The sequence below is a fragment of the Burkholderia sp. Ac-20353 genome, from assembly GCF_017104785.1.
GTDB lineage: Bacteria > Pseudomonadota > Gammaproteobacteria > Burkholderiales > Burkholderiaceae > Burkholderia.
Map to the genome: position 1 here is coordinate 1 of NZ_JAAGPL010000020.1, position 56765 is coordinate 56765.

The following is a 56765-nucleotide window of genomic DNA, read 5'->3' on the forward strand; positions in this document are numbered from 1 at the left end:
TCGCAGCGCCGCTGCCGCGTTCGAGCGCGCGGCGGCCAGCCACGGGCCGGGCGCCAGCGGCGTGGTACGCATTTCGGCGAGTGACGTGATCGGCGTCGAGGTATTGCCGCCCGTGCTGACGCAACTGCGGCGCGACCATCCCGGGCTGGTCGTCGAACTGGTGACGACCGATCGCATCCAGGACGTGCTGAAGCGCGAAGCCGACATCGCGGTCCGCATGGCGCCGCCGGCACAGGATGCGCTCGTCGCGCGGCGCATCGGGAACATCGAAGCGGGGCTATTTGCGCGGGATGACTATCTGGCCGCATACGGCACGCCGGCCACGCTGGCGGAACTCGCGCGGCACGCGCTGATCGGCTTCGACGACGTGACGCCGTTCCTGCGCGCGGCGGGTCGAGCGCTGCCGGCGTGGAACCGGGATGCGTTCGCGCTGCGTTCCGACAGCAACCTCGCGCAGCTCGCGATGATCCGCGCCGGCTACGGGATCGGCTTCTGCCAGTGCGGGCTCGCGGCACGCGATGCGCGGCTCGTGCGCGTGCTGCCGGAACAGGTCGCGATGCCGCTCGAGACGTGGGTCGTGATGCACGAAGACCTGCGCACGAGCCCGCGCTGCCGCGCGACGTTCGATGCGCTGGTGCGCGGGTTGCTCGCGTATGTCGGCGGGGCGCCGGAGTGACGGCGGGGTTCGTGGCGCCCCGCGTCACACCGGCAATTGCGTCGCCGGCACTTCGCGCGGTTAGTCCCGGTTCGCCTGCAACACCGTCAACGCGGCCATGTTCACGATCCGTCGCACCGTCGAGCTCGACGTCAGGACGTTGACCGGCGCATTCACGCCCAGCAGGAACGGCCCGACCGCGACATTGCTGCCCGCGCCCGTCTTCAGCAGGTTGTACGCGATATTCCCCGCGTCGACGTTCGGACACACAAGCAGGTTCGCCGCGCCCTTCAGCCGCGACGTCGGCAGGATGCGCAGCCGCAGCGCTTCATCCAGCGCGCAATCTCCGTGCATTTCGCCGTCGATCTCGAGATCCGGCGCCTGCTCGCTGACGCGCGCGAGCACTTCGCGCATCTTCGCGCCCGACGCCGAACTGCCCGAGCCGAAATTCGAGCGCGACAGCAGCGCGACTTTCGGCGTCAGGTTCAGCCACGCCATCTGCTCGGCCGCCGCGACCGTGAACTCGGCGATCTGGTCGGCGCTCGGGTTGTCATTGACGTGCGTATCGACGAGCGCGAGCGTGCGCTGGTCGAGCAGCAGGATGTTCATCGCCGCGTACACATGCGCGCCGCGCCGCTTGCCGATCGCCTCGTCGACGAAGCGCAGGTGGTCGTGGAACGCACCGACGGTGCCGCACACCATGCCGTCCGCATCGCCGAGCCGCACCATCATCGCGCCGATCAGCGTCAGCCGGCGTCGCATCTCGACGCGCGCCATCTCCTTCGTGATGCCGTCGCGGCAACGCAGTTCCCAGTAGGTCGTCCAGTACTGGTGAAAGCGCTCGTCGTATTCCGGATTGGTGACTTCGACGTCTTCGCCGAGCCGCAGCCGCAGCCCGAACTTCTCGATGCGGGCGAGCAGCACTTCCGGGCGGCCGACCAGGATCGGACGCGCGAGCTTCTCGTCGACGATCACCTGCACCGCGCGCAGCACCCGCTCCTCCTCGCCTTCGGCGAACACGATGCGCGTCTTGCCGCCGTCGCGCACGAACTGCTTCGCTGCCGCGAACAGCGGCTTCATGAACGCGCCCGAGTGGTAGACGAACTGCTGAAGCTGGTCCGCATATGCGGCGAAATCGTCGATCGGGCGCGTGGCGACACCGTCCTCCATCGCCGCCTTCGCGACGGCCGGCGCGATCCGCACGATCAGGCGGGAATCGAACGGCTTCGGAATCAGGTATTTCGGGCCGAACGCCAGGTCGTACGCGCCATAGGCGGCAGCGACCGAGTCGTTCGGCTCCTCCTTTGCGAGCCCCGCGATCGCATGGACGGCCGCGATCTCCATCCGGCGCGTGATCGACGTCGCGCCCACGTCGAGTGCACCGCGAAAGATGTACGGGAAGCACAGCACGTTGTTGACCTGATTCGGATAGTCAGAGCGGCCCGTCGCGATCACCGCGTCGTCGCGCACCGCACTGGCTTCTTCCGGAAAGATCTCGGGCGTCGGGTTGGCCAGTGCGAGAATCAGCGGACGCGGCCCCATCTTCGCGAGCAGCGGCGCGCTCAGCACGCCGCCGGCGGACAGCCCGAGGAACACGTCGGCGCCCTCGATCACGTCGGACAGCGTGCGCGCAGACGTATCCTGCGCAAAGCGGGCCTTGTCCGGGTCCATTGCGACCGTGCGCCCGGTATAGACGACGCCCTCGATGTCGGTCGCCCAGACGTTCTCCGGCGGCAGCCCGAGATCGACCATCAGGTCCAGGCACGCGAGCGCCGCGGCGCCGGCGCCGGACGTCACGACCTTCACCTGCGTGATGTCCTTGCCCACCACGGCCAGCCCGTTGATGAACGCCGCGCACACCGTGATCGCGGTGCCGTGCTGGTCGTCGTGGAACACCGGGATCTTCATCCGGTCGCGCAGCTTGCGTTCGACCGTGAAGCACTCGGGCGCCTTGATGTCCTCGAGGTTGATGCCGCCGAAGGTCATCTCGAGGCTCGCGATGATGTCGACCAGCTTGTCGGGATCGGTCTCCGTGATCTCGATGTCGAACACGTCGATGCCCGCGAACTTCTTGAACAGCACGGCCTTGCCTTCCATCACCGGCTTCGACGCGAGCGGCCCGATGTTGCCGAGGCCCAGCACCGCGGTGCCGTTCGTGATTACGCCGACCAGGTTGCCGCGGCTCGTGTAGCGGAACGCCTGCGCCGGATCGGCGGCGATTTCCTCGCAGGTCGCCGCCACACCCGGTGTATAGGCGAGCGCGAGGTCGCGCTGCGTCACGAGCGGCTTGCTCGCCGTGACGGAGATTTTGCCCGGGGTCGGAAATTCGTGATATTCCAGGGCGGCCTGGCGTTCGGTCTTGTTCATGAGTCGTCTCGTCTCGCATCCACGCGCCGGGCCCGTCCCGGCGACCATCGAAGCAGGCCATTCTAGGCAGACGTCTCGGGCGCGCCATTTTGAATTAGTATGCGTCCATCATGTTTTCGTGATGATTAGGGTCTGTTTACATATGGAACGTGCATGCGTTGCCACGAGAACGGCCGCTCGCGAGGCGCGCGACGCCGCGAATACTGGTCGTATTCGCAAGGAGCGCAACGCGGCGAGCGGCCGTTCTCGTGGCAACCCCAAATTGAAAACTCATTCCAGGGGAATGCCCGAAATCGCCCGTATGGCGGCGTCGCTCGTCGCTTGTTTGGCGCGGCCAAACGGCGCTCCTCACTTCTTGCCATACGAGCGATTTCGGGCATTCGCATGCACGTTCCATATGTAAACAGACCCTAGGATGCGCGAGTCGTGCGATTCGATATTGAAGAAGTGACCCGGCGCCTGAGTGCCCGTTTGAAAATGCGACACCTCGTGCTGCTGCTGCAGATCCGGCAGCACGGCTCGCTGACGCGCGCGGCCGAGCATCTCGCGAGCAGCCAGCCGGCGGTCACCAATGCGCTGGCCGAGCTGGAAAGCATGTTCGGCGGGCCGCTGTTCGACCGTTCGCCGCGCGGCATGGTGCCGACCGCGCTCGGCAACGTCGTGCTCGAACGCGCGCAGGCGATGCTGCACGACCTCGACCATCTCACCCGTGACATCGAAGCGGTTGTCGCCGGCCATGCGACGCGGCTGCATATCGGCGTCATTCCGTTCATTTCGGGCCGCACGCTGGCGGCGGCGATCCGGCGCACGCAATCGCAAGTGCCGCAGCGGCTCACGATGACGATTCACGAAGGCACCAGCGATACGCTGATCGCGCAGTTGAGCGACCACACCCTCGACATCGTGATCGGTCGCGCGTCGTCAACCGTCGATCTCGAGCGGCTGCGCTTCGAAGTGCTGCATCGGCAAACGCCACGCCTGATCGCGAGCCGGCGGCTCGCCGCGCGGCTTGCGCGCAGCCGGCTCAACTGGCAGAAGCTCGCGGAGCTCGACTGGATTCTCGGCCCGCCGCACACCCCGATCCGCGAGCAGATCGCGGATCTGTTCCTGCACGCCGGCGTCGCGCCGCCCGTGCCGATCGTCGAAAGCTACTCGTCGCGCCTGATCGGCGAAATGATCGTCGCCAACGATCAAGCAGTGTCGATCGTCCCCGCCGACATTGCGGAGGAACTCGTTCACATCGCGGGCGTCGCGATCGTGCCGTACACGCTCGACTGGACGCTGCCGCCGATCGCGGCATTCACGCGCGCGGGCGGCGCGCGCGAAATCGATACGGTCTTCGCGCAGATCCTGCGCACGCTGTATCAGGAAGCGGGCGACGGCCGGCCCGGCTGACGTCGGGCAACGCATAGTGGTAGCAGCCTTCGCGAACCACCGCGTTACACCACCAACTGCCTCGCCAGCACCTCGCGCGCCTGAGTAACCGCCTCGCGCTCGCCGGGCAGCGGCGGTGTCAGCGAGAACACCGCATCCGGCAATGCCGGCAGCCGATACTTCGGGCCGAGCCGCATCAGCCCTTCGCCGATCGCCGACGCGCACAGACAGCCGACGCCGAGCCCCGCCGCGAGCATCGACTGCAGGCCCGCGACGCCCGACGCGCTGTGCACGAGCACGTAATGCATGTGCTGCTCGTCGAGCGAGCGGATCGCGATCTGATGCATCATGCAGTCGTCCGGCAGCAGCACGAGCGGCAGCGGAACGGGCAACTGCTCGGCCAGCGCCGGCGCCGTGACCCACGACAGCGGCTCGCGCCGCAACACCCAGCGCGTATCTGCAGACGCCGGCCTGAACGGCCCGCTCGACAGGTTCATCACCACACCGATATCGATCTGGCCTTTCGCATGCGCCTGCTCGATGTCCGCGCTCTTCATCGTGCTGACATGCAGGCTCAGCTGCGGATAGCACTCGCGCAGCCGCGCCAGCATGCCCGCGACTTCATGCGTGCGGTAATAGTCGGTGATCGCGACCCGCAATTCGCCCTTGAGCGCCTGCCCGCGCACTTCGTCGAACGCGGCCTCGTTCAGCGCCACGATCCGCCGCGCATGGTGCAGCAGCCGCGTGCCTGCCGGCGTCGGCTCGACGCCGCGCTTGCTGCGCACGAACAGCGGCACGCCCGCGCGCGCCTCGAGCTTGCGCACCTGCTCGCTGACCGTCGACTGCGACAGATGCAGAAGCGGCGCCGCCGCCGTCAGGCTGCCCGCGTCCGCCACCGCCGCGAAGGTCCGCAACTGATCCAGATCGAAACCGCGCATGCCGCCACCTATCCATCGAATAATCCGATGGATGCTACCACCATTTCCCGCTTTTCCGAACCATAGCCCGCGCGCCAGAATGGCTGCTCGATACGCCGGCGACGGGTGACCTTGCCGGGCGGCCTTGCCGTCCGGCCGGTCGCCATTGCAATCCGGCCCCATTCCGAAGGCATGCACCATGACGGACCACACGCTCGCGCCCCGCGCCCCGATCACCCAGACACCCGCGTCCGCCGCGCGCAGCCATCACGGCTGGGCGCTCGCGGTGCTGCTGGTCGGCGCGATCCTGCCCCCGCTCGACTACTTCATCGTGAATCTCGCGCTGCCCGCGATCCGCGACGGCCTCGGTGCGCACGCCACCCAGCTGCAACTCGTGGTATCGGCCTACGCCTGTGCGAACGCGGTCGCCCAGATCACCGGCGGCCGCCTCGGCGACCTGTACGGGCGCAAGCGGCTCTTCATGATCGGCATGGCCGGCTTCGTGCTGGCCTCGGTGCTGTGCGGCCTCGCCGGCAGCGGCACGGTGCTCGTCGCCGGACGTGTGCTGCAGGGCCTGTTCGCCGCGATCCTCGCGCCGCAGGTGCTCGCGACGATCCGCAGCGTGTTCACCCCGCATGAACAGGTGCGGGTGATGGGGTTCTACGGTTTCGTGTTCGGTCTCGCGGCCGTGATCGGCCAGCTTGGCGGCGGTGCGCTGATCAGCCTGCACCCGTTCGGGCTCGGCTGGCGCGCGATCTTTCTCGTCAATCTGCCGATCGGCGTGCTTGCGTTGCTCGGCAGCTGGCGCTTCATCCCGGAGAGCCGGCCGCCGCGCGGCCAGCGCATCGACGTGCCCGGCACGATCCTGCTGTCGCTGTTCCTGCTGATGCTCGTCTATCCGCTCACGCGCGGACGCGAGGAAGGCTGGCCGCTGTGGATGGTGGCCTGCCTCGCCGGCGCGCTGCCGATGCTCGGCCTGCTGCTGAAAGTGGAGGCGCGCCGGCTCGCCGATGGAAACGATCCGCTGCTGGACGTGCGGCTGTTCCGCAATCCGGTCGTCGCACTCGGGCTCGCGCTCGCGTTCCTGTTCTACACGATGAGCGCTTTCTTCCTGACTTACGGGATCTACCTGCAGGGTTGCCTGCACTGGTCGCCGCTCGTGTCGGGAGTCGCGATCCTGCCGTTCGGGCTCGGCTTCCTGTCGAGCCCGCTGCTGATGCCGCGCCTTGTCAGCCGCTACGGCAGCTTCCGCGTGCTCACGCTCGGCTTCACGATGCTGGCGATCGGTCTCGCCGCGGCAGCCGCGCTCGCCGGCGCAAACGCACCCGGGCCCGGCTTCTATCTGGGGCTCGCGGCGATGGGCATCGGCCAGGGGCTCGTGCTGCCGTCCGTCGTGCGGATCGTGCTCGCCGAAGTGGCGCCCGAGCGCGCGGGTGTCGCGTCGGGGATGGTGACGGCGACGCTGCAGATCGGCGCAGCGGTCGGCGCAGCCACGCTGGGCGGCGTGTTCTTCTCGCGGCTCGGCGCGCATCCCGCCGCACCCGATTACGTGCACGCGTTCCGCACGTCGATGTTCGTGCTGGTGGCGGTACTGGTGGCCGGCGTGCTGCTGTCGGCGATGCTCGGGCCGCTGCATCGGCGGCTGCATGCGGGTGCATGACGTTCGCGAACGTGCACCGTGCACCGTGCACTGTGCGCTGCGCATGCGCGGGCTGCGGCTCGCTGCGGTCGCGGCAACCTGCATGCACTGCGACGCGCGCTACGCCACGCGCGCGCCGTTCACCGGTGCGGCTTGCGCTTCGCTTGACGCGCTTCCCACGCGGCAAGCTCGGCCCGGTAGCGATCCAACGCGTCGTCGTACAGGTCGAACACGCACGGCGAGCAGCCGCTGTTGCAGCAGTCTTCCAGTTCGGGTTGCTGAGGCGGTATCGGGCGGGGATCGTCGGCGGGCGAATCGTCGGAAGATCTGTTCGGCACGGGGTGGTCCGTTGACTTGGAGCGAACAGTATAGGTCGATTCGGGTGAGCGGTTCGGGTGAGCGGTCCGGCCGCCTCTGCCCGGTAACGGTGCGGCGGTCGTCCGCTCGGAGTTTCTATCATTAGCCCCCCGAGCGAGACGCTGACCGCCATACTTATCGTCAGGATATCAAACCAGCAATGGCTCACGAAGCAGGCCGGAAAGCCGCTGTGCAATCAACGAATGAGCGTCATCCATGATCCGGGTGACGAGTTCGTCGACGCTCGGAATATCCCGGATCAAGCCAGCTACCATCCCACAACTCCATGCACCGGCATCCATCTGCCCGTCCAACATGACTTTGGGGTAAACGCCGGCTACCTGATCCAGAATGTCGGAGATCTGGAGATCGGATCCTCGCTTCTTCTCGATTTCAAGAAGCTTGTCGACCCCTTGATTCCGCAGCACTCGCTCCGTATTGCGCAAAGGCCGCATCACGAGGCGGGTATCCAGTTCGGTGGCTTCGACAATGGCCCGCTTCACGTTCTCGTGCACCGGGGCCTCCTTGGTAGCGACAAAGCGCGTTCCCATGTTGATGCCGTCCGCACCCAACGCAAGCGCGGCGACCAAACCCCGACCATCGGCCACACCGCCCGAGGCCACGAAGGGGATCCGAAGTTCTTCGGCCGCACGCGGAAGCAAAATCATGTTCGGAACGTCATCCTCGCCGGGATGGCCACCGCACTCGAAACCGTCCACGCTCACCGCATCGCAGCCGATCTTCTCGGCCTTCAACGCATGGCGCACCGACGTGCACTTGTGGATGACCTTGATGCCGGCTGCCTTGAGTGCTGGAATGTGCTCCTCAGGGCTACGGCCGGCAGTCTCAACGATCTTCACGCCACCGTCGGCGATCGCTGCGATGTATTCGGGGTACGGTGGTTCGGAAAACGTGGGAAGGAACGTCAGATTCACGCCAAAGGGCTGATCCGTCATGTCGCGACAGCGCGCAATTTCCTTGGCCAGCAGTTCGGGAGTTTTCTGCGTCAACGCCGTGATGATGCCAAGGCCGCCGGCATTGGAGACGGCCGATGCCAATTCGGCGAGCCCGACAAAGTGCATGCCACCCTGGATGATCGGATGGCGGATGCCAAAAAGTTGAGTAATTCGTGTTTCCATGGAAATGGTTCTCAGATGAAAGGAATGTGAGGGCGGAGGTTGCGTTACCAGCGTTCCATGTAGGGCCTCAGATCCAGCTCGAACGTCCAGGCGTCGCGCGGCTGCTGGTGCAAGTGCCAATAGTTGTCGGCGATGTGCTCGGGATCGAGAATGCCGCCTTCTTCCTTGAGCGCATAGCGTTCCGGAAAATTCGTGCGTATGAATTCCGTATCAATGGCGCCATCGACGACAACGTGCGCGACGTGGATGTTTCGGGGGCCGAGTTCACGTGCCATGCTTTGGGCCAGCGCACGCAAGGCATGCTTGGCGCCCGCAAAGGCAGCGAAGTTCGCCGATCCACGAAGACCGGCGGTCGCACCGGTGAAAAGGATGGTGCCCCGGCCACGTTCCACCATGCGCCTGGCCACCTCGCGAGCGTTGAGAAAACCAGCGAAACAGGCCATCTCCCAGATCTTGAAGTACTTGCGCGCCGTCTCCTCCAGGATGCTGCAAGGCACATTCGCCCCGATGTTGAACACGAGCACCTCGATGGGGCCATGCTCTTTCTCGACGCGGTCAATCAACGCAACAACGTCCTCTTCCTTGCGCGCATCGCTGCCGAAACCATGGGCTTGGCCACCCGCTGCACGGATGGCTTCCACGACAGGCTCCAGTTTGTCGGCCGAGCGACGCGTCAGGCAGGCGATGTACCCTTCTTTGGCGAAACGAGCAGCAATGGCGCCGCCGGTGGAGTCTCCCGCCCCGACGACGAGCGCCACGCGTGGATGGGTTTCAGAAGATGACATCACGTTCTCCTTTGATAAATATGGATTTTGAATTTTCGGAATCCGATTGACAGATCAAGGGTTAAAGCAAATCGGGATTCACTGCGCAAACCGCCTCAGGGTCGGTTGCAAGCACTGCCGCCAAACCCCGAATTTCGGGAAGAAGTCTTTCGAAATAGAACCTTGCCGTGACGATCTTGGCTGTATAGATCGATTCGTTCGAAGCGATTTTCCGTTCGGCCGCAACGCTTGCGCTACGCGCCCACATCCACGCAATGCAAACATGGCCCATCAGCCTCAGGAACGCCGATGCGCCGGCACCTGCCGCGTCCAGATCGGTTGCCGATCGAGCGATGAGGTGCTTCGCTGAAGTCCGGACTACTGATACCGCGTCTTCCAGTGCAGCGAGCAATGCATCGATTTCCGCTCGGCCGCACCGGAATTGAGCGAATGCGTCGATCTCTTTCAGAAACACGTCCAAACGTCGGCCACCGTCTGCGATCAACTTGCGGCCGAGAAGATCCATGGCCTGGACACCGTTGGATCCTTCGTACAACGGGATGATTCTTGCGTCGCGCAGGTGTTGCTCCACACCATTGTCCTGGATGTACCCATGGCCACCGAAGACCTGCATCGCCATGCTGCAGCTTTCCACCGCGAGCTCGCTCGAGAATGCCTTGACAACAGGCGTTACGAGGGCCAGCAGTTCCCCGGCCTGCGCGCGGGCCTCAGTATCGGGATGCGCCTTCAGGACATCAGATAGATGAGTAGCCCACAGCGCGAAAGCCCGAGTACCCTCCACATACGCTTTCTGTGTGAGTAGCATGCGCTTCACATCAGCATGGGCGACGATGGGGTCGGCAGACCCGGTGCGCAATCCCGCGCCGGCTGCCCGACCCTGCAAACGATCACGCGCGTAGGAGCGCGCCTTCTGGTACGCGGCTTCCATCAGGCCAATCGCATTGATGCCGACGAACAACCGTGCATGGTTCATCATCACGAACATACCTGCCAGGCCTTTGTTCGCTTCACCCAGCAGCCAGCCGGTCGCACCATCGAAATTCATCGTGCACGTCGAATTGCCATGAATGCCCATCTTGCTCTCGATGGAGCCGCAACTGACGGAGTTACGCTCGCCCAATCCGCCATCACCCGTCGGCAAAAACTTGGGTACGATGAACAGTGAAATGCCTTTCACGCCGGACGGCGCATCCGGTAACCGGGCCAGTACCAGATGAACGATGTTGCTGGTCAGGTCGTGCTCGCCGCCTGAAATGAGGATCTTCGTTCCGGTCACCGCATAGGATCCATCCGCCTGCGGCACCGCCCGCGTGCGCAGCAATCCCAGATCCGTGCCAGCGTGCGGCTCGGTCAAGCACATCGTGCCCGCCCACTCTCCCGAAGCGAGGCGCGGCATGTACAGCGCCCTCTGCTGGTCATCGGCATTGGCAGCCAGGCACGTGTATGCGCCCTGCGACATTCCGGAATAGGCGGCCCACGCCATGTTCGCACCGCAGAAAATCTCGAACAGCGCTCCGCCGAGTACGCCGGGCATGCCTTGCCCGCCGTCCGCAGGATTGCAGGCCAGTCCCGTCCACCCGCCATCGACAAATTGCCGATACGCTTCCTTGAATCCGTCAGGGGTTCGCACAACGCCGGGTTCCACCATCGTGCAACCCTGGCGATCACCCGTCCCGTTCAGCGGGGCAATGACTTCGGTCGCGAATTCTCCTGCAGCCGCCAGTATCTGGTCGGTCGTGTCGCGCTCGAATCCTTCGATGTGTGGGAGCAGCGTGTGAACATCGAGCAGTTCATGAAGCACGAACTGGATATCCCTCAGGGGAGCAGAGTATGTAGTCATTCTGGAAATGGGGTATGTAGAGGTTCCGAGATGCACATCCATAAAATCAGGCGGGGAGCCTGACGGCTCTGTACGCCTGCACCAGTCACTTCACTTCGACGCACGCAGTTCTCGTCGTAGAATCTTCCCGACGGTCGATTTCGGCAGCGCATCGACGAACGTGACGTACTTCGGCACTTTGTACGCCGCAAGATTCGCGCGGCAGTGCTGCTCGATGTCCTGTGGGCTCAGATCCGGCTGCTTGGGTACCAGGTAGAGGTGCGGCACTTCACCTGATTTTTCGTCGGGCTCGCCGACGCATGCGCATTCGAGTACACCTTCGTGCAACGCAACCACGGCCTCGATCTCATTTGGATAGACGTTGAAGCCTGATACCAGGATCATGTCTTTCTTACGGTCAACGATTCTCATGTTGCCCGTGGCATCCGCAACCACAATGTCACCCGTGCGGAAGAAGCCGTCGTCCGTCATGACCTTGCGGGTTTCGTCCTCGCGCTTCCAGTAGCCAGAGAACAACTGCGGCCCCTTGATCAGCAATTCACCGGGCGTTCCATGGGGCACCACATGGCCTTCATCGTTGACCACTCGCACATCGGTGGAAGGCACGGGGATGCCGATGTCGCCGCTGTGCCCGACCGGATTGAACGTCGCCGCAGGCGAAGTCTCGGTCAGACCATAAGCTTCAGTAATGGGGGGCGCGCCCGCAACGCTCCAGCGCTGTGATACCGCTTGCTGCACGGAGGCGCCGGCGCCAATGACCAGCCTTGTTCCGTCGAATTCGACCGATTGCAACTCGGAATCCTGGACCAGTGAATTGAACAGCGTATTGACGCCGATGAATACACCGAATGGCGCACGCTTCATCTCTGCTATCACTGTGCTGGTGTCGCGCGGGTTAGCCACGAGGCGCATGACACCACCCAGGCGCAATGTGAGCAGCAGCATCTGGAGCGGGTAGATATGGTAGAGCGGCAGCGGTGCAACCACCGAGAGTTCGGCTGTATCTACCGCCAGCGTGAACCAACTCATCGACTGCAATATTCCGGCACTCATTGCACGATGCGTCAGAATGGCTCCCTTGGACAGGCCGGTGGTTCCTCCGGTGTACTGCAACAACGCCGGATCTTCCGGATGAACCGAAACGGCATCAGCTCCCTCAGGCGCTTTTTGCGCAAGCACCTCGGCCAAGGGCAGTGTTGGCTGGATAGCATCATGACCGATGACCGGTGCAGTCTCTATGGCGCGCAGCAGACCGGATGCCGGCACCGTCAAAGACTGCGCAACGCCAGCCGCCTCTATCAAGGGCCCGTGCTTGATGTACGAACTGTCGACCAGCACGATCGCTCGGACGCAGGCATCTCGTAGTTGATGATCGAGTTCGCGGGCCGTGTACAGAGGATTGACAGGGACGGCAATCAGACCACTGCGCAGCGCCGCCGCCAACACGATCGGAAACGCCATGCAGTTGCCCAGCAACAACGCGACGCGATCCCCTTTGCACAGGCCAGCACGCTGGAAGTGCGCAGCAAGCGACCGAGAGTATTCGTCCAACTGCGCATAGCTCAGCCGCTCGTCGCCGATAATCACTGCAGGCCTCTCCCGAAACTCCGGGAAAGATCGCTCCAACAGCCGCGCGAGCGTCTCGTCTGCCGCGAGATCGATCGTCGCGCGCATGCCCGGAGGATATTTGGCATGCCAATGGCGAGTTTCCATGCTTGTCTCCAAAGTTCTGTAGCTCTGTTCGAATGCGCTTCTGGAGTGCCCCTCTCTGCCACACGGACTGAAGGGCCGGGATCGAAGGCTAGCGAGCCAACTCTTCCCGAATCATGTCCAGGCGGTCTTGTCCAAAGAACATCTCTTCACCAACGAAGGTCGTCGGTGCGCCGAAGACACCCTGCCCGACAGCCTCATCGGTCACCGCCTTCAGGGCAGCCTTGACCTCCTGGTTCGCAGCCAATGCCTGCATATCCTGCGGATCGAAGCCGGCCTCGGCCAAGGTCCTGGCGGTGAGTTCCGGTTCGTTGAGGTTTAGCGAGTCGACCCACATGGCCTTGAATACGGCCCTGAGCAGTTCCTGCAGTCGCTCTGGCTCGCGCAACTGCACGCCCGTCACAACCCGCATGAGAAACAGCGTGATGATCGGGAAGTGAGGATTACTCGCGAATGGCACGCCGTATTTGCGCGCGTAGCGCTGATAGTCATGATTCGTATAGCGCCCTTTCGCAGGGATGACTGCAGGAGACGCATTGCCTGTCGCCTGGAACACTCCCCCCAGAAGCATCGGCTTGTAAATCAAACGGGCATCCGCCTTCGCGCAGATCTCCGGCAATTGCGTCCAGGCCAGATACGAGGCCGGACTACCAACATCGAAGAAGAAGCGCACATCTTTGGTCATAAACACTCCTTTGGTAAACTTCCGTTTGGTGAACGATCGTTTGGTTAACGGAGGGTATGCTAACCTAGAGAATCGTTGCCATCCGGGTTAACCCAAATCTTCGTATGCGCTACTCCCCCACACACAAGCAAGAGACGCGAGCCAAACTGCTCGCAAGCAGCAAGGCGATTGCCAAGCAAGGAGGATTCGATGCGACCGGCGTCGACGCCCTGATGTCCTCCATTGGGCTCACCGGCGGAGCGTTCTACACGCACTTTCCCTCCAAGCAGGCGCTGTTTGAGGAACTGGTCCGGGAAGAGCTGGAGAGCAGTTCTCAAATGCTTGCTGGCGATGAGCAGTCTGACCCGGACTATGTAGCCAGGCGCTTACGGAGCTACCTCAGCAGCGCCCACGCAGCCAATCCGGAAAGCGGATGCGCGCTGCCCACACTCGGCCCGGAAATCGCACGTTCTTCAGCGACAGTTCGCAAAGCGGCGGAAAAAAGCCTCAAACATACGCACCAAAGCTGGAGCGACAGAATCAATGATCCTGATGGCGCTTGGGCCTTGATCGCACAGTGCGTGGGCGCGCTCGTTCTGGCACGTTCAGTGGAAAGCGAAAAGACCCGCAAAGAAATCCTTGCGGCATGTCGCAGACATATCGGACGAATCCACTCTCTCGATCTGGACTAGCCGGTGGCCTTACCTTGAAAGCCGATTCCTCAGCGCATGCTGATGCGGACCGTGCGCGATTGGCCTGCCGACACGCGCGCCGGCAGCTGTCGGATGACCAACATTCGCCGTCGATGTGTACCGCCTCATGGAATAACCCGGTGCGCTACGTCGTTTACTCCGCAGGCGGCGACGTACAAAGCAGCAGACTGCTACTACCACGTCAGGAATCTGTGCCGGCAAACCAGACGCCGGGCGCCGCCAGTGACGCTCCGTGCGTCAAGTGCACGAGATCAATGCAGGAGCCGATCATGCGCAACTTGCTTCGTTTCGGGACAGGTCTCGTCTGCCTCGGCCTTTCCGTGCCTGCCTTTGCGCAGGGGTATGACGATTCGGCGGACTACAGCGCCAACTGCCGCGCGGTCGTCGGGCAGGCGGAAATCGACGGCATGGTGCAGCAGGTCGTGGGGCGCGCATGCCTGCAAAGCGACGGAACATGGCAGATCGTACAGAGTCCTGACGGTAGCGTCGTGTGGTATCCACCCGCAGCCTACCCGTACCCCGACTCCTGGTATTGGGGGCCGCCGCTGTTCGTCGGCGCAGGCGTGAGCTTCATCTTTGTCGACCGATTCCATCGCTTCCACCATTTCCATCGCGTCGATCACTTCCACCCAATGGATCACCACCGCTTCGGCATGCCAATGGGAGCAGGCTTTCACCGCGGTCCGTTCCCCGTCGGCGGGTTCCACGGGTTCGGCGGAATGCATCGGTTCGGTGGAATGACTGGGGCCGGCGGAATGCGACGGCACTGAACCGTCGTTTCCGGTTTGCCCCCGTCACGTCACGCCAGTCCGTGATCCGACACGTACAGGTAAAGCTCGGCGTCACTGCGTATCCCGAGCTTCTTCATCGCGTTGTGCTTCTGCGTGCTGATCGTCTTGATGCTGCGGCCGTAATGATGCGCGATGTCGGTCATCGACATGCCGTTCGTGCACATCCGCACCACTTCGATTTCGCGCGCGCTGAGCGCGTACAGGTCGTCGCTCTCCGGCACGCCGATCGGCTCGCGCGGCTTCGTCGATACAAACGACCGCCCGGAATGCGCAGCCATCACCGCGCGCGGCAGATCGGTCGGCACGCCGCGCTTGTTGAGCACCGTCAGCACGCCGGTGTTGCAGATGTTCTGCATCAGCGCCGGATTGTCGAGCATCGTCAGCACGACGATGCGTACGCTCGGAAAGGCCTCGCGGATCGCTTCCAGCATCAGCAACCCGTCCGCATGCGCGCGGCCCGGCATCGCGAAATCGGTCACGACGATGTCGCACCGCGTGCGTGCGATGCAGCTCAGCAGCGCACCGGGCTCGAGCGCCTCGCCCACCACGGTTATGTTCGGCTCGGATGCCAGCGCATGACGAATGCCCACCAACATCAGCGGATGGTCATCCGCTATCACGACCCTAATGCTCACTTTCGCCCTCCTTCGTCTGTGGCCATTCATTCAGTTCCGCGGTCGCCGGCCGCGCGCATCCGCGCGTCGACGCAAGCCAGCAGATGATCCGTCATCTTCAGCACGTGTGCGCCCACGTCGCCTTGCGCGTCGGCGTCCCCGGACGACACGGCCGCATGAAAGCGGTCCAGCAAGCGGTCGATGTGCGCCTGCCCGAACAGGCTGTAGGTGCCGCGCGCCGCGTGGGACCACGCGTGCAGCGCCGGTCGGTCGGCGTCGCGCAACGCGCGCGCGAGTGCCGCACGATCCGCGTCGAGCGACGTACGGCATGTGGCCAGTATCTGCAACTGGTGCGCACCGATCTCGTCGAACACGCCGAGCGCATTGAAGAGCGTCCGGCTGTCGATGGCGGCCGGATCGAATCCGTCATCGGCGACCGCGTGCCCAAGCGTCGCGATCACATCGCGCAACACGTCGAGCGACACAGGCTTGCGCATGCAGGCGTTCATGCCGATTTCGGCCCAGCCGGCCGGGTCATCAGCTTCCCCGAGCGCAGTCATCCCGACGATCGGGATCCGCCGGAGCCACGGGTCGCGATGCTCGCGCAGCGCCGTCGCCAGCGCGATGCCATCCATCACCGGCATACGGTAGTCGGTCAGCACGACGTCGATCTGCGGCGTGCGCGCTTCGAGCACGTCGAGTGCATCGCGGCCGTTGTCGCAAAGTATCGCGCGATGCCCGAGCAATGCGAGCTGGTGGCGCAATGCGATCCGGTTGATCTCGCGATCGTCGACGACCAGCACGCACAACGGGTCCGCCGGCGGCTCAACCGGCTTCACGCGATCGAACGCGACGGCATCACGCTCGAATACCGCGCGATCGCCATGCTCGGCGACAGCCCGGCAACGCAGCGTGAATGTCGCGACGGTGCCCGCGCCCGCCGCGCTCGCCAGCTTCAGGTCGCCGCCGAGCGCGCGCGCGAGCTGCCGCGAGATCGCAAGACCGAGCCCGCTGCCGGCCTGTCCCGCTCCGACCACGTTCGATTGCGCGGCAAACGGCGTGAACACGTGCGGCAACAGCGCTTCGGGAATCCCGGGGCCCGTATCTTCGACGACGAGCGTCAGCCCGACGCGCTCGTGCTCATCGGGCGCGGCCGACACACGCAGCGTTACGGTGCCGTGGGCAGTGAACTTGATCGCATTGCCGAGCAGGTTCGCGAGGATCTGCTGCACGCGATCGCCGTCGGTCACCACGACGGACGGCACCGAGTCGTCCACTTGCCGCCGAAGCTGGAGGCCTTTCGCATGCGCCTGCGGCGCCATCAGCGCCAGCGTCGCGGCGAGCAGCACGCGCAGATCGACGCGCTTCGGGACGATCGGCAGCCCGCCCGCGTCCGCGCGCGCATGCGTGAGGATATCGTCGAGCAATCGCGTCAGCCGCTGCCCCGACTCGTGCACGAGCGTCAGCAGGCGCTGGTGCGACGGCGCGGGCGTGTCGCGCCGCACGACGTCGACGAGCGCGAGCATCGCATGCATCGGCGTCCGCAGTTCATGCGCAGCCGTCGCGAGCGTGTCCCCGGCGACGCGCAGCGCGGCCTCGAGACGTTGCCGCTCGCGCCGCATCGCGACCCAGACCAGCGTCGCCGCCAGTGTGCTGCTGACGCATGCGGCGAGCGCCGACCATAGCACCACCGGTCATCTCCCGACCGGAAAACCGGCACGGCCCGTCCGTGTCGCCTCATGCGTCCCCGCACGCGCACGGCCCGGCTCGTCGTCGCGCTGGCTGCCGCGACGCTCCCGCTTCCGCCGCGGCGCATCACTCGTGGTCATGTGCATCCCTGTTCTGTTGTCAGGCATCTGTCGCGGCATTCCGCCACCGGCGATTCGGGGCCGGCACGTCCCCGAATCCACGACGACACGCTCGCTAGTAGCGAACGTCGATGATCACGCTGTCGGTGTATGTGCCGACAGGTGGCGTCGCCTGATCGTTGTAGATTTTAGCGACGTACGGAAATTGGTTCACGGAGATTCCGTCCGCCGGCCCGCTGCTCGCGACACGATTGCTCGCCTGGCCCCAGACCGTCGCGCCGCCGTTGCCGAACAGGTCGTACTGCAGTCGATTCGCACCGCTCGCCATCTGCCGGCGGCCGTTCGCCGCCGCATTGCTGCCGGGGCTCAGCCCGACCGTATAGCTCATCCCCTTCGTACAGGTGAGCGCGATGTTGCCCGATACCGGCTGGAAGCCCGACACCGTCGGCGCGCTGCCGAAGCTCACGTTCGGCGCGGTGATCGTGCAGTCGTTCGTCACGACCGCCGTGATCTGGAACGTCGACACGCCGCTGCCCTGGTCGCGGCCCAGGCAGATCCCCAGGACGCCGATGCCCGCGCAGTAGTTCCAGTCCCAGTTGACCGTCAGCGTATCGGTATAGACGCCCGCCGCGACGTTGCTGCCGGTCGACGTGCGGAAATACAGCGGCAGCGACGCCGCGGGACCGCCGAAGATCCCGAGCAGGTTCAGCAGTTGCGAGCTGAACCAGTTATACGTTTGCCCCGTGTTCAGCACGATCGAATAATTCGAATCCGCAAAGATCGTGTACGGAATCGTGTCGCCGGTCGCGCTGCCGAGGCGTCCGCCATTGGCCGACGTGATCGTCGCGTCGATCTGGTCGCCGAACTGCAGCAGCGACAGCAGCGAGCCCGAGCAGGTCAGCCCGCTGTTGCTGGTCGACGTGCTCTGCGACTGGTTCGCCACCACGAACGACGTGACCGTGCCGAACGACGCGGGCCGGGCCGCCGACACCGAACATCCCGCCCGCGCGCTCGCTGACATCAGCAGTCCGGCCAGCCCGATCGCGAGCGCCCATCCAAAAGTCTTGCCGAATATCTTCATCTGGTCTGTGAGCCTTCGATTCAAATGCCGCAGCCGACCGGGCCGACGCGCTGCATCTCGTTCGCGCCGATATCGACGGAGAATTTCGCGGTGCAGCGCTGGCCGCCGGGCAGCGTCACGTCCACGTGGTTGACGCGCGACAGCCCCTCGAAATACGTTTCGCCGTTCCACCCGACGAGCGCCGTCTGCCCGGACTCGCGATGGGTCACGCGAGTGCCGACCTTCAACCGCTTGCCGTGCGGATCGACGAGCACGATGCCGGCCGACACGACGCGCTCGACCGGGAATTTCACGATCGCGCCCGCGCGCTGACGCACCGCGACGCGCTGCTCGACCGTCGGCACGCGCATGTTGCTCGGCAGCCCGAGCGGGTCGATCTCGTACTTCGCCGCGTAATACGACGGCGCCCACGGCACGAGCAGATGGCCGCCGCTGTCGGTCGTGCCGACGACCTGGTTCTCGTAGCGCACGGGCACGCCCTTCTGCCCGTGCGTGTCGATCAGCACGAACGCATCGTCGACACGGTTGGCCGCGCGCGCCGTGCCGCCCATCACGACGAACGAACCCTGCACGTCGCCCCAGCGCGTATAGCCCTGCTGCGCGCCCTCGCCGTAAGCGCCGCCCTGGACCTGCAGGTACCGGTTGCGCCACGTCAGGTCCGCCTGCTGGTAGTGCGAGCCGCCGCCCGCATACGCGAGGTTCACGCCGAGCCCGCCGTCGCTCGGCACCGCGCGGCTGAACTGCACGCGCTCGGTCCAGTTGTTGCGCTCGTCGCGCGACGCGCCCGTCATCACCGTGCCCTTGCCGCCGAACGGGATGATCAGTTGCAACTGCGCGGCGAAGCCGTGGTTGCCGATCGTCTTGTTCAGCGCCGCGTACAGCGTCGCGCGGCCGAACAGCGGCCGCGTGTACGACACGTTCGCGATCCGCGTATGCGCGCCGTCGCCGCCGTGCACGTCGAAATAGCCAGCGCCGAGCGTGCCGCCGATCGCACCGAGATTGAGCGCGCCGGTCGCTTGCGTGCTGCTGCGCACGAGGCGATAGGTGACGTTGGACGGCAGGTCGTACACGGACAGGTCGCGGAACCCGCCCGTGCGCTGGATCCGCTGCAGCGACACGCTGAAGCGCCGCGACGTATAGCCATAGCCGAACGCGTACTGCTGCCCCGACTCGCCGCCGAGGCGGCTGTGCGTCGCCGCGACGTTGAACACGCCGAACATCCCGGCGCCGACGTCGACGCCGAGCCCGCCGAGCGCGAGCCGTTCGCCGGCTTCCGCATGCCCTTCGACCGTCAGGCCGTTCGTCAACCCGTAGCGCGCGGTGCCCGATGCCGCGAACTTGCCGTACGAGAACGAGCGGATCCCGTAGTCGCGGCGCACCGCGCCGACCGACAGCGAGTAGTCGGACAGCCCCTTCTGCAGCAGCGAATTGGCGACGTAGAACGGCACCGTGGTCGCGACCTGGCGGCCGAGCGCGTCGGTCGTCACGACGGTCGCCTCGCCGGCCCCGTTGATGAACGGCACGTTGTTCAGCGTGAACGGCCCGGGGTTGACCTGGCCCGACGTCGTCTTGCTGCCGTTGATGAACAGGTCGACCGCGGTCGGCACCGCCGCCTGCCCCGAGAACTGCGGCAGCGGATAGGTGACGATGTCCGGGCGCGCGTTGAAGTCCCGTGCGACCGACACGCCGCCGACGCGCACGGCGCTCGTCCACGACAGCCCGCCCGTGACCTGGTCGCCCGCCGTGTAGGTGAGCATCCGGTCCTGGTCGGTGTAGCTCCACGTCGTGTCGTAGCGCAGGTAGCGGTTGTCGCCAGGCCCGCTGCCCGCGCCGCCGTACGACTTCCCGCCGTACGACTTCCGATAGACGCCCGTATTCGCAAGCGTGCCCCACTTGTCGAACAGGCGCTGCTCGGTCCACGCGGACGTGTAGCTCGTGCCGCGCGTCGGCGAGCTCGTATACACGTCGTAGTTGAACAGCAGCCCGAGGCTCACCGCGGCAGGCGTGCGGTCGTACAGGCGCCCCATTCCGACCGTCTGCTGCGGCAGCCAGTCGGCCGGCACGGTCAGCCTGAGCTGCTGCGACGTGCTTTCGTATTCGACCTCGACCTGGTCCAGCTTCGCGAGATTGACCATCTGGTCGGGGTCGGCGTCCGTGCGCACGGACGCCTTCGCCAGATCGCCGGCGCGCACGTAGTACGTGCCGTCCTGATAGCGCACGGGCACGATCTGGCCGGTCGGCAGCGCATTGACGACGAGCTCGAGGTACAGCGTTCCGCTGCGTGCCGCCGGGCCCGGCGGCGGCGGCGTGCGGCCGAAGTTGTCGGCGAGCTGCAGCGTATCGTCCGCGTGCGCGGTGCCCGCTACCGAGAACATCACCCCGACCGCCCATGCCGCGCCGTGCACACGCGGCCGCCGCCCGCCTCCCTGTCGATTGAACTGCTTCAAGACTGCTCCCGTATCACCGTGTGATGATCTGCCGTGTGATGATCTGTCGTGTGCCGTGCGGATCCCGCGCCGCGTCAGCGCGGCGCTGCCGTTGCGCCGGGTTCGATCGCGACGCCGCTCGTGCCGTTGATCGTCGCGATCAGCCGCGCATGGGCGCCCGTGCGGATCCCGTCCGGCAACATCCAGCGCATCTGCGCGCCCGGCAGCACATAGCCGAGCAGTCCGCGCGTGACGTCGCTGCGCTCGCCCTGCGTGTCGAACACGACCTGCGTGATGCGCGCATGCACGGCGCCGCGATTCGCGATCACGAGCCAGCGCTTGCCGCCGTCCTGCGCGACATGCCAGCTCAGCTCCGGCTGCGCGGCCGGCGCGGATCCGCGCGGCCGCTCCGCGCTCTTGTTCGCCGTCAGGCCGGCGCCGTACACGAACAGCGGAATCGAGTAGTGCATCTGGAACTTGACGCCGAGCGATGCCTGATTGCCGGCCTGCGCCGCGTCCTCGTCGGGCTGAGGAATCTCGTCGATCAGCACGCGATACGCGTCCTCCGTGCCCGGCGCGACGTCAGCCGTGCGCGTCAGGCGGATCAGCTGGCGCTTGCCGGGCGGCACCGTGGTCATCGGCGGGCTTCCGGCGACGCGCGTCTGGTCCTCCGAATACAGATCCTCGCCGCCTTCCTCGCGCCAGCCGAGCACGCGCACCTGCAGCGTGACCGGTTTCGTGTCGCGGTTCTCGAGCCACAGCGCGGCCGCGCGCTGGTCGCTTTCGATCACCGGATCGATCGGCCAGATCATCACGGACGCGGCCGCGTGAGCGGCTCCCGCGGCGCCCGTCGCTACGGCGGCGGCCGCGACGGCGGCGATCGCCCGCATCACGCTACGCGACAGGCATGCGGCACGACCGCGGGCATTCGGGTGTTTCATGTCGTATTCCTAACTGGATCAGTAACTCAGGGTGACCTGCGCGGTATCGATGTACGTCCCGGCCGGGGTATTGCCGCCGGGCAGCGTCAGCGCGCCGTAGATCGGCAGGCTCACCGTGCCGGAGACGGCGATCGACACGGCCTGCCCGACCGCGAGCGCATTCGTGCGGCTCGCGTCCGCATAGAGCCGGTAGGCAATCAGCCTGCTGCCTGCGTTGGCGAGGTTGCGCTGCGTATTGCCGAGCGTCGGATGAATGCCGCCGTCGACCGTCATCTTCAGCGTCGTGCCGGGCGAACATTCGATCTGCAGCGCACTGCCGCCCGTCGTGGCGTTCGCCTGCCCCGTCGCAATCGCCGGATGCGTGCCGAAGTCGAGCGTCCCGAAGTCGAGCCCCGTGCCCGACCCGCCGCCGACGACGCCACAGCCGGCGACGATCTGCGCGCTGACCGTAAAGGTCTGGGTTCTCGGCAGCACCGTGTCCGCGATGCCGGCGACCGGGAGCGCAAGCGCGAGCGCGCTCGGCAGAAAAGCCAAACTTTTGAAGGTCCGCATGATGATCGACAGGAAAAGGGCCTTGCGGGCCGCGCGCGAAGCACTACGCCGCGGACGCCGCAAGGCGGAAGCGACCGCAGTCGACCGGAAGCGACTGGAATCGACCGCAATCGCGCCGGCTTACCAGCCCAGCGTGACGTTCAGCGTGTCCGTGTAGGTGCCGGCGGCCAGCGCATCGCTGCTCGTCTTGTTCACGACGCCATAGATCGGCAGGTCGAACGCCGCGCCCGGCGTCGGCACGGGGACGGACTGCACGGTGCCCGCGACGTATTGCTTCGCGCGTGCGTTGTCCGCAAAGACTTCATACGGCACGTAAGCCGAGCCGTTCGCGAGCGCGCGCGTGCCGGTGCCGACCGCCGTGCCCTTGGCCGCGTTCTGGCCGCCGTCGATCGTCACCTGCACCGACGTCACGTCCGGCGAGCACGTCACCTGGGTCGTGCCGCCCGCGCCACTGCCTGCCGCCTTCGTCGTCAGCGCGCCCGTGAAGCCGCTCGGCTGCGTGCCGAAATCCAGCGTGCCGAAGTTCGTCGAACCGACGGAGCCCGAACCCGAGTTGATCGCGCAACCCGTCGTCAGCACGAGCTGCGACTGGACGGTACCGGCAAGCTGGTTCGACTGCGCGTTGGCGGTCATGCACGCCGACGCGCAGGCGACAGCAACCAGGACTTTCCACTGAGTCTTCATGTTTCTTCCTTTGACGATTGAGAGGAACTGCAACTGCTACTGCGTGATCCGCCCGGCATCACCAGTCGACGGTGATGCCGAGCAAATCTTCATAAGTCCCGGCCGGGACTGCTTGCGTCTGCCCGTTGACGACACCGAACAGCGGCAGCGCCACGGCACTGCGGCGGTCGTCGACGAGAAACGACTGGGGAATCTGCGGAACGTAGGGCACGCTGCGCGCCGGATCGCGATACACGTTGTACGGAACGCGCGCGACCACATGGCCGGCGGTATCGCGGCTGACGAGGTAGCGCGTCGACTGCAGCCCGTTGCGGCCGCTGTCGACCGATACGAGAAAGCCGCCGATATCGGGGCTGCAGGTCACACGCAGCTGGCCGCCGCCCGATGCGCGCGCGTCGGTCGTCAGGTATTCGGACCACGTCGGCCCGTGCGTGCCGAAATCGAGCGAACCGGCATCCGCGCCGTTCAGCGCGCCCCCGACCTGGCAGCCGCTGCGCACCTGCAGGCTGACGTTCAGCGCGCCGTTCGCCTGTCCGGCGAATGCGCCGGCGAACGGCACGGCCATCAGCCAGGCCCCGACAATCTTCCGCATCGTTTCATGCATGTTGGCCTCCCGCGACGGCGCCCATGCGACGCGCTCGTCGATCGTTTTTCCAGCCATTCGAGCCGGTTTGATTTGGCGACTTCGGAATGTATCGACGGCCGGATTGAACGCAGGCGTTCCGATTGGAATCCGGCTTCCGGCGGCGTAAGGGCGTGACACGCCCACCGGCCGCGCCTGCTGCGCATGCCGGACCGGATATCAGTCGATTTTTTGTTGAAGTGGCGTTACCGCGCGAATTTTCCCCGTTCGCGCCGGTGATTTATTCGATGAGATACATGATTTGGCCCGGATTTACTTTTCGTTTTCTTGAGATGCGTTAATGATCCTGTAATCCCGGATGCCGCACAATCAGAAAATTCCGATGCCTGTATAAGAATTTTGAAAATGGCGGAATTGATCCTGAATGAACTTCATTTTTCAGCTTTAAAGAATTCGCGAATGGCGATTGGCGGATTTAACGTCAGAAAATTCCTATGAATGAAGTTCGACGCGATCGGAATGAATCCGGCCGTCGCCGATTCATTCCGGTGCGAGGATAAACGGCGTCGGGCGGCGCTTCGATCGAGCCCGCGACGGGGAAAGGCGCATGCGTGGCGGATTCGGCCGGGCTACGCGACCCGCCCGCTCACCGGAATCGTCGCGCCGCGAATCGCCTGCGCATCGGCCGACAGCAGGAATGCGATCGTCGCTGCAATCTCGTGCGGTTGAACCCAGCGCGTGAAATCCGCATTGGGTATGTCCTTGCGGTTCTGCGGCGTGTCGATGATGCTCGGCGCGATCGCGTTGACCGTCACGCCCGTATCGCGCAACTCCGCCGCCAGCGCCTCGGTCAGCCGCGCAACGCCCGCCTTCGCGGCCGCATAGGCGCCCATGCCGGGCCCCGCGTGGAGCGCCGCGCCTGCGCCGATGTTGACGATCCGACCCGACGAACCGCTCAACAGATGCGGCAGTGCCGCCTTCGACGCATTCAGCGCGGTCTTTACGTTGAGTTCATACATCCGGTCCCAGGTGGCCGCGTCGCCGTCGGCCACCGTCTCCCACGCGAATGCGCCCGCGATGTTGAGCAACGCGTCGAGCCGGCCAAATGCCTGATGCACGTCGTCGAGTGCCTGGACGGCGGCCCGCGCGTCGACGAGGTCCACGCCGCCGATGCAGCGCGCACCACCGAGCCCCGCGGGCAGCTCCGCTGCCGCCGGCGCGGCGCCCCGTCCGATCAGTGCGATGCGAGCGCCGCGCGCGCCCAGCCATGCGCCTGTCGCGAGGCCGAGCTGGCCGAACCCGCCCGTGATTGCGACCACCCTGTCAATCGTGCCCGTTTCCATTGATTCCCCCTCCTTTATCCGTCGTCCGGTTGCACCGTTGCCGCGGCCGCAAGCGCGCGGCCGTTCGCGGCTCCAGCGTACGCGCGAACGCCACCGGCAGGCAACGCGCACGCGTACCGCTTACCGGTCCGTCCGCACGGCCACGAGACTGCGCCTGCGCAATGCTTCCGTCGTTTCGGCCCCGTCGCCCGGGCGCCAGCCCGGCGGCATCAATACGTAACGTGCGGCGGTCCACGGGTCGCGCGCCGTCGCGACGTCGCGCGCAAGGCTCGCCCAATGCTCGAGTTCGACGACGAACGGATTGCGCGAGCGCGTGGGCGTCACGAGCCCGAAGCGGCACGGCTCGTCGGCGCGCTCCGCGACATAGGTGCCGAACAGCCGGTCGAACACGATCAGCACGCCGCCGTAATTCGCATCGAGGTAGTCGAGGTTCGACGCGTGATGCACACGGTGCGCGGACGGCGTGTTGAACACGTATTCGAGCCAGCCGAGCTTCGGTATCCACGTGTTGTGCAGCCAGAACTGATACAGCAGGTTGAACGACAGGATCGCGAGCACGGCCTCCGGACGCACCCCGAGCCAGACGAGCGGCGTGAAGAACATCGCCGCGCCGGCAAGCTTGCTGGTCCAGCCGAGCCGGAACGCGGACGACAGCGTCAACTGGTTCGGCGAATGATGGACGGCGTGGGTCGCCCAGAAGAACCGGATCCGGTGCGACGCGCGGTGATACCAGTAGTAGCAGAACTCCTGGCCGACGAACACGAGCAGCGCGAGCGCGATGCTGTCGAGCCGTATCGTGAACAGGCGGTGCGCCCAAGCGAACTCGAAGACCGGCGCGGCGAGCGAGAACGGCACCAGCGCGAGCAGCTTGCGCCCGGCGAGATCCGCGAGCGAGAGCCAGACCTCGCCCCAGTCGAACGGCGCGGCCTGCCGGCTGCGCCGCCAGGTGAGTACGGCCGCCTCGACGAACGATACGGCGACGATGAACAGTGTGACGAAATACGCGAGTTCTCCTGTCGTGAGCATGATGGGCAGTTCCTTACGTTGAAGCGGCACGCTCGCTGCGGCACGAGCCGCCGGCGCGTCGAATGAACGGCACTGTAGTGGCGCGGAACGGGAAAAACCACGCGCGAAATGTGTCGCCGCATGTCACGACAACGTGCGGGCAAGCGGTGCGCGATTGTCGTGCCCCCGTGTGCGGGCACGCGCCCGGCACGGCGTCGCTCGACGACCGGCCCGCCACGCGGCGTACTCACGCCGCCCGCACGGCCGACACGCGCATTCGTCAGACCGGTCGCCGCCCGCCGCGTGTAACCGCGCGACATCTTTTATGACGAGACGGATGCGTCCAACCACCCTAAAGTTCGCTCCATCGACACGCGACTGCGTGTTCCCGAACCGAACCGAATCGAACCGAATCGACAGGACACCCGATGAAATTCCGTTACCTCGCCAGCGCAGCCGCGCTCGTCTGTCTCGCCAGCACGTCCGCCTTTGCCCGGCCGCTGCGCGCCACCGTGGTCGTCGCGCCAGCGCCAGTGCTCGTCGCGTCGCCACCGCCGCCCGCGACGGTCGTCGCAGCGTCGCCGGTGCCGAACGTCATATACGTGACCCCGCCGCCGCCCAAGGCCCTGTATCTGGCCCCGCCGCTGCCGAAAGCGGCTTACGTCGCGCCGCGCACGGTCTATGTCGCCCCGGTGCCGCGTGCGGCCGTCTGGGTCCCCGGCCACTGGGCCGGCCGCGTGTGGGTGCCCGCGCACTGGGCGTGACCCTGCGTCGGTGCTCACCCACCCGATCCCGATCCGTTTCATCAACCGCCTGCCGGCGCGAAATGCCGGCCCCATCAAGGAGAAACCCGTGAAGTCCGTCAAGAAGATGATTGCCCTCGTCGTTTTGTGTATTGTTTCAGCAGCGGCATCGGCGCAGGACGCGGCGCCGCGCGCGGCCGTCGGCGCACGCATCGAGCGCGCGATGGCCCAGCTCGAAACCCGCTTCGCCGCCGCGAACACCACGCACGACGGCAAGCTCACCCGCCAGCAGGCCGCGCTCGGGATGCCGATGGTCGCGCAGCATTTCGACGAGATCGACACGCAGCAAAACGGATACGTGACCGTCGCGCAGCTCGAAGCGTTCCTGCGTCAGCGCATGGCGGCCCGATAGCGACGACAGCGACAGACAACAACCCGATCGCGCGACCCGCGCCGGAGGCAGCCGATGGAGCAAACACCCAGAATCATCGTGCTCGACGACGAGGCGGAGTTGCGCAACATGCTGCAACGCTTCCTGAGCGGGCACGGCTTCCAGGTGCGCGCGGTGGCCGACGGCAAGCGGCTCGACCGCCTGTTGCAGCGCGAGCCTTACGACCTGCTGGTGCTCGACCTGATGATGGAGCCCGAGGACGGCCTCAGCGTCTGCCGCCGGCTGCGCGCGGAAGGGCACACGCTGCCGATCCTGATGGTCACCGCGAAAGGCGACGCGGCGGACAAGGTCGTCGGCCTCGAGACGGGCGCCGACGACTATCTCGCGAAGCCGTTCCTCCCCGACGAGCTGGTCGCCCGCGTCCGTGCGCTGCTGCGGCGGCAGAAGATGGCGGCGGGCGAACCGACGGTAACCGCGCAGCGGCTGCGCTTCGGCGATTTCACGTTCGACGTCGGCCAGCAGATGCTGTGCCGTGACGGCACGCCGGTCGACGTGCATTCCGCCCAGATGCTGTTGCTGCACGCACTCGGCTCGTCGCCGAACCGCGCGGTGAGCCGCGAGAACCTGCTCGCCCGCGCGCGCGGGCGCGACCACCAGGCGCTCGACCGCAGCGTCGACGTGCAGATCCTGCGGCTGCGCCAGATCGTCGAGGAGGATCCGGCCAAGCCGCGCTTCATCAAGACCGTCTGGGGCATCGGCTACATGCTGGTGGCCGGCGTCGAACCGTGATGCGACGCCTGCTGCCGCGCTCGCTGATGTCGCGCAACATCGCGTTGCTGGTCGCGCTCGTTGCGCTGTCGCTCGCCTGTTCGCTCGTCGTCCTGCTGCATTACGTGCAGCGCCCGCGCGTCGAGCGCGCGTCGATCGTCTTTGCGAACTATGTGGCGTTGCTCGACCGTACGCTCGCGAGCGTGCCGCCCGAAACGGGCAACGCGGTGGCCGCCCGGCTCGGTGCGCAGACCGCCCCGCCGCCGGCGGACCCGCCCCGTCCGCCGAATCTGCTCAGGCTGTTCCAGTCCTGGCAGCGCGACGTCTTCATGCGGGCGCTCGAGCGCCACCTGCCGCCCGACCAGCCGGTGCGCTGGCAATCGGGCGACGAGGATCGTCTGTGGATTCGCGTACACGTGTCGGGTCAGCCTGTCTGGGTGGCGCTGCCGATCGCGGCGGACACGCAGGCGAGCGGCATCACGACGGCCGTCGTGCTGTCGGTCGGCCTCGCGCTGCTCGCCGCGCTGACCGGCTACCTGATCCAGCGCCACCTGAACCGGCCGCTCGCCGAACTGGCGCGCGCGGCGCGCCGCGTGAGCGCGGGCGAACGGCCGCCGCCGCTGCCCACCGACGGCCCGACCGAAATTGCGGACGTGAGTCTCGCGTTCAACCAGATGACCGATGCGCTGCAGCAGGAAGAGACGACGCGCGCACTGATGCTGGCCGGCGTCTCGCACGATATCCGCACGCCGCTCACGAAGCTGCGTCTCGCAATCGCGATGGCGCTGCCGCGCGGCAGCAACGACGCGCTGGTGGCAGCGTCCGACGGCTATCTGGACCAGATCGACACGATCCTGCAGCAGTTCATGGACTACGCGGGCAGCGGCGAGCGCGAAACGCCGAAGACCGGCGATCTGAACGCGCTGGTCGGGCAGCTCGTCGCGGATTTCGCGGGGCTCGGCCACGAATTCGCGTTCGACGACGGCGACGTGCGGCCCTTCGCGTTCCGGCCCGTGAGCCTGATGCGGCTGCTGATGAATCTGATGCAGAACGCGGTCGTCTACGGCCGCTCGGGCCTGCTCGTACGCACCTGGATGCAGCACGGCTGCGCCTGTGTCGCGGTGTGCGACCGCGGCACGGGCCTCGGCGCCGCCGAACTCGAACGGCTCAAGACGCCGTTCAGCCGGGGCACGAACGCCCGCAGCCATGCGGGCGGCACAGGCCTCGGCCTCGCAATCGTCGAACGAATCGCGCGCCTGCACGGCGGCTCGCTCACGTTCCGCGACCGCGACGGCGGCGGCCTCGAAGCGGTCGTCGCGCTGCCGCTGGATCCGCCCGTGCAGGTGCGCGCGCCGCTGCCTGCGTGACGGCCGGCCGCCCGTCGGCGAAGCGGCACATGCGTCGACGTGCGTGACGTCGGCTCGCCGACGAAACCGCAACATGCGCTGACTTGCACTGACATGCGTAACGTCCGCTCGCCGACGAAACCGCGACATACGTCGACATAATTCGTGCGTGGCGCCGCACGACACCTCCCCGCATACTTGCGCCTGAGCGTTGCGCAACTGCACGGACCAAAGTGCCCCGCCGACGTTCAGACACCAGCCCCCGATAGTTCGCGATCCTGATCATGGCGGAAGTATCGGCAACGTCAACCCGATCACGGACATCGACATGAACGCTTCTCTCGACTTTCTCGCCTCCCGCGCCAAGCGCGTCGCCTGCACCGCACTGATCGCCGGCGCGCTCTTCACGACCGGCTGCGCCGCGACGCCGGCCGGCATTCAGGCGGCCGGCCCGCTGCCCCAGGTTCACGCGGACGTCGTCTGCGTGTCCGCGTTCGACGTCGCCGCCGATGACGTCAAGCTCGACGGCGGGATGGCCAGCAAGCTGATGACGATCGCGCGCGGCGTGTCGACCGATGCACAGCGGCAGCAGACCGCGCTGAAAGCCCGCGAACAGCTTGCCGACGAACTCGTGCGCGAGCTCGTGTCGCTGGGCGTCCCCGCGATGCGCGCGGACGGCGCCGTGCCGGCCGGCCGCGACGCATTGATCGTCACGGGCCGGTTCGAGACGATCGACGCGGGCAACCGCCGGCGCCGCATCCTGATCGGCCTCGGCGCGGGCAAGAGCGAAGTGGGCGCGTCGGTGGCCGTCCTGTTCCAGCCCGCTCGCGGCACGCCGCAGCCGCTCGTCACGTTCTCCGTCGACGCGGACAGCGGACGCATGCCCGGCATCGCCGAGACCGCGGGCGTCGGCGCGGCGGCAGGCCGTCTCGCGACGTCGGCGGCCGTCAGCGGCGGCGTGCACGGCGTGTCGGAGACGAAGCGCGATACGGTGTCGGCCGTCACGGGCAAGCTCGCGCGGTCGATCGCGAAACAGCTCGCGGCGACGAGCGCGACGAACGGCTGGCTGCCGCACGTATCGGCGAGCTGACGCGCGCACGCCAGGTGCGCGAGCCGGCATCTGGGCATAATGCCGGAAACCGATCCGGCCGCTCGCGCATCGCGCAGTTTGCGAGCGAAGCGCAGCGCGCCGGAATCGAACCTCGAACCTCATCCGCTCAAACACATGCAAGTGCTCGTCGTGGGATCCGGCAAGCTGGCGACGGAGTTGCTCCGCTCGCACAAGCTGGACAGTACGTATCAAGTCATTCCGTGGACCGCCGACAGCCGCATCGACGTCAGGTCGATCGTCGTCCATGCCGGCTCCGGCCGCGAACTGCCGGCCGTGATCGCCGCCTGCCGGGCGACGTCGTCGCCGCTCGTCGAGCTGTCCACCGGCTCCGACATCGAGACCGGGTCGCACGACTTCCCGGCCGTGCTGTGCCCGAACACGAACATCCTGATGCTCAAGTTCATGAGCATGCTCGAAACCAGCGGCCACCTCTTTCGCGATTGCGCAATCAGCGTGGTCGAATCCCATCAGGCGACGAAGTCGTCGGTGCCCGGCACCGCCGTTAGCATCGTCCAGTCGCTCGGCCTGCCGCCCGACGCGATTCGCTCGGTGCGGGACCCTGCAATCCAGCGCGGCGAACTGCAGATCCCCGATGACGAACTGGCGCGCCACGCGTACCACCAGGTACGGATCGAAGACGGCGCCTGCAGCCTGCAGTTCGAATCCCGCGTGTACGGCGCATCGCCTTATGCGGACGGTGTGTCGCGCATCGTCGACGCCGTTCGTTGCCACGAACTCGAGAACCGCCGCTATTCGATCATGGAGTTCATCCGGAACGGCTGGCTGTGAGGCCGGTAGTGGACCGGGCGAGGTTTTCCCGGCCCGCTCCAACCCTTCTCCGGGCTCGGCGTTCATTGCCCGCCCTTGCTGTCGAGCGGATGCACGGTCTCATTCAGCACGCGCGCATGTGCACCGACCGGGAAATTCGACAGCGAGCCGAAGTCGCCACCCTGATAGCCGAAGATCTTGCCGTCCGTCTTGCGCTGCGTCAGGTCGATCAGCACGACGCCGAGCGTCGGGATCACCTTCTCGCGCCACACGAACAGATACAACTCGTCCGCAAGCTTGAAGTAATGGCAGCGATCGACGTCGGCCAACCCGCGCTCGACGCCTTCCAGGCATTGCCACGCGTAGAAGTTCTCGTTCAGGTAGATGTGCTCGTAGCATTCTGTCGGGCTGTAGCGGTACATCGTGCGCTTGCCGATCAACTCGCGGGTCGGCGCATGCAGCGGCCCCGGGCCGACATGGCCGCCGAGCGTGCCGTGGCGGAATGCGACGTCGACGCCCGTCAGCGGCAGCCCGCGCGCCACGCGCGTGAATGCATCGACGTGCGTATCCGCCTCGGTCGGCAGCGTGCCCGTCACCGACGTCCACACGCCGCTTTCCAGGTCGATCACGACGCTCACCGACGTCGCACGTGCCGCCGAATCGATGTAGTCGACGAAATACAGCCCCTCGCGCAGCCGCGTCACGCGGCACGGCTCGCTGCCGCACGCACCGGTCGCCGCATCGCGCCATTGCAACGCGCGCGGCTCGAACCTGAAGACGCGCGACGCGCTGGATGTGCCGGACGCGTCGTCGAGCGTGAGCGTCTGGCCCGCCAGCGCGTCGACAGGCGCGACGAGGTTGGCCTCCGGCGCAAAGCCGTCCGCGAGCGCGCCCACCTGAATGAAAACCGGATCCTGTCGTTCCACCTGCCGTCTCCCGTGCAGCCTCAGGCCCGGCGGGCCGTCTACGCTGCTCATGCACATGGTGCAGGCTGCGCGCGGCGCGCGGTATCGGCCAAAAGGATGAAGGGCGCACGCCGCCGGAACGCGCTAAAGTGCGTGTGATCCGCGCCGCGACCGGCGCGCGAGGAGCGCGCATGCATCGTGTCACCCACTACCGCCGTACCCGCGAAGGCATCGAGGCGATCAGCCTCGAATCGGATCGCGCGTTCCCGCGTCATGCACATGACGAATTCGGAGTCGGGGTGATCGTCAGCGGCGCGCACCGGTCGTGGAGCGGCCGCGGCCAGGTCGACGCGCTGGCCGGCGACGCAATCATGGTCAACCCGGGCGAAATGCACGACGGCGCGCCACTCGACACGCACGCGCAGCGGAGCTGGCGGATGCTGTACCTCGCGCCGGCGCTCGTCACCGGCGTCGCGGCCGACGAAGGGCTCGTCGGCATCGAGCTCGCGCGTCCGGCGGTGCGCGACGGGCGACTGGCCGAGGCCTTCGGCCGGCTATACGCGCGCATCGTCGACGGCAACGACGCGCCGCTCGCGCGCGACGAAGCGCTCGTGATGCTCGTCGCGGGTTTGCTGGCGCGGCACGCGAACCGCGCACTGCCGCAGATGGGCGTCGCGCCCGCGATCCACGCGGCGCGGGAACGGCTCGATGCAGCGCCCGCCGCACCCGTGTCGCTCGCCGAACTCGCGGCGCTGGGTGGCGTGAGCCGCTTCCAGTTGCTGCGCGGCTTCGCGCGCGAACTCGGCATCACGCCGCATGCGTACCTGATCCAGTCGCGCACGCGGCTCGCCCGCGCGCTGCTCGCGCGCGGCCGGCCGATCGTCGATGCCGCGGCCGAAGCGGGGTTCGCCGACCAGAGCCACCTCACGCGCGCGTTTGCGCGCCAGTTCGGCATCACGCCAGGGCGATTCACGCAGGCGATGAGGTAGCCGGCGAGGAGGTCGCCGGATCCCCCTCTCGCTGCAATTTCATTCAAGACGCCCACCCCGCCACCGCGCGACGATGCGGCGCATGAAAACACGACTGATTGGCTACCTCTACCTCGCCGCCGCGATGACCGGCGTCGGCAGCACCGTGATCGCGAGCCGCCTGGCCGCCGGCGGTCTGCCGCCGTTCACGGCAACCGCGCTGCGCTTCCTGATCGCGACGCCATTGCTGTTCGCGTTGATGCGCATGCAACGGCTGCGCTGGCCGCGGCTCTCGCTGCGCGACACCGTGCTGCTCGTCGTGCAGGCTGCCGCGGGCGGCGTCGGTTATACGGTGCTGCTGATCTGCGGCACGCGGCTGTCGTCGCCGCTCGATGCGGGCGTGATGCTCGGCACGCTGCCGGCGATGTCGACACTGATCGCGGCCGTCATGCTGCGCGAACGGCAGACGCCGCGTGACTGGGCGGCCGCCGCGCTCGCGACGTGCGGCGTGCTGTTCGTCACGTTCACGCCTGGCCAGCCGCTGCCGTCGCTGCAGACGCTCGCCGGCGACGCGCTGGTGCTGGCGGCCGTCGCATGTGAAGCCGTATTCATCCTTCTCAACCGCCGGCTCGCGACGCCGCTCGCCCCGCTCGCGCTGTCGACGGCGATGTCCGGGCTCGGCTTCGTGCTCGCGCTGGTGCCGGCCACATTCGAAGCGCATGCGGGCACGGCGGGCTGGACGTCGGGCGCGGTCGCGGCGATCGCGTACTACGCGCTGGTGCCGACCGTGCTCGGCTACCTGTGCTGGTACGCGGGTTCGGCCCGCACGAGCGGCACCGAAGCCGCACTGTTCACCGCTGTCGCGCCCGTGTCGGCGGTGCTGTTCGCGGTCGCGCTGTTCGGCGAGACGCTGAACGCCACGCGGCTCGCCGGCATCGCGCTGGTCGTTGCAGGCATGCTGGTCGGCGCGATACGACGGCGCGCGGCGCCGTCACGCGCACCGGGCACGCAATCGGCGTAAGCGGCAAAAGAAAGCGCCGTGCCGCCCCGCAATCGCGGGAACAGCACGGCGCTTGTCGCATCTCGTCGCCGAATCGTGGCTTTGGCGGCTTTCGTGGCTTACTTCGCCTTTTCCGCCGTATCGCTGATCGCCTGCCCGCCCTTCGAAATATCCTGTCCCATGCCGGCAATCGTATTGCAACCGGCGAGCGCGGCGGTCACCACCAGCAGCATTGCAGCAATCGTACGCGTCATTTTTCCCTCTCCTTCGAGTCGTTGTGCCCGAGCGGGCGAATCGTGAGTCATCTGCGGCGTGGCGCCCTGCGATGCGCAGGGCGCCGGGCCTGACCGGATTATACGGGGACAGCCATCACACGCCAGCCCGGACCGGGCGGGTGTCGCGAGCCCCCGCTGACACGACCCGCGCAAGTTTTCCTTGACTTCGGCCAGCCTCAAACTAATATACGCACCGCGTATATTTTCCTGCGAGGTACCGCCGATGACCGTTCCCCAGCAAGCCTTCCTCCGCGACGCGATGCGCCGCCTCAACATGACCCGCGAAGCGTTCGCCAACCGTATCGGCGTCAGCCGGCGCGCGCTGGATACGTGGCTGCTGCCCGACGATTCGCAGGAGTGTCGCGGGATGCCGGAAATCGTCGAGCGCTTCGTGTCGGAGATCGTCGAACGCGCCGCGCCGGAAGGCGGCGACTATACGCAAAGCGTAGATAATCAGGGGTTGGCGAAGCAGTTCCTGTTCGAAGGCAAGCCGCAGTTGCTGTCGGTCGACCAGTTCTCGCGGGATTCGGTCGAGGCGCTGTTCCGAGTCGCCGACGTGATGCAGCCGATCGCGCGCCGCCGCAAGATTTCGCGCGTGCTGGAAGGCGCGGTGCTCGGCAACCTGTTCTTCGAGGCCAGCACGCGCACCCGCGTGTCGTTCGGCGCGGCGTTCTGCCGGCTCGGCGGCTCGGTGTGCGACACGACCGGCTTCACGTTCTCGTCGATGGCGAAAGGTGAATCGATCTACGACACGAGCCGCGTGATGTCCGGCTACGTCGACGCGCTGGTGATCCGCCATCCGGAGAAAGGCTCGGTCGCCGAATTCGCGCGCGCGACCAACCTGCCGGTGATCAACGGCGGCGACGGCCCCGGCGAGCATCCGAGCCAGGCGCTGCTCGACCTGTATACGATCCAGCGGGAATTCTCGCGGCTCGGCAAGATCGTCGATGGCGCACACATCGCGCTCGTCGGCGACCTCAAGTACGGCCGCACCGTGCATTCGCTCGTCAAGCTGCTCGCGCTGTACCGCGGCCTCAAGTTCACGCTCGTGTCGCCGCCGACGCTCGAGATGCCCGCATACATCGTCGACCAGATCTCGAAGAACGGTCACGTGATCGAGCAGACGCACGACCTCGCCGCAGGGCTGAAGGGGGCCGACGTCGTCTACGCGACGCGGATCCAGAAGGAGCGCTTCGCCGACGAATCGTTCGAGGGCTACACGCCGGATTTCCAGATCAACCAGGCGCTCGTCGACACCGTCTGCGGCGCGGACACGCTGATCATGCACCCGCTGCCGCGCGACAGCCGCCCGGGCGCGAACGACCTGTCGGTCGACCTGAACCGCGACCCGCGCCTCGCGATCTTCCGGCAGACCGACAACGGGATTCCGGTGCGGATGGCGATCTTCGCGGTGCTGCTCGGCGTCGAGAATCTCGTGCAACACTCGATGCGCGATGCGACGTGGCGTCCGCCCACGTATCTCGGGCCGGAGGATGCGGTGTTTCACGGGATCGATTGAGAAACAACGGTCACCGCGCCCGGTATGACGCAACGTCATTCCGGGCGCGCACTTCTCAGAGATAGAGCGTCAGCTTGGAAGGCGCTCTTTTGGCTTTGGCGATCGGTGATGCAGAACCGCCAACCGTGGCTACGCACGCCACGGATCGATCACCCGAAGGCCGGCTGCCTCAAACGGCGCGATGTCACGCGTCGCGACAATCAAGCCATTTGCGTCAGCGGTGGCGGCAATATAGCCATCGGCAGGCGCAATCGCGCTACCGGCGGCACGGGCGCGCGCGCGAAGATTTGCGTACGCTTTGGTCGCTGCTTCGTCGAATGGCAGGATCCGGCCTCGAAATACCGGCACGACACGTTGCTCGATGCTTTGGTGTAGCCACTCCCGACGCCTCCCTTCCGGCAGGGCCGCCACGCCAAATCGCAATTCTGCAAGGCTGATCGCCGCCAGAAACAGCGTCTCGACGTTTTGCGCATCGAGCCAATCCATCACGGCGACACTCGGCTCGCGGCGCAACGGTTCGGATATGACGTTCGTATCAACAAGGATCATTCGAAGCTCATCGGCTCAGTTGGCGTCTTGTCGCGCTGGATGTCGAGATCAACGCCCCCTGCCTCTCGCCCGATCTCCGCAAGCAGCGTACCAAGCTTGAGTCGCCCTTCCGGGCGAACCGCTTGCTCGAGAATGTCACGCACCTCGGCTTCGGTACTGCGCCCATGTTGGGCCGCACGAATTCGAAGGGCGCGATGCACTTCATCAGGCAAATTCCGCACGGTTATCACTGGCATGATGCACTCCACGTCAATGCTTTCAATGCATTCATTCTAGCATTTTGCTGTCGCGTGAGTAGCGCCATGAGTTGATCACTCTATCTCCGCTGACAGTCTCATCCCACCTAGTCGATTGGCTAGTGCCCCACACCTCCCGCCCCGTTAGCCCATCCGCAACATTCTTCAACACTTTTCCAAAACACGAACGAGAACGCTTCTCATTTAGTAAAAAATTACATAGAATGCCGACTGAAAACAAATCGTAATAATTCCCGGCGGCATGCACATCCGTGCAGCGCTTGCCTCCGGGCCACACCAGACGAGGTCGATGCGCTCATGAAGTCCCGCTCCGAAGAGCTGAAGCTCGGAAAGTTCACCACCCTGTGCGGCGTGCTCGCGGCGAGCCCGGCATTCGCCGACGGCGCACCGCCGCCCGCCCCGGCCGACGGCGACGGCCATCTCGCGCCGATCGAGATCAAGGGCAAGGCCGAGCACAGCTACAAGGCGGACTTCTCCGCATCCGCGAAATTCACCGCGCCGCTCGTCGACACGCCGAAATCCGTCACTGTGATCCCGCAGGAACTGATCCGGAACAGCGGCGCGTCGACGCTGACCGAGGCGCTGCGTACCGTGCCCGGCATCACGTTCGGCGCGGGCGAAGGCGGCAATCCGCTCGGCGACCGGCCGTTCCTGCGCGGCTACGACACGCAAGGCAGCATGTTCGCCGACGGGATGCGCGACACCGGCGCGACCACCCGCGAAATCTTCAACACCGAGCGCGTCGAGATCACGAAAGGCTCGGACGGCGCATATGGCGGCCGCGGCGGCGCGGGCGGCAGCATCAACCTGATCACGAAGGCCCCGCACCTCGGCACGAGTGCGGACGCGAGCGCGGGCTTCGGCACCGACCGCTACCGCCGCTTCACGGCAGACGGCAACTGGCAGTTCGCCGATCATGCGGCGTTCCGCCTCAACCTGATGAGCCACAACAACGACGTCGCCGGCCGCAATGCAGTCAACAACGGGCGCTGGGGCGTCGCGCCGTCGATTACGTTTGGCCTCGGCACGCCGACCCGCGTCACCGCGAGCTACTACCATCTGTCCACCGACGACATGCCCGACGGCGGCATCCCGTATTTCTACGGCTTCAACATCCCGAAGGGCGTCAGCACCGACGGCCCTGCGCCTGTCGACCGCCACAATTTCTACGGGCTGATCGACCGCGACTTCCGCAAGACGACGTCGGATATCAGCACGCTCAGGATCGAGCACGACATCACGTCGTCGCTGACGATCCGCAACACCACGCGCTACACGGAGTCCACGCAGGACTACATCTGGACGCAGCCGGACGACAGCCAGGGCAACGTCGTCAACGGCCGGGTCTGGCGGCGTGCGAACACCCGCAACAGCTCGATCAACAGCATCGCGAACCAGACCGAGCTGTTCGGCGAATTCCGCACGGGCCCGCTGAAACACAACTTCACGACCGGCATCGAGCTGTCGCGCGAATGGGGCAAGCGCGACACGTACAGCGTCGCGGCCGGCACCGGCAAGATCTGCCAGAACGGCATCGGCGCGGCGTCGGACTACAACTGCACGAGCCTGTGGTCGCCGAACCCGGCCGATCCGTGGGCAGGCTCGATCACGCGTGACAACGACTACGCGCATGCGCGCACCGTCACGAAATCGATCTACGGCTTCGACACGATCGAGCTGACGCCGCGCTGGCAGGTGAACGCCGGGGTGCGCGTCGACGACTATTCGACGCGCTTCACCGACACCCGCGCAAAAGGTGGCAAGACCTACACGCGCGACGACACACTGTTCAACTGGCAGCTGGGCCTTGTGTTCAAACCCGCTCAGAACGGCAGCATCTACGCGTCGTACGCGACGTCGTCGACGCCGGCCGGCATGCTGCTCGGCGAAGGCAGCGAATCGCAGTCGCTGTCGCCGGGCCGCGGCGGCGTCGGCCCGAACGCCGACCAGATGGCGCCTGAAAAGAACCGCAGCATCGAACTCGGCACGAAGTGGAACGTGCTGAACGACAAGCTCGCGCTGACGGCCGCGCTGTTCCAGATCGATACGACGAACGCGCGCGTGACGCTGCCGAACAACCAGTACGCGATGGTCGGCAACAAGCGCGTGCAGGGCCTCGAACTCGGCGTCGCGGGCCAGCTCACGAAACAGTGGCAGGTGTTCGGCGGCTACACGTACATGAAGAGCGAGCTGCGCGACAACGGCAAGAACGCCGAGAACAACGGCCATCAGTTCCCGAACACGCCGAAGCACAGCTTCACGATGTGGACCAACTACGACGTGACGCCGAAGTTCACGGTCGGCGGTGGCGCGTTCTACATGTCGCAGGTGTTCGGCGATCCCGAGAACCAGCGCGCGGTGCCGTCGTACTGGCGCTTCGACGCGATGGCGCAGTACCGGATCAACAAGAAGCTCGACCTGCAGCTGAACGTGAACAACCTGTTCAACCGCACGTATTTCGATCAGGCGTATCCGGCGCACTACGCGTCGATCGCGCCGGGCCGCTCGGCGTTCGTCACGCTGAACGCGCGCTACTGATCGATGGAGGCCGTGTCGCTGAAGGCGCTCGCGTCGGTGTCGCCGCGCGAGTTCGCCGCGATCCTGTCCGGGCCGCCCGAGCGCGCCGCCGCATGGGTCGCGGCGGCGGCCGGCAACGGCATCGTCGAAGCGCAGGCCGTCTACGGGCAATACCTGCTCGACGGCCACGGCGTGCCGCGCGATCCGGCGGCCGCGTTCACGTGGTTCCGGCACGCGGCGCAGGCCGATCACCCGATGGCGATGAACATGCTCGGCCGCTGCTACGAGTTCGGCTGGGGCACTGCCGCGTGCGCACCGGTCGCCGTCTACTGGTACCGGCTCGCCGCGCACGCGGGGCTCGACTGGGGCATGTACAACTACGCGACCGCGCTCGCGCTCGGCAACGGCGTCGACGAGAATCGCGCCGACGCGCTCGACTGGTTCCGGCGCGCGGCCGCGCTTGGTCACGCGAAATCGCTCAACCTGATCGGCGGGTTCTACGAGGACGGCTGGGTCGTCGCCGCCGATGCGGACGCCGCTTTCGATCACTATCGCCGCGCAGCCGTTGCCGGCGATTTCCGCGGACAGTTCAACTATGCGCGGCTGCTCGCCGAGCGCGGCCGCGTCGACGATGCGCTCGCGTGGATTGCGCGCGTGCCCACAACCGCGACGCCTGCGTTCGTCGCGAAGATGTGCGCGTATCTTGCCGCGTCGCCGGTCGCTGCGTTCCGCACGGCTGCGGCGCGGCTGCAGACAAACGATCCGGAATCCATATCATGATGCTGCATATTCCCGGCGTGCTGACCAGCGAGCAAGTCGCGCAATGCCGCGACATCCTCGACCACGCCGAATGGACCGACGGCAACGCGACGTCCGGCGCGCAGTCCGCGCTCGCGAAGCACAATCGCCAGTTGCCAGAAGGCTCGCCTGCGGCGCGTGCGGTGGGCGACGCGATCCAGGATGCGCTGGCGCGCAATCCGCTGTTCTTTTCGGCGGCGCTGCCGCTCAAGGTGTTTCCGCCGCTGTTCAACCGTTATGAAGGCGGCGAAGCATTCGGCACGCATGTCGACAACGCGATCCGGCTGCTGCGCGGCACGGATTTCCGTGTGCGCAGCGACCTGTCGGCGACGCTGTTTCTCGAAGAGCCCGATGCGTACGACGGTGGTGAATTGTGCGTCGAAGACACGTTTGGCGTACATCGCGCGAAACTGCCGGCCGGCGATCTCGTGCTGTATCCGGCATCGAGCCTGCATCATGTGACGCCCGTCACGCGCGGCGCGCGGGTGGCGTCGTTCTTCTGGATTCAGAGCATGGTGCGCGATGATGCCGATCGGACGTTGCTGTTTCAGCTCGATACGCAGATTCAGCAGCTATCGACGGAGAAAGGTGCGCATGACGCGAGCGTGATCGCGCTCACCGGGATTTATCACAACCTGTTGCGGCGGTGGGCAGATGCGTGAGCAGCGCTCGCTTCTGTCGGCAGAGGGAAGTAACGTTGCCGACTTTCTGGGCATTCCGCAAACCATCTGAACAAAACAATGAGAACGCTCGAGGCGTCCTCAAACTTATAGACGCAAGCGCACGACGCGGCGTGCGATCGCATCTTGAACACACTATCTAGTCAGCCAGAAATAGTAGCTTGCCGTAGCTGCCAACACGACTGCGGCGGTATAGAAAGCGGGTTGGTTGCGTAGGAAATCAAGCTTGCTTGGCTCTTCCTCGATTTCGTTGTCCAGATTCCAGTAGTCAAACATCCATGGAGTATGTACAACGTTTAGCAGCAACACCGCAGCCGAGCTTACGAACAGCACGAAGAGGACAATTTCCTGAGTAGTTGACATGCCTGACCCTATTAACGGGCGTTCCAGCGCGTGAAAATTTCGAGTTCCATCTGATATAGCTCGTCCAGTGTGCCACCGATCATGCCGCCCAGGGTGCTTCCGAGCGTGACCGTCGCGATGGCACATATTGGTTCAGCCGGACCGCACAAAAACGAGACATAGAATCCAGCTACTCCACCACCGACCATACCGCCCGCGATAATACTGCCTTGCCGAGCGAGCTCCTTTATTTTATCTTCCGCCCTATATACTTCATTAGCGGCGAGCATAGCAGTCAACAAAATCAGGACTGTGCTATATGCTCGCATCTTCATGATTCTGGCATTCACACCAGCATTCGGCCGGCCGGCAGATTTGATAACCTCATAATAGACTTTATTGCGCTCCACCTCGGCCAAATCCGAAAAAGGCTTTCCGAAGTCGCGCATGGCGTATCTATCGAGATAGTAATCGAACCCTTTGGCCTTCAACTTCAACCTTTCGGCCTCAGCCACACCGGTGGCCGTCGTATATTTCCGATATTCGACAAACAACTGATCACGCGTCTGGTTGCAAAACAGCGCCCCCTCTTTAACGGATATACGACCGGAATCAACTTCCTTCCGAACCTCGTCGGAAACTTCCTTGATGTGCGCCATATAGCGCTTGCGCGTATCTTCGTTCTTGATGACGTCATAGGCAAACCTTGTCGCAGCCGCCTCAAAGGAGGCGATCGCCTTTTCAAGGAAGTCACTTCTAATATGATGCGTTTCTTGCGTCGCGTAACTGCCCTCGTGGATGGCCTTATTCTGGTTTTCTGCCATACTTACCTCAGAATCGCGTCGATCAGACGCTCGGTGACCGAGCTGTAGTTGGATTGTTCACCCTCGACATGGAGCTCAATTTTCTGGCATGGGCTACTATTTGGCCGATCAAATGCGACCATATTCCTTGAGTCGACAACCCCCTCCTCAACAGACCCATCTGCAAAATGAGCAGTACAGCGCAGCCCTTCGCAGTTGCCTTGTTCGTTCAGCTTGAACCGTACCCAGTGCTCGGGATCAGCCTTGTCAACGCCACAACATCTGTCGCCGCAAATCCCATACTTGATAACCCCTCGCCATCATATTGCTCGAACATCACGCTTTGCGACGGAAGCATAGTTGGCATCGGATAGCAGCCACACGAAACCTTGTCGCCCTCAAGCGCGACCTTCTGCCCCATCCAGCCATCGGGGAACCGCGGGCCGACTGCAACGACATGTCCAACCGAGCCGCATGCCGGACACATCACCGACGCGCCGACATGCGTCAACTGCTGCCCCATGACTGACGTAGTGGCAATGCCCTCTGTCACTACGCCCCCGGCAGTCGACTTGTCACCCACTCTCAGATAATGTCTTTTCACTGATTTTAGCCCTCTCGGATTCTTTGTTCCGACTAATACCCGACGCAGGACCGTTTGTCGAGAGACGAACGTGGACTTGACTAAATGTGACATTCGGTTATGAGTCGCCTCGCAGAATCACCTCGCAGAACTACGAGGATGCCCGAGTAACAGCGTTCGCATTCTTCTTGTCGCGCCGCCCTGCTTCCCTGCGCTCAGCTATTCGTCACCCATGACAGTCCCGCAGCACCTTCTCGATTTGTCAAATCCGGCCGTATCGCGCGCGCGAAACCCAGCTGATGGATAAATTGCGCGGTTCGGTCGCGCGCTACGACCGTCCCATAGATCCGATTGCGGAAGATGATCGGGACGCGTCGCGGTGATCCCCCTGGATACGCAAGCATTGGTGCAGTGGGTTGCCGCGATCCGGCAGTCGGCGCGGCACGCGGTCCGCTCGCTCATCCCGCCTCAGGCCACTGCCGTCAGAAGACGCACACTTCACCATCCTCCGGCACGAGCAACCGATCAGTCATCCCCTTCTCTGCCGAGAATTCACGCAGTTCCTTCCGGGTCAGCATCGCATGGTTGACCGCCTCCATATGTGACGCAATCAGCGTGGCCTGGGGCGCAGCCTGATAGACCTTGTGAACATCCTCCTTGCCCATGATGATCGAGCCCAGGCCGGGCACTTGCGCATCGCCGCTGTTCAGGATGACGGCATCCGGCCGATGGGTTTCCAGGCTGTCTTCCACGAACGTGTTCCAGACCGTATCGCCGGCGAGGTACAGCGTCTTTTCCGCCGAATGCTTGAACACGACGCCGCTCACCTGGCCCATCCGATCGCCAATCGCCTGAATGACTTCGTCCGACCCGTGCTGACCGGGCGTCTTGATGAGCGTCACGCCGTTGAAAGACGTGTCGTCCGTGAGCACGCGCACATCCGTGAATCCCGCATCCTTCACGATCGAGGCATCCTGCTCATGCTGGACGAACACCGGCAGGCTTTTCGGGATCGACGATCGGGCCGCATCGTCCCAGTGATCGAGATGGGTGTGAGTCACGATGACGGCGTTCACATCGACGATCTCTTCGACCGGGAGTGGCAGCTCGACGGTCGGCCATTTCAGGTGGCTGTTCGCGGTGCCTGCGAATCCGGGATAGGTGCCCTTGGGCGAAAGCACGGGATCGACGAGAAAGCGCGTGCCGGCCATTTCGACGATGACGGTTGCATTGCGGATTTGCTGGACCTTCATGGAGACACTCCTTCTACACGGGGGATTATTAAGTACCGGTCGTTACAGAATCAGGCCAAAAAAAGTGCATGCGACATGCATGCACGTGCTCGAACGTCTTCAATCTCGATCGAGATTCAGGAAAAGCAGTCGCAATGCATCATCGAGTCGCTCATTGTCGTAACCGGCTCGTACCATCACCTGCAGCCCCGGAAACGCGACAACCATGAGCCTGGCCACGTCCCGCGCAGGCCTCGCGCAGCTCACCGAGCCGTCTCCGCGACCGCGCTCGATCGTACGTGTCAAGGCATCCTCAATATATTGAAAGTCGCCCTGCACCCGCTCTCGAACCTCCGGGTCGTGCGGCGCCATTTCAACCGCCTGATTGATGCTCATGCATCCGTTCGAGAACGTCGGCGCATGAGCATCCCTGACGATCATGCGGAAAAATGTCTCGATCGCGTCGCGAGCGGGCCCGTGATCGAGGATCTCGTGCATGTCGCGAGCGCGATCGCGCCGGTACGCGTCGAATGCCGCGAGAAAAAGCTCGCGCTTTCCGCCAAATGCTCCGTAAAGGCTGCTCTTGCCGAGCCCTGTCGCGTCAACCAGATCGACAACGGAAGTGCCTTCGTAGCCGTTGCGCCAGAACACTTCCATCGCCTTGTGCAAAACCTCTGCGGCATCGAATTCCCGCGGCCGCGCCATCATCGCCCTCCACCAAGCCCTATCACCGGTTGGCGGCGATTATGAAACGATCGGTACGAAACGTCAACCGGGCTTCGCGTGGCTCGGGTGGTCAGGCCCTCTGCAGGATGTCGATCGCCTTGTCGGCATCGCCCAGCGAGTCGACCGCAAGATACGCAACGAACTGCGAGCCGAGCACGGCGGCCGATACGCCGCGCAGATTGATCCCGCCGTCACCGAGCATCGCGGTCAATTGCGCGATGACGCCCATTTGATCCAGACCCATTACGCGGACGGAGTGAAGGCTCGGGGTCACGTTGAACCCCACCTGCGTGGCCGCGCGGATCACCGCGTCGCCCTGCAGCGGCGCGACGAACACGATCCCCTTGCCCGGCGCGTCCGACGTGCGGCGCGCAACGACGAACTGCAGGTCCGCGCCCGCATCCCGCAACGCGCCCAACACGTTCGCGAGGCCGCCCGGTTTGTCTTCGATGGTGGCAGCCCAGACATCGACACGTTCTACGCTCAGTTCCATGGCAGTCCCTCCCGCCTGTCTCACCTCGATAAAAAAAATCTACTTCACGGGGAGCACGCGGGCAAGGCGGGCAGCGTACGTCACGCGCCGCGCGTTCGAATCCGCACTTGCCCATCCCCGCCCGCTCACGCACAATTCCAGCACCTGCTTCCCGTTCCCGCTTCGCCGATGACCTATGCGTCGCTCGCCACCGGCGTCCTCCTTGCCGCCGGCCTCGGTCAGCGCTTCGATCCCAGCGGCCTGCACAGCAAGCTGCTCGCACTGCTTCCCGACGGTACACCGGTCGCGGTCGCGGCCGCCCGCCGGCTCGCGCTGGCTACCGCGGACGTAATCGCCGTCGTGCGCCCCGGCGCCGAGAAACTCGCGATTCTTCTGAACGAAGCGGGCTGCAAGGTGATCTTCGCAGCCGACGCCGAGCGCGGGATGGGTGCGAGCCTCGCCGCCGGCGTGCGCGCAAGTCCCGACGCGACCGGCTGGCTCGTCGCGCTCGGCGACATGCCGTGGATCACGCCCGCCACCTATGAAGCCGTTACGCGCGCGCTCGACGCCGACGACGCATCGATCGTCGCGCCTGCCCATCGCGGAATGCGCGGCCATCCGGTCGGATTCGGGGCGCGCCATTACGACGCGCTCGCCGCGCTCGACGGCGATACGGGCGCCCGTGTGCTGTTCGCGCGCGAGCCCGTGACGCTGCTCGACGTCGACGATCCGGGCATCCTGCGCGACGTCGACACGCCCGGCGACCTCGCGCGCGGGCGCGGCGAATCCTGAGCGAACGCCGGTCGAAACCCGGTGCAAACCCACGCCCGATTGCCTATAACGGAGACGAGGCGCCGGCGCCTCGGTGCCGCCATCACGATCTGCGAGGGCTCCATGACCGATCACACGACTCCACTGCCCGAGCCCCCGGCAGACCCGACCCGCGATCCGGAAGGCGACCCGCTCGTGCCGCCGTCGCCCGGACATCACGAGAATCCGCAGCAGCCTGAAGGACCGCCCAGCAAGGACCCGGTCTAGACGTCGTCGAATCGTCGCGCTGCACGCGTCGCCGCCCGCACCGGCCTGGTGCGGGGTGGCGTAATTCGCTCGCTTCGGCCGCGAACCTTGCGCGCAGTGACCGACGCACGGCCATCCGTCCTGCACAAACCTCTCGCGCTCGCTGTCTCCTAGGGATTCCCCCCCTAAACCCTGCGGCCTCGCGTGCCGTCAACCAGTGATCCCGTCACGCCGCAAGCGGCGCGTTTCCCCGATCGACCGACCACACACCATGCGCAATCTCACCCTGAACCAGAAACTCGCTTCGATGATCGTCATCCTGTGGCTTGGCCTGCTGGTGATCGCCGGACTCGGCGCGTGGCAGACGCGCACGTCGATGATCGAGGATCGCCGCGAACAGCTCGCGTCGCTGGTCGCGCAGGCGACGAGCGTCACCGACCACTACTACAAGCTGTCGCAGCAGAACGCGATGCCGGAAGCCGACGCGAAGCAGCGGGCGCTCGACGCGATCGCCGCGATGCGCTACGGCACCGATGGCTACATCTCGATCAACGATTCGAAGCCGGTGATCGTGATGCATCCGATCAAGAGCGAACTCAACGGCAAGGACGTGTCGGGCCTCGCCGATCCGACCGGCAAGCACCTGTTCGTCGAGATCGTGAAAGCCGCCAACGGGGAAGGCGGCAAGGGCTTCGTCACGTACCTGTGGCCGAAGCCGGGTGCGGACAAGCCGCAGGACAAGACCAGTGCCGTGCAGCGCTTCGCGCCGTGGGACTGGTATCTGGTGACGGGCATGTACATGAACGACGTACACGCAGCCGTGCTCGCGAGTGTCGGCCGCTGGCTCGCGATGACGACCGTGCTCGGCGCGATCGCGACGCTCGTGATGGTGCTCGTGCTGCGCAGCGTGCGCGCGAACCTCGGCGGCGAGCTCGAGACCGCGCTCGACGCCGCGCAGCGGATCGCGCAAGGCGACCTGACCGCGCGCGTCGACGTGAAGCAGAACGATCGCGGCAGCCTGCTGCATGCGCTGCATACGATGCAGGGTGGGCTGATCGACATGGTGTCGCGCGTGCGCGCCGGCACCGAGAACATCAACGTCGGCGCGAGCGAGATCGCCGCGGGCAACACGGACCTGTCGCAACGCACCGAGGAGCAGGCGGCCGCGCTCGTGCAGACCGCGTCGAGCATGGACCAGATGACCGCGAACGTGAAGCAGAACGCGGACAGCGCCACGCAGGCGGCAACGCTCGCCGACCAGGCCGCGCAGGTCGCGACGCGCGGCAGCGCAGTTGTCGACGACGTCGTGCGCACGATGGCCGAGATCACCGACAGCTCGCACAAGATCGGCGACATCATCGGCGTGATCGACGGCATCGCGTTCCAGACCAACATCCTCGCGCTGAACGCGGCCGTCGAAGCGGCGCGAGCGGGCGAACAAGGCCGCGGCTTCGCGGTCGTCGCGGCCGAGGTGCGCTCGCTCGCGCAGCGCTCGGCGACGGCGGCAAAGGAAATCAAGTCGCTGATCGTATCGTCGAACGAAACCGTCGAGCACGGCGCCACGCTCGTCACGCACGCGGGCCAGACGATGGCCGAGATCGTGCAGTCGGTGCGGCGCGTGAACGAGATCCTCGACGAGATCAGCCACGCGTCGCGCGAGCAGAGCACGGGGATCGAGCAGGTCAACCGCGCGGTCGGCGAAATGGATCAGGTGACACAGCAGAATGCGGCACTCGTCGAGCAGGCCGCCGCCGCCGCACATTCGCTGCGCGACCAGGCGGAAGCGCTGCGCGATGCGGTCACGCGGTTTGCACTGCCGGCCTGAGCGGGTAGCGACGCACGATCCGTCTCACGAATGCCCGTCGCCGCACGCGAGCGCGTCGCCATCCAGATCGAGGCTCGCCGCGCGCTGCACGAGCTCGACGTCGTTTTTCGCGCCGAGCTTCTTCATTGCGCTGATCTTCTGCGCGCTGACCGTCTGCTTGCCCTTTTTCAGCCGCTCGGCGATCCCCTTGATCGGAACGCCGGCCAGATAAAGGCGCATCACCTCGATTTCGCGCGGCGACAGCGTCACGGCGGCGGGGCTGTCACCATCGGCCGAATCGAGCATCTGCCTGACGGCCGGCGACAGGTAGCGGCCGCCGCCGAAACTCGTATGGATCGCGGTCACGATGTGGCCGATGTCGTCGTGCTTGCTGACGACGCTCGACACCCCGCTCGACAACATCGAGCGGATGATCACCGGATTCTCGTGCGTGACCAGCGCGACGAGGCCGAGGTCCGGATGACCACGCCGCAGACGTTCGAACAGCTTCAGCCAGTCCATCTGCCCGGCGTGGCGCATCGCGTGATCGACAAGCACAATATCGCATTCGATATCGTCGAGCGCCGCGATCAGCTCGTTGGTCGTCCGGTACGCGCCGACCAGTTCGATCGCGCACGCGCTTCCCGCGACGTGCTCCAGGCCGGCGAGCGTCAACGGCCAGTCATGAGCGAAGACGGTACGGACGCTAAATTTCCCGATACTCATTTCCACGTTTCCTGAAGGTTTCCGCATCGCGCAGATCTGCCACGATCCGGTATTGGGATCGAATTTCCTGTTCGAGCTATTTTTAGCCCGTCGGCTATTTTATGAATTCGCTGCGGAACGTGGTATCGGACGGAAACTCAATGGCCCGCCGAATGCGTCGTACAAGTTTTATTTTTGGCCCGCTTCTCGGTCGGCTTTGATCGGCTTCGTGATCGGCTTCTTGATCGGCTTCTCGGTCGGTATCGCCTGTGCCCGTCCCCGGAGGACACCGCGCAGCTTCCGAAACCGCACGACCGATCGGCGCGATGCGCAGCCCGTCAGGCCAGCGCGGGACGATGATGATGTTCGCGCAACTCGCCAGGAATCGCGCGCTTGACCAGCCCGCCGTCGTCGATCCATGCGCGCGTCCGCTGCGCGGCCAGGTCGATCAGCTGCGCGCATTGCGTGTAGTCGTAGGACGAAACGTCGAGCGGACACAGCGGCGGCACGACGTGAATCTGCGCGCGGGCTGCGTAATGTTCGAGATCGTGCACCAGTTGCCGGGCAATCACGAGGGTCAGCGCATGCGTCGCGTGGGCGATCGCGCTGCGCGGCGGCGCCCGCAGCGCGCACGCGAAGCCGGCCGGCAGCACGACGATCCGCTTGACGCCGAGCGCGACCGCCACCGAGATCGGCGTATTGTTCGCGACGCCGCCATCGACGAGTTCCACGCCGCCGATGCGCACCGGCGGAAACACGCCGGGAATCGCGGCACTGGCCTGGACCGCGTCCACGACCGGCCCGGCCGACAGCACGACTTCGGTGCCGTTCAGCATGTCGGTCGCGACGATATGGAGCGGCAGCGCGGCCTCCTCGATCCGGCGGTACGGCAGGTGTTTTTCCAGCAGCAGGCGCAGCGCGTCGCCTTCGACGAGGTGGGGCCGGTTGCGCAGGACCATCGCGAAGAAGCTGCGCATCGACAGCGGCATGATGTCCTGCCGCCGAATGCTGCGCCACAGCGTGGCGAGCATCGCGACGCCTTCCGCGTCCGGACGGCCCGCGAAATAGGCGGCGTTGATCGCCCCTGCCGACGCGCCGATCACGCAATCCGGGCGCTCGCCGCTCGCGATCAGCTCACGGAGCATGCCGACCTCGATCGCGCCCAGGCTACCGCCGCCGGCGAAAACGAACGCAGTTGACGGGATCAAGGTGGGCGGCACGATCGGCCTCCGTGATGTGGGTGCGGCGCCGGGCATCGGCGCGGTCAATTCTGATGATGGACCGGGGCGCCCCTATCAGGTCTTGATGAAAACCCTGCCGGGCGGCGCGCGACTGGCCGTCTGGCCAACGTAAACGTCGGCGCGATGCGGCGGGCGGCGCTGCGGGTAAAATTGCGGCCTTCGAATGCGATTTCCGGGCAACGCGCCGTTGACGTGCCGCGTGCGCCCTCGCCTGCTCTCTCCGACTGATCCATGACCGATTCCGACCTCCAGGCCGACGACACCACGATCCACGACGATACCCTCTGGCGCGACAACGGCTGGACCGCGCGCGTCATCAAGAACGAAGACGACGACGGCTGGGCCGTCGAGATGGTCAAGGACGGCGAGTCCGAGCCGGCGCTCGTCGGGCCCTGGACGATGGGCCGCGACAAGAAGAACCCGAAACCGCTCGATCCGAATGCGTTCCGGACCCTCGTGAAGACCGCGACCGAGGTGCTGATGCGGCACGAGCAGCAGCGACGCGCGATGCTCCACAAGGAAGTGACGGTCTGGGCCGGCGACGACGAAGTGTCGGTCACGCTCGATATCGTGCCGGACGAGTTCGAGCCGTACGCGGAACTCAAGGCGTTCGACCGTTTCGGCGACCTGCTCGGGGAAGCGAAGGTACCGGCCGGGTTCAAGCTGACCAAGGCCAGTGCCGACCGGTGGGTCGAGTCGGGGTTCGGGCGGCCCGCATAAGCGGCACGCGTCGCGCGCGGCCCGCCTGCCTACTTCGCGCATCCGCCGAGAAAAATCCGCACCGCCTGCCGTGCGATGCGGGCGCGCGCGGTCGCATTCGGGCGCCGGGCGGCGCCGAGCAGCATACGGGTGCGAATGCCGCCGAGCACCAGATAGACGAACTGCTCGGTGGCGAGCGTGACGTCGCCGATTTCCAGCCCGCCTGCATCGACCGCCGCACGAAGGTAGTCGGACAGCGGCTCCATCCCGCTCAGCGCGCCCCGTTTGCCGTAATAGCCGCGAATCAGTTCCGGAACGCGGTGCGCATCGAGCAGCAACAACCGGTACCACTCGATCATCTCGGGGCGCGTGCCCACTTCCAGCAGGTGCAGCGCAACCGTCTCGAGCACGGTGTCGGGGCGCCCCGCTTCGACCACGAGGCCGCGCAGTTCCTCGACCCACGCGCGCCGCAGCGTGTCGAGGATCGTCGCGAACAGGCCTGCCTTGCTGCCGAACCGGCTGTACAGGGTTTTCTTCGCGACGCCGGCCTCGCGCGCGATGCCGTCCAGGCTCGTCTCCCGATAGCCCGCACCCAGGAATTGCCGCGTCGCCACCTCGAGCACGCGCTGCACGCGGAGTTCCGACTCTTGCAGTGTCGGGCGGCCGCCCGCATTCGTCTTCGGAACCCGGACAGTTTGCATTCCGATCGATCCTATTGACATTCGGAGTGTGCGGTGGAAACTATACCGTTGCGTTTCCACTGTCGACGAGAGCTGACGCTTTCACGCCCGACTCCCGCCCCATGCAACGCCCAACCTACCCGACTCACGGGGGCGCGGTCAATGGTCGACTTCTTCATCGAGCGTCCGGTCTTCGCGTCGTCGATCGCCATCATCATGGTGCTCGCGGGGCTCATTGCCTGGTTCAGCCTCCCGGTCGAACGCTTCCCGCAGATCACGCCGCCGCAAGTGCTCGTCAAGTCGACCTACACGGGCGCCAGCGCGCAGGTGGTCGCGGACACCGTGACCACGCCGCTGGAAGCGCAGATCAACGGTGTCGAAGGCATGAGCTACATCTCGTCGGTCAGCGCGAACGACGGCAGCTCGACGATCACGGTCACGTTCGATGTCGGCTATGACATCAACATCGGCGCCGTCGACGTGCAGAACCGCGTGTCGCAAGCCACCGCGCAACTGCCCGGCATCGTCACGCAGACCGGCATCACGATCCAGAAGCAGAACCCGAACTTCATCCTGGCCGTGAACCTGTATTCGCCCGATCGCTCGATCGATCCGGTCACGCTCAGCAACTTCGCGTACCTGCAGGTGGTCGACGCGCTGAAGCGCCTGCCCGGCGTCAGCGACGTGACGATCTTCGGCGAGCGCCGCTATTCGATGCGCATCTGGCTCGATCCGGACAAGCTCGCCGCGCTCGGCATGACCGCGACCGACGTCCAGAACGCGATCCTCGACCAGAACGTGCAGGTCGCGGCCGGCAAGTTCGGGGAAGCACCATCGCCGCCCGGCACGACGTTCCAGTATCAGATCAACACGCAGGGCCAGCTGGCCGACGCGCGGCAATTCGGCGACATCGTGCTGCGCGCCGGCACCACGAACGACGCGGTCGTACACCTGCGCGACGTCGCGCGCACCGACCTCGGCGCGCAGCAATACACGTCGAGCGCGGCCGTGAACGAAAACCCGGCGGTGCTGCTCGCCGTGTTCCAGTTGCCGACCGCGAACGCGCTGGACCTCGACCGGCGCGTGAAGGCGACGATGCAGACGCTCGCGCGGCGCTTCCCGAAAGGGATGGCGTGGGGCATCACGTACGACACGACGATGTTCGTGTCCGCGTCGATGACCGAGGTGATGAAGACGCTCGGCTTCGCGCTGCTGCTCGTGCTCGGCGTCGTGTACCTGTTCCTGCAGAGCTGGCGGACCACGCTGATTCCGATGATCGCGATCCCGGTGGCGCTCGTCGGCACGCTGGCGATCATGCTGGTGCTCCGTTTCTCGCTGAACACGGTCAGCCTGCTCGGGATGGTGCTCGCGATCGGCCTTGTGGTCGACGACGCGATCGTCGTCGTCGAGAACGTCGAGCGCCAGCTCGAGAGCGGACTCGCGCCGATGGCGGCGGCCAAGCAGGCGATGCGCGAGGTGACGGGGCCGATCGTCGCGACGTCGGCGGTGCTCGGCGCCGTGTTCGTGCCGATCGCGTTTCTGCCGGGCATCACGGGCCGTCTGTACAACCAGTTCGCGCTGACCATCGCGATCTCCGTGATGCTGTCGGCATTCAACTCACTGACGCTCAGCCCGGCCCTCTGCGCGGTGCTGCTGCGCCACCGGGAGAAGCGCCGGTTCGTGCTGTTCCGCGCGTTCAACCGCGGCTTCGACTGGGCGCGGCAGCGCTACGCGGGCTCGGTGCGCCGGCTGATCGGCGCGCGCTGGCTCGCGCTCGCGCTGTTCGCGGGCGGACTCGCCGTCACCTACGTGCTCTATGCGACGATTCCGCATGCGTTCCTGCCCGTCGAGGATCCCGGCTATTTCTACGTGATCACCCAGTTGCCGAACGGCGCATCGCTGCAACGCACCGAAGCCGTGATCGACAAGACGCGCGCGATACTCCGCGCGACGCCGGGCGTCGCCAACGTGCTGTCGATCAGCGGCCTCAACTTCGTGACGCGCGCGACCGCGTCGAACGCCGCCGCGCAGTTCGTGATCCTGAAGCCGTGGGACGAGCGCGGCGAACGGCAGCGCGTCGCGAACCTGATCGCGGCCGTGCAGCCGAAGCTTGCGCGGATTCCCGAAGCCGTGTCGCTCGCGTTGAATCCGCCGACGATTTCCGGGCTGGGCACGTTCGGCGGCTTCGACTTCGAGATCGAGGACCTGACGGGCCGCGGCAGCGTCGCGCTCGACGACGCCACGCGCGCGTTTCTCGCGGAGGCGCGCCGCCAGCCGGAACTCGACGCGCGCACGCTGCTGACCAGCTTCAACACGTCGACGCCGCAGTTCGACTTCCGTCTCGACCGCGACAAGGCGAAGCTGCTCGGCCTGAACGTGAACGACGTGTTCCGGACGATGCAGATCTACCTCGGCTCGCTGTTCGTCAACAACGTCACGCTGTTCGGCCGCAATTTCGAAGTCGTCGTGCAGGCGGACAGCCACGCGCGAGGCAGCCGGAACGACCTGTCGCGCCTCTATGTGCGCAATGCCGCGGGCGGCATGGTGCCGCTCGCGACCCTCGGGCAGCTCCGGTCGATGGTCGGCCCGGAGACAGTCCCGCGCTACAACGTGTATGGCGCGGCCGAGATCACCGGCAGTGCGGCGCCCGGCTACAGTTCCGGCCAGGCGATCGCCGCGATGGAGCGCGCCGCGCGCGTGCTGCCCGCGGATTTCGGCTTCGACTGGACCGGCATCACGTACCAGGAGCTGAAGGCCGGCTCGGTCGCCGGCATCGTGTTCGCGCTCGCGATCGTGTTCGTGTTCCTGTTCCTCGCCGCGCAGTACGAAAGCTGGACGCTGCCGTTCACGATCATCCTCACGGTGCCGCTCGCGCTGTTCGGCGCGCTGGGGCTGCTGTGGCTGCGCCGGATGCAGGTCGACATCTATGCGCAGATCGGCTTCGTGCTGCTGATCGGGCTGGCCGCGAAGAACGCGATCCTGATCGTCGAATTCGCGAAGCGCCGCCGCGAGGCGGGCCTCGCGATCGTCGACGCGGTGACCGAGGCCGCCCGGCTGCGGCTGCGTCCGATCCTGATGACGGCCTTCGCGTTCATCTTCGGCGCGGTCCCGCTGATGGTCGCGACAGGCGCCGGCGCCGCGAGCCGGCAATCGATCGGCACCACCGTGGTGGGCGGCATGCTCGCGGCCACGCTGCTGTCCCTCGGGTTCGTGCCGATCTTCTATGCGGTGATCGAACGACTGCGCGAAGCGATGCGCGAACGCGTCGGACGCGCGCATCGCATCCGGCCGCCGCCCGCGGAATGACGCAAGCGCGAGGCCATGATGAAGATCAGCCGATCCACCATCATTGCTGCCGCGATCGCGGTTGCGATTGCGCTGTGCGTGCCGCTGCTCGTCACGCGCGGCGCGCATCGCGCTGCCGGCGATCCGCCCCCTTCCCGACCCGCCGCCGTGCTCGATGTGCCGGTGACGCAGGTCGTCGCGCGCACGGTGCCCGTCTATCTCGAGTATGTCGGCACGACCGACGCGATCCGCACCGTCACGCTCCAGGCGCAGGTGACGGGCTATCTGCTGAAGCAGGCGGTGCCCGACGGCGCCGACGTGCCCGCCAACGCGCTGCTGTACCAGATCGATCCGCGCAGCTATCAGGCGACGCTCGACGCGGCGAACGCGCAGGCCGACAAGGATGCGGCCGCACTCGACTACGCGAGCGCCAGCCATCATCGCAATGCCGTGCTAAGCGAAACCGGCGACGTGTCGACCGATACGCTGCAGCAATCGGCGAGCAGCGAGCGTCAGGACCGCGCGGCCGTCGCGGCGGACCGCGCGCAGATCGAAGCCGCGCAGCTCAACCTGCACTTCACGATGATCCGCGCGCCGTTTGCCGGGCGTCTCGGCCTGAGCCTCGTTCATGAAGGCGCGCTCATCAGCATCGCGGGAACGCAGTTGAACACGCTCGTGCAGCTCGACCCGATCTATGCGACGTTCAATCCGCCGGACGCCGACCTGCCCGACATCCAGGCGCGCCAGTCGAACGGCGCGATTCCGGCGGACGTCACCGTCGGCGAGGCCCGCACGCCGCAGTATCACGGCCGGCTGACCCTGCTCGACAACAGCATCGTGCGCGGCACCGGCACGATCACCGCGCGCGCGACGATCGACAACCCCGGTCATACGCTGCTGCCGGGACAGTTCGTTCACGTGCGCCTGCATGTCGCCGACCAGCCCGGCACGCTGCTGGTGCCGCAGGTGGCTGTCGGTTCGAACCAGCTCGGCCAGTACGTGTATATCGTCGGCCCCGGCAACCGGCTCGAACAGCGCTACGTCACGCTGGGCGCCGATTACGCGCCGCTCGTCGCGTTGCGTGCGGGCGTGACCAGCGGGGAAACGGTCGTCGTCGGCAACCTGCTGAAGCTCGGACCGGGTGCGGTGGTCCGACCGACGCCGGCAGGATCGGCGCAGGTTGGCGCGATCGGTGCGACCGGCGCGCCTGCCTCACCCGCCTCACCCGCCACGCCCGCTGCTCCCGCAGCGCCCGTCGGGAGCCGTCGACCATGAGCGCCCTCCACGATCACATGCATTGCACGCGCCCCGGCTACCGAAACGGCCTCGTGTGGACCGCGCTCGCGGCCGCGCTGCTCGCAGGGTGTGCGGTCGGGCCCGACTTCGTGCGGCCGAAACCGCCTGACGTCAGTGGCTATGCGCGCGAACCGCTGCCGCAGCAGACCGCCGCGACCGATATCCACGGCGGCGAAGCGCAGCGCTTCGTGCACGGGCTCGACCTCCCGGGTGATTGGTGGACACTGTTCCGCTCGCCCGCGCTCGATGCGCTGATCGAACGCGCGCTCGCGGCCAACCCGAGCCTGCAGGCCGCCCAGGCCGCGCTGCGTGTCGCGAACGAAGCACGCCTGGCCGGCGAAGGCGCGCTCTTTCCGACGGTGAGCGCCGGCGCGTCGCTCACGCGCGAACGGACGTCGGGCGCATCGCTCGGCACCGGCAACACGACCCCGGTCTTCACGCTCAAGACCGCGTCCGTGAACGTCACCTACCTGCTCGACATCTGGGGCGGCACGCGCCGGCAGGTCGAAGCGCTGACCGCGCAGACCGAATACCAGCACTTCGTGCTCGAGGCCAGCTATCTGACGCTGATCTCGAACGTCGCCCTGACGGCAATGCAGGACGCGTCGTTGCGTGCACAGATCGCCGCCACGCAACAGATCGTCGACATCGAAACGCAACAGCTCGACGGGCTGAACCGCGAATTCGCGAACGGCGCCGCGGCCAACACGGCCGTGCTCGCGCAGGCGGCCGCGCTGGCCCAGGCCCGCGCCGCGCTGCCACCGCTCGACAAGCAGCTTGCGCAGACGCGCAACCAGCTCGCCGCCTATCTCGGCCGCTTCCCGAGCGACGCGCCGACGGACACGTTCGATCTCGAAACGCTGCAGTTGCCCGATACGTTACCCGTCAGCCTGCCGTCGCAGCTCGTCGAGCAGCGGCCCGACATTCGCGCGGCGCAAGCGCTGCTGCATGCGGCGAGCGCCGAGATCGGCGTCGCGACTGCCAACATGCTGCCGCAGCTGACGCTCAGCGCCGCGTACGGCAGCGCGACCGTCCACGCGTTGTTCGGGCCGGGCACGGCAATCTGGAACGTCGGCGCGGGGCTCGCGCAGCCGCTGTTCGAAGGCGGCACGCTGCTGCACCGTCGGCGGGCTGCACTCGCCGCTTACGACGAAGCTGCCGCGCAGTATCGCAGCACGGTCATCGCCGCATTCCAGAACGTCGCCGACGCCTTGCGCGCGCTGCAATCGGACGCGAACGCGGTCAACGCGACCGTCGCCGCCGAACGCGCGGCCGCGGACAGCCTCGCCGCGTCGCA

The 56765-nt window shown here is 65.9% G+C and carries 53 protein-coding genes and 2 pseudogenes (1 of these 55 running past the window's edge); 25 read left to right on the forward strand and 30 right to left on the reverse strand.

All coding sequences use genetic code 11. The features are described from left to right. The coding region (locus tag G3N94_RS09670) for a LysR substrate-binding domain-containing protein (RefSeq protein ID WP_205792159.1) at positions 1-676 on the forward strand (676 nt) is incomplete at its 5' end. Positions 677-736: 60 nt separating this feature from the next. On the opposite strand, the gene G3N94_RS09675 is transcribed toward G3N94_RS09670, so the two are convergent. Further along, a complete protein-coding gene (locus tag G3N94_RS09675) occupies positions 737-3022 on the reverse strand; it encodes an NADP-dependent malic enzyme (RefSeq protein ID WP_205792160.1) in 2286 nt (761 codons plus the stop codon). A gap of 426 nt (positions 3023-3448) precedes the next feature. On the opposite strand from G3N94_RS09675, the gene G3N94_RS09680 reads away from it, so the two are divergent. After that, positions 3449-4417 (forward strand): LysR family transcriptional regulator, encoded by a 969-nt coding sequence (locus G3N94_RS09680; RefSeq protein WP_205792161.1) that lies wholly within the window; start codon positions 3449-3451, stop codon positions 4415-4417. Positions 4418-4461: 44 nt separating this feature from the next. Here G3N94_RS09680 and G3N94_RS09685 read toward each other — a convergent pair whose 3' ends face one another. Continuing rightward, positions 4462-5334 (reverse strand): LysR family transcriptional regulator, encoded by an 873-nt coding sequence (locus tag G3N94_RS09685; RefSeq protein ID WP_205792162.1) that lies wholly within the window; start codon positions 5332-5334, stop codon positions 4462-4464. A 178-nt stretch (positions 5335-5512) separates the two neighbouring features. On the opposite strand from G3N94_RS09685, the gene G3N94_RS09690 reads away from it, so the two are divergent. Then, positions 5513-6973: an MFS transporter gene (locus G3N94_RS09690; protein ID WP_205792163.1), complete on the forward strand. Its 1461-nt coding sequence runs from the start codon at positions 5513-5515 to the stop codon at positions 6971-6973. A 119-nt stretch (positions 6974-7092) separates the two neighbouring features. Here the strand turns inward: G3N94_RS09690 and G3N94_RS09695 are convergent, their stop codons facing one another. The 6 genes from G3N94_RS09695 to G3N94_RS09720 all read right to left on the reverse strand — a co-directional run bounded on the left by G3N94_RS09695 (position 7093) and on the right by G3N94_RS09720 (position 13468). Next, entirely contained in the window at positions 7093-7290 is a 198-nt protein-coding gene (locus G3N94_RS09695; protein ID WP_205792164.1) for an oxidoreductase-like domain-containing protein, read from the reverse strand. Between the two features lie 168 nt (positions 7291-7458). Then, positions 7459-8448 (reverse strand): nitronate monooxygenase family protein, encoded by a 990-nt coding sequence (locus tag G3N94_RS09700; protein WP_205792165.1) that lies wholly within the window; start codon positions 8446-8448, stop codon positions 7459-7461. Positions 8449-8492: 44 nt separating this feature from the next. Then, on the reverse strand, positions 8493-9233 hold the full coding sequence (locus G3N94_RS09705; RefSeq protein ID WP_205792166.1) for an SDR family oxidoreductase: 741 nt from the start codon (positions 9231-9233) through the stop codon (positions 8493-8495). Between the two features lie 61 nt (positions 9234-9294). Next, a complete protein-coding gene (locus tag G3N94_RS09710) occupies positions 9295-11115 on the reverse strand; it encodes an acyl-CoA dehydrogenase C-terminal domain-containing protein (RefSeq protein WP_241021723.1) in 1821 nt (606 codons plus the stop codon). Positions 11116-11163: 48 nt separating this feature from the next. Continuing rightward, positions 11164-12786: an AMP-binding protein gene (locus tag G3N94_RS09715; protein WP_205792168.1), complete on the reverse strand. Its 1623-nt coding sequence runs from the start codon at positions 12784-12786 to the stop codon at positions 11164-11166. 88 nt (positions 12787-12874) lie between these two features. Then, positions 12875-13468, reverse strand: coding sequence for a 2-hydroxychromene-2-carboxylate isomerase (locus G3N94_RS09720; protein ID WP_205792169.1), 594 nt, complete (start codon positions 13466-13468; stop codon positions 12875-12877). Between the two features lie 104 nt (positions 13469-13572). Between G3N94_RS09720 and G3N94_RS09725 the strand changes: the two genes are divergently transcribed. Further along, on the forward strand, positions 13573-14139 hold the full coding sequence (locus G3N94_RS09725; protein WP_205792170.1) for a TetR/AcrR family transcriptional regulator: 567 nt from the start codon (positions 13573-13575) through the stop codon (positions 14137-14139). Positions 14140-14429: 290 nt separating this feature from the next. Then, positions 14430-14930: a hypothetical protein gene (locus G3N94_RS09730; RefSeq protein WP_205792171.1), complete on the forward strand. Its 501-nt coding sequence runs from the start codon at positions 14430-14432 to the stop codon at positions 14928-14930. Positions 14931-14959: 29 nt separating this feature from the next. Here G3N94_RS09730 and G3N94_RS09735 read toward each other — a convergent pair whose 3' ends face one another. The 10 genes from G3N94_RS09735 to G3N94_RS09780 form a co-directional block, all read right to left on the reverse strand. Continuing rightward, positions 14960-15586 carry a response regulator transcription factor gene (locus G3N94_RS09735; protein ID WP_205792172.1) on the reverse strand — a complete coding sequence of 209 codons (627 nt, stop codon included), beginning with the start codon at positions 15584-15586 and terminating at the stop codon, positions 14960-14962. 26 nt (positions 15587-15612) lie between these two features. Further along, positions 15613-17256, reverse strand: coding sequence for an ATP-binding protein (locus G3N94_RS09740; RefSeq protein WP_205792173.1), 1644 nt, complete (start codon positions 17254-17256; stop codon positions 15613-15615). 232 nt (positions 17257-17488) lie between these two features. Further along, complete coding sequence (locus tag G3N94_RS09745) at positions 17489-18454, reverse strand: spore coat U domain-containing protein (RefSeq protein WP_205792174.1); 966 nt, start codon at positions 18452-18454, stop codon at positions 17489-17491. Positions 18455-18474: 20 nt separating this feature from the next. After that, the gene (locus tag G3N94_RS09750) at positions 18475-20829 is read right to left on the reverse strand and encodes a fimbria/pilus outer membrane usher protein (RefSeq protein WP_205792218.1); all 2355 of its coding nucleotides are present in this window, start codon (positions 20827-20829) and stop codon (positions 18475-18477) included. 146 nt (positions 20830-20975) lie between these two features. Beyond that, positions 20976-21770, reverse strand: a complete 795-nt coding sequence (locus tag G3N94_RS09755; RefSeq protein ID WP_205792219.1) for a molecular chaperone — start codon at positions 21768-21770, stop codon at positions 20976-20978. A gap of 69 nt (positions 21771-21839) precedes the next feature. Then, complete coding sequence (locus G3N94_RS09760; protein ID WP_205792175.1) at positions 21840-22373, reverse strand: spore coat U domain-containing protein; 534 nt, start codon at positions 22371-22373, stop codon at positions 21840-21842. A 120-nt stretch (positions 22374-22493) separates the two neighbouring features. After that, the gene (locus G3N94_RS09765) at positions 22494-23057 is read right to left on the reverse strand and encodes a spore coat protein U domain-containing protein (RefSeq protein WP_205792176.1); all 564 of its coding nucleotides are present in this window, start codon (positions 23055-23057) and stop codon (positions 22494-22496) included. A gap of 58 nt (positions 23058-23115) precedes the next feature. Continuing rightward, positions 23116-23661, reverse strand: coding sequence for a spore coat U domain-containing protein (locus tag G3N94_RS09770; protein WP_205792177.1), 546 nt, complete (start codon positions 23659-23661; stop codon positions 23116-23118). A gap of 608 nt (positions 23662-24269) precedes the next feature. Continuing rightward, the gene (locus G3N94_RS09775) at positions 24270-24983 is read right to left on the reverse strand and encodes an SDR family NAD(P)-dependent oxidoreductase (protein WP_205792178.1); all 714 of its coding nucleotides are present in this window, start codon (positions 24981-24983) and stop codon (positions 24270-24272) included. A 120-nt stretch (positions 24984-25103) separates the two neighbouring features. After that, the gene (locus tag G3N94_RS09780; RefSeq protein ID WP_205792179.1) at positions 25104-26009 is read right to left on the reverse strand and encodes a sterol desaturase family protein; all 906 of its coding nucleotides are present in this window, start codon (positions 26007-26009) and stop codon (positions 25104-25106) included. Positions 26010-26497: 488 nt separating this feature from the next. Here G3N94_RS09780 and G3N94_RS09785 point away from each other — a divergent pair. From G3N94_RS09785 to G3N94_RS09810, 6 genes and pseudogenes are all read left to right on the forward strand, one after another. Then, positions 26498-26752: pseudogene (locus G3N94_RS09785) on the forward strand (hypothetical protein); the annotation flags it as partial. An 88-nt stretch (positions 26753-26840) separates the two neighbouring features. Next, positions 26841-27143, forward strand: a complete 303-nt coding sequence (locus G3N94_RS09790) for an EF-hand domain-containing protein (RefSeq protein WP_346778677.1) — start codon at positions 26841-26843, stop codon at positions 27141-27143. A 54-nt stretch (positions 27144-27197) separates the two neighbouring features. After that, a complete protein-coding gene (locus G3N94_RS09795) occupies positions 27198-27911 on the forward strand; it encodes a response regulator (RefSeq protein ID WP_205792180.1) in 714 nt (237 codons plus the stop codon). Continuing rightward, the gene (locus G3N94_RS09800) at positions 27911-29257 is read left to right on the forward strand and encodes an ATP-binding protein (protein WP_205792221.1); all 1347 of its coding nucleotides are present in this window, start codon (positions 27911-27913) and stop codon (positions 29255-29257) included. Before G3N94_RS09795 ends, G3N94_RS09800 begins: the two co-directional genes overlap by 1 nt. Before the next feature lie 307 nt (positions 29258-29564). After that, complete coding sequence (locus tag G3N94_RS09805) at positions 29565-30326, forward strand: DUF4410 domain-containing protein (protein WP_205792181.1); 762 nt, start codon at positions 29565-29567, stop codon at positions 30324-30326. Between the two features lie 135 nt (positions 30327-30461). After that, a complete protein-coding gene (locus G3N94_RS09810) occupies positions 30462-31136 on the forward strand; it encodes a dihydrodipicolinate reductase C-terminal domain-containing protein (RefSeq protein ID WP_205792182.1) in 675 nt (224 codons plus the stop codon). Positions 31137-31198: 62 nt separating this feature from the next. Here G3N94_RS09810 and G3N94_RS09815 read toward each other — a convergent pair whose 3' ends face one another. Next, positions 31199-32041 (reverse strand): molybdenum cofactor biosynthesis F family protein, encoded by an 843-nt coding sequence (locus G3N94_RS09815; protein ID WP_346778678.1) that lies wholly within the window; start codon positions 32039-32041, stop codon positions 31199-31201. Positions 32042-32211: 170 nt separating this feature from the next. Between G3N94_RS09815 and G3N94_RS09820 the strand changes: the two genes are divergently transcribed. Continuing rightward, on the forward strand, positions 32212-33009 hold the full coding sequence (locus G3N94_RS09820) for an AraC family transcriptional regulator (RefSeq protein ID WP_205792184.1): 798 nt from the start codon (positions 32212-32214) through the stop codon (positions 33007-33009). 82 nt (positions 33010-33091) lie between these two features. Then, a complete protein-coding gene (locus G3N94_RS09825) occupies positions 33092-34009 on the forward strand; it encodes a DMT family transporter (RefSeq protein ID WP_205792185.1) in 918 nt (305 codons plus the stop codon). Positions 34010-34107: 98 nt separating this feature from the next. Here G3N94_RS09825 and G3N94_RS09830 read toward each other — a convergent pair whose 3' ends face one another. Next, positions 34108-34242, reverse strand: a complete 135-nt coding sequence (locus G3N94_RS09830) for an entericidin A/B family lipoprotein (RefSeq protein ID WP_174962282.1) — start codon at positions 34240-34242, stop codon at positions 34108-34110. 244 nt (positions 34243-34486) lie between these two features. Here G3N94_RS09830 and G3N94_RS09835 point away from each other — a divergent pair, with 244 nt between their 5' ends. Then, entirely contained in the window at positions 34487-35782 is a 1296-nt protein-coding gene (locus G3N94_RS09835) for an aspartate carbamoyltransferase (RefSeq protein WP_205792186.1), read from the forward strand. Positions 35783-35911: 129 nt separating this feature from the next. Here G3N94_RS09835 and G3N94_RS09840 read toward each other — a convergent pair whose 3' ends face one another. Both G3N94_RS09840 and G3N94_RS09845 read right to left on the reverse strand, forming a co-directional pair. After that, entirely contained in the window at positions 35912-36331 is a 420-nt protein-coding gene (locus G3N94_RS09840) for a type II toxin-antitoxin system VapC family toxin (protein ID WP_205792187.1), read from the reverse strand. Beyond that, a complete protein-coding gene (locus G3N94_RS09845) occupies positions 36328-36567 on the reverse strand; it encodes an Arc family DNA-binding protein (RefSeq protein WP_205792188.1) in 240 nt (79 codons plus the stop codon). Before G3N94_RS09845 ends, G3N94_RS09840 begins: the two co-directional genes overlap by 4 nt. Positions 36568-36885: 318 nt before the next feature. Here G3N94_RS09845 and G3N94_RS09850 point away from each other — a divergent pair, with 318 nt between their 5' ends. The 3 genes from G3N94_RS09850 to G3N94_RS09860 are packed head-to-tail and all read left to right on the forward strand — an operon-like array spanning position 36886 to position 40565. Next, positions 36886-39126: a TonB-dependent siderophore receptor gene (locus tag G3N94_RS09850; protein ID WP_205792189.1), complete on the forward strand. Its 2241-nt coding sequence runs from the start codon at positions 36886-36888 to the stop codon at positions 39124-39126. Between the two features lie 3 nt (positions 39127-39129). Then, the gene (locus tag G3N94_RS09855; RefSeq protein WP_205792190.1) at positions 39130-39885 is read left to right on the forward strand and encodes a tetratricopeptide repeat protein; all 756 of its coding nucleotides are present in this window, start codon (positions 39130-39132) and stop codon (positions 39883-39885) included. Continuing rightward, positions 39882-40565 carry a Fe2+-dependent dioxygenase gene (locus G3N94_RS09860; protein ID WP_205792191.1) on the forward strand — a complete coding sequence of 228 codons (684 nt, stop codon included), beginning with the start codon at positions 39882-39884 and terminating at the stop codon, positions 40563-40565. The genes G3N94_RS09855 and G3N94_RS09860 overlap by 4 nt, the downstream gene beginning before the upstream one ends. 153 nt (positions 40566-40718) lie before the next feature. Here G3N94_RS09860 and G3N94_RS09865 read toward each other — a convergent pair whose 3' ends face one another. After that, the gene (locus G3N94_RS09865) at positions 40719-40946 is read right to left on the reverse strand and encodes a hypothetical protein (protein ID WP_124599288.1); all 228 of its coding nucleotides are present in this window, start codon (positions 40944-40946) and stop codon (positions 40719-40721) included. Between the two features lie 11 nt (positions 40947-40957). Beyond that, positions 40958-41749, reverse strand: a complete 792-nt coding sequence (locus tag G3N94_RS09870) for a hypothetical protein (RefSeq protein WP_241021725.1) — start codon at positions 41747-41749, stop codon at positions 40958-40960. An 825-nt stretch (positions 41750-42574) separates the two neighbouring features. Here G3N94_RS09870 and G3N94_RS43180 point away from each other — a divergent pair. Continuing rightward, positions 42575-42694: pseudogene (locus tag G3N94_RS43180) on the forward strand (type II toxin-antitoxin system Phd/YefM family antitoxin); the annotation flags it as partial. Between the two features lie 99 nt (positions 42695-42793). Here G3N94_RS43180 and G3N94_RS09880 read toward each other — a convergent pair. The 3 genes from G3N94_RS09880 to G3N94_RS09890 all read right to left on the reverse strand — a co-directional run bounded on the left by G3N94_RS09880 (position 42794) and on the right by G3N94_RS09890 (position 44762). After that, the gene (locus G3N94_RS09880) at positions 42794-43564 is read right to left on the reverse strand and encodes an MBL fold metallo-hydrolase (protein WP_205792193.1); all 771 of its coding nucleotides are present in this window, start codon (positions 43562-43564) and stop codon (positions 42794-42796) included. A 99-nt stretch (positions 43565-43663) separates the two neighbouring features. Continuing rightward, positions 43664-44251: a TetR/AcrR family transcriptional regulator gene (locus tag G3N94_RS09885; RefSeq protein WP_241021726.1), complete on the reverse strand. Its 588-nt coding sequence runs from the start codon at positions 44249-44251 to the stop codon at positions 43664-43666. A gap of 88 nt (positions 44252-44339) precedes the next feature. Continuing rightward, entirely contained in the window at positions 44340-44762 is a 423-nt protein-coding gene (locus G3N94_RS09890) for an ACT domain-containing protein (RefSeq protein WP_205792194.1), read from the reverse strand. A gap of 168 nt (positions 44763-44930) precedes the next feature. Here G3N94_RS09890 and G3N94_RS09895 point away from each other — a divergent pair, with 168 nt between their 5' ends. Beyond that, positions 44931-45533: a nucleotidyltransferase family protein gene (locus tag G3N94_RS09895; protein ID WP_205792195.1), complete on the forward strand. Its 603-nt coding sequence runs from the start codon at positions 44931-44933 to the stop codon at positions 45531-45533. 496 nt (positions 45534-46029) lie between these two features. Further along, positions 46030-47583 carry a methyl-accepting chemotaxis protein gene (locus G3N94_RS09900; protein ID WP_205792196.1) on the forward strand — a complete coding sequence of 518 codons (1554 nt, stop codon included), beginning with the start codon at positions 46030-46032 and terminating at the stop codon, positions 47581-47583. A gap of 24 nt (positions 47584-47607) precedes the next feature. Here the strand turns inward: G3N94_RS09900 and G3N94_RS09905 are convergent, their stop codons facing one another. Together G3N94_RS09905 and G3N94_RS09910 are read right to left on the reverse strand one after the other, a co-directional pair. Next, the gene (locus tag G3N94_RS09905) at positions 47608-48282 is read right to left on the reverse strand and encodes a response regulator transcription factor (protein WP_205792224.1); all 675 of its coding nucleotides are present in this window, start codon (positions 48280-48282) and stop codon (positions 47608-47610) included. A gap of 323 nt (positions 48283-48605) precedes the next feature. Continuing rightward, entirely contained in the window at positions 48606-49412 is an 807-nt protein-coding gene (locus G3N94_RS09910; RefSeq protein ID WP_241021728.1) for a patatin-like phospholipase family protein, read from the reverse strand. Between G3N94_RS09910 and G3N94_RS42305 the strand changes: the two genes are divergently transcribed. Next, positions 49411-49620, forward strand: a complete 210-nt coding sequence (locus G3N94_RS42305) for a hypothetical protein (protein ID WP_241021729.1) — start codon at positions 49411-49413, stop codon at positions 49618-49620. The genes G3N94_RS09910 and G3N94_RS42305 overlap by 2 nt on opposite strands. Positions 49621-49739: 119 nt before the next feature. Then, positions 49740-50228, forward strand: coding sequence for a hypothetical protein (locus G3N94_RS09915; RefSeq protein ID WP_205792198.1), 489 nt, complete (start codon positions 49740-49742; stop codon positions 50226-50228). Positions 50229-50257: 29 nt separating this feature from the next. Here G3N94_RS09915 and G3N94_RS09920 read toward each other — a convergent pair whose 3' ends face one another. Continuing rightward, positions 50258-50908 (reverse strand): TetR/AcrR family transcriptional regulator, encoded by a 651-nt coding sequence (locus G3N94_RS09920; RefSeq protein ID WP_241021730.1) that lies wholly within the window; start codon positions 50906-50908, stop codon positions 50258-50260. A gap of 141 nt (positions 50909-51049) precedes the next feature. Between G3N94_RS09920 and G3N94_RS09925 the strand changes: the two genes are divergently transcribed. The 3 genes in view from G3N94_RS09925 to G3N94_RS09935 are tightly spaced (at most 15 nt apart) and all read left to right on the forward strand, a layout consistent with a single transcriptional unit that may run on beyond the window. After that, the gene (locus G3N94_RS09925; RefSeq protein ID WP_205792200.1) at positions 51050-54193 is read left to right on the forward strand and encodes a multidrug efflux RND transporter permease subunit; all 3144 of its coding nucleotides are present in this window, start codon (positions 51050-51052) and stop codon (positions 54191-54193) included. 15 nt (positions 54194-54208) lie between these two features. Continuing rightward, entirely contained in the window at positions 54209-55447 is a 1239-nt protein-coding gene (locus tag G3N94_RS09930; RefSeq protein WP_205792201.1) for an efflux RND transporter periplasmic adaptor subunit, read from the forward strand. Next, positions 55444-56765 carry the 5' portion of an efflux transporter outer membrane subunit gene (locus G3N94_RS09935; protein ID WP_241021731.1) on the forward strand. The gene runs 199 nt beyond the window's last position, so the window shows 1322 of its 1521 coding nt (coding positions 1-1322); it begins with the start codon at positions 55444-55446; the stop codon falls past the right edge of the window. Before G3N94_RS09930 ends, G3N94_RS09935 begins: the two co-directional genes overlap by 4 nt.

Coding starts and splice junctions, on each gene's coding strand:
- G3N94_RS09675 (WP_205792160.1), bottom strand. CDS start 3,022: ATGAACAAGACCGAACGCCAGGCCGCCCTGGAATATCACGAATTTCCG.
- G3N94_RS09685 (WP_205792162.1), bottom strand. CDS start 5,334: ATGCGCGGTTTCGATCTGGATCAGTTGCGGACCTTCGCGGCGGTGGCG.
- G3N94_RS09690 (WP_205792163.1), top strand. CDS start 5,513: ATGACGGACCACACGCTCGCGCCCCGCGCCCCGATCACCCAGACACCC.
- G3N94_RS09700 (WP_205792165.1), bottom strand. CDS start 8,448: ATGGAAACACGAATTACTCAACTTTTTGGCATCCGCCATCCGATCATC.
- G3N94_RS09705 (WP_205792166.1), bottom strand. CDS start 9,233: ATGTCATCTTCTGAAACCCATCCACGCGTGGCGCTCGTCGTCGGGGCG.
- G3N94_RS09710 (WP_241021723.1), bottom strand. CDS start 11,115: ATGGATGTGCATCTCGGAACCTCTACATACCCCATTTCCAGAATGACT.
- G3N94_RS09715 (WP_205792168.1), bottom strand. CDS start 12,786: ATGGAAACTCGCCATTGGCATGCCAAATATCCTCCGGGCATGCGCGCG.
- G3N94_RS09720 (WP_205792169.1), bottom strand. CDS start 13,468: ATGACCAAAGATGTGCGCTTCTTCTTCGATGTTGGTAGTCCGGCCTCG.
- G3N94_RS09725 (WP_205792170.1), top strand. CDS start 13,573: ATGCGCTACTCCCCCACACACAAGCAAGAGACGCGAGCCAAACTGCTC.
- G3N94_RS09730 (WP_205792171.1), top strand. CDS start 14,430: ATGCGCAACTTGCTTCGTTTCGGGACAGGTCTCGTCTGCCTCGGCCTT.
- G3N94_RS09745 (WP_205792174.1), bottom strand. CDS start 18,454: ATGAAGATATTCGGCAAGACTTTTGGATGGGCGCTCGCGATCGGGCTG.
- G3N94_RS09750 (WP_205792218.1), bottom strand. CDS start 20,829: ATGTTCTCGGTAGCGGGCACCGCGCACGCGGACGATACGCTGCAGCTC.
- G3N94_RS09755 (WP_205792219.1), bottom strand. CDS start 21,770: ATGCGGGCGATCGCCGCCGTCGCGGCCGCCGCCGTAGCGACGGGCGCC.
- G3N94_RS09760 (WP_205792175.1), bottom strand. CDS start 22,373: ATGCGGACCTTCAAAAGTTTGGCTTTTCTGCCGAGCGCGCTCGCGCTT.
- G3N94_RS09765 (WP_205792176.1), bottom strand. CDS start 23,057: ATGAAGACTCAGTGGAAAGTCCTGGTTGCTGTCGCCTGCGCGTCGGCG.
- G3N94_RS09770 (WP_205792177.1), bottom strand. CDS start 23,661: ATGCATGAAACGATGCGGAAGATTGTCGGGGCCTGGCTGATGGCCGTG.
- G3N94_RS09775 (WP_205792178.1), bottom strand. CDS start 24,983: ATGGAAACGGGCACGATTGACAGGGTGGTCGCAATCACGGGCGGGTTC.
- G3N94_RS09780 (WP_205792179.1), bottom strand. CDS start 26,009: ATGCTCACGACAGGAGAACTCGCGTATTTCGTCACACTGTTCATCGTC.
- G3N94_RS09795 (WP_205792180.1), top strand. CDS start 27,198: ATGGAGCAAACACCCAGAATCATCGTGCTCGACGACGAGGCGGAGTTG.
- G3N94_RS09800 (WP_205792221.1), top strand. CDS start 27,911: ATGCGACGCCTGCTGCCGCGCTCGCTGATGTCGCGCAACATCGCGTTG.
- G3N94_RS09805 (WP_205792181.1), top strand. CDS start 29,565: ATGAACGCTTCTCTCGACTTTCTCGCCTCCCGCGCCAAGCGCGTCGCC.
- G3N94_RS09810 (WP_205792182.1), top strand. CDS start 30,462: ATGCAAGTGCTCGTCGTGGGATCCGGCAAGCTGGCGACGGAGTTGCTC.
- G3N94_RS09820 (WP_205792184.1), top strand. CDS start 32,212: ATGCATCGTGTCACCCACTACCGCCGTACCCGCGAAGGCATCGAGGCG.
- G3N94_RS09825 (WP_205792185.1), top strand. CDS start 33,092: ATGAAAACACGACTGATTGGCTACCTCTACCTCGCCGCCGCGATGACC.
- G3N94_RS09830 (WP_174962282.1), bottom strand. CDS start 34,242: ATGACGCGTACGATTGCTGCAATGCTGCTGGTGGTGACCGCCGCGCTC.
- G3N94_RS09835 (WP_205792186.1), top strand. CDS start 34,487: ATGACCGTTCCCCAGCAAGCCTTCCTCCGCGACGCGATGCGCCGCCTC.
- G3N94_RS09840 (WP_205792187.1), bottom strand. CDS start 36,331: ATGATCCTTGTTGATACGAACGTCATATCCGAACCGTTGCGCCGCGAG.
- G3N94_RS09845 (WP_205792188.1), bottom strand. CDS start 36,567: ATGCCAGTGATAACCGTGCGGAATTTGCCTGATGAAGTGCATCGCGCC.
- G3N94_RS09850 (WP_205792189.1), top strand. CDS start 36,886: ATGAAGTCCCGCTCCGAAGAGCTGAAGCTCGGAAAGTTCACCACCCTG.
- G3N94_RS09855 (WP_205792190.1), top strand. CDS start 39,130: ATGGAGGCCGTGTCGCTGAAGGCGCTCGCGTCGGTGTCGCCGCGCGAG.
- G3N94_RS09860 (WP_205792191.1), top strand. CDS start 39,882: ATGATGCTGCATATTCCCGGCGTGCTGACCAGCGAGCAAGTCGCGCAA.
- G3N94_RS09865 (WP_124599288.1), bottom strand. CDS start 40,946: ATGTCAACTACTCAGGAAATTGTCCTCTTCGTGCTGTTCGTAAGCTCG.
- G3N94_RS09870 (WP_241021725.1), bottom strand. CDS start 41,749: ATGGCAGAAAACCAGAATAAGGCCATCCACGAGGGCAGTTACGCGACG.
- G3N94_RS09880 (WP_205792193.1), bottom strand. CDS start 43,564: ATGAAGGTCCAGCAAATCCGCAATGCAACCGTCATCGTCGAAATGGCC.
- G3N94_RS09885 (WP_241021726.1), bottom strand. CDS start 44,251: ATGATGGCGCGGCCGCGGGAATTCGATGCCGCAGAGGTTTTGCACAAG.
- G3N94_RS09890 (WP_205792194.1), bottom strand. CDS start 44,762: ATGGAACTGAGCGTAGAACGTGTCGATGTCTGGGCTGCCACCATCGAA.
- G3N94_RS09895 (WP_205792195.1), top strand. CDS start 44,931: ATGACCTATGCGTCGCTCGCCACCGGCGTCCTCCTTGCCGCCGGCCTC.
- G3N94_RS09900 (WP_205792196.1), top strand. CDS start 46,030: ATGCGCAATCTCACCCTGAACCAGAAACTCGCTTCGATGATCGTCATC.
- G3N94_RS42305 (WP_241021729.1), top strand. CDS start 49,411: ATGCCGACCTCGATCGCGCCCAGGCTACCGCCGCCGGCGAAAACGAAC.
- G3N94_RS09910 (WP_241021728.1), bottom strand. CDS start 49,412: ATGCTCCGTGAGCTGATCGCGAGCGGCGAGCGCCCGGATTGCGTGATC.
- G3N94_RS09915 (WP_205792198.1), top strand. CDS start 49,740: ATGACCGATTCCGACCTCCAGGCCGACGACACCACGATCCACGACGAT.
- G3N94_RS09920 (WP_241021730.1), bottom strand. CDS start 50,908: ATGCAAACTGTCCGGGTTCCGAAGACGAATGCGGGCGGCCGCCCGACA.
- G3N94_RS09925 (WP_205792200.1), top strand. CDS start 51,050: ATGGTCGACTTCTTCATCGAGCGTCCGGTCTTCGCGTCGTCGATCGCC.
- G3N94_RS09930 (WP_205792201.1), top strand. CDS start 54,209: ATGATGAAGATCAGCCGATCCACCATCATTGCTGCCGCGATCGCGGTT.